Genomic DNA, 57671 nt, shown 5'->3' with positions numbered 1-57671 from the left:
CCTTGGCGGGGTAGGTGTAGCCGGCGCCCTCGAACCGGATCCGTCGCGGCGCCTCGACCCGCGTCGTGCCGCGGGCCGTGACCATGGACCCGACCTCGTCGACGAAGGTGTAGTAGTCGTTCAGGTAGAGGCCGTGGTGGAACATCACCGCGCCGTACCGCACGATCGAGTTGAGCGCGCGCCCCGCGGTCTGCGAGGCCACGACGGCCGTGCCCGCGAGCGCCGCCGTCATCGCGCCGGCGAGCACCAGAGCGGCGAGCGAGGCCCACATGCCGAGGGTGAACACCCCCGCCAGTGACGCGGCCAGCAGGGTCACGAGCAGGTACGGACGGGCGCCCTCGAGCTCGCGGCCCTCGACCCGGTCGCACATCGTCCGGTACCAGTAATGCAGGTACGGACGCATGGTGTTGGCGCGCAGTTCGTCGGCGAGATCCGCGGTGGTCAGCCACCAGCGCATCATGCCGCGTACGTTGCGGGCGGAGAGCGTGCGGTCGTGGACGCGGTAGTCGATGCGCGCCGCGATCACCCCGCCCATCCCGCGCGGGATCACGGACAGCAGGAGCACACCCAGCAGCAGTGGGTGCAGCGAGGTGAGGACGGTCGCCGCGGAGACCAGCTGGACGAGCCCGTTGGTGAGGGTCTTCGCGTCGTCGGCGAGATCGACGGCCCGCAGCGACCCGATCTCCGCCGCCTGGCTGCGGTCGCTGAAACCCTCGGTGTCGTAGGCGGAGAGTTCGGCGCGCATGTGGAGGTCGACCAGGGTGAGATCGGCGGCCGAGGCGATCTTCGGGTTCAGCCGCCGGGTCGCCCAGTCGGCGAGGATCCACAGGGCCGCGCCGCCGGACATCGCCACGATCGCGACGACCAGGGCCGGCCACGCGTGCGCCAGCCCGGCCCGCGGGTCGGAGGTGGTCAGCCGTGGCAGGGCCCGGGCCACGGCACCGAGCATCACCGCCGTCGCCACACCGGACAGCAGCTGGCAGACGACGATCGTGGCCGCCATGCGCCGGTCGACGGACCAGGCGAGCCGGGCCGTCTGCACGAGCGCCCTGGGGATCCGGCGGGCCATGTCCCACAGTGTCGCGTCGTCCATGGCGCGCCGGTGTTTGCGTCCGTTGTAGTCGAGTTCGGGCGGTGCGGCCGGCTGCGGAGCCCCGTCCCGTGCCGCGGGTACGGACATCGTCCTGCCGCGGTCGCTCGCCGCTTCCACGACGGGCGTGGTCTTCTTGCCGTGGGGCGTCGTCATACGAACACCCCCGCCGTGAGCCGGTTGAGGGTGCGCCGTCCCCGCGCCGTGACCTCGTGATCGGCGAGCGCGGGGCCCCGGACCAGACAGCGCACCGCGTCGAGAGCGGCCAGAGCCTTCAGCGCGTGCCGTTCCTCGGGAACCAGGCCGCGGCCGTATCCCTGGAAACACGCGGCCCGCAGGTCGGGCCGGTCCGCCCAGATCCCACAGCTCATCCGGACGAAGTCCTGGACGGCCGGGGCGAACCTGGCCCGCTCGAAGCCGATCCAGCCGGCCTGCTCCGTGGACCGGGACCACAGGAGGTTGCGGGGCCTGGCGGCACCGTGGATGAACGCGAGCGGCAGGGGCGGAAGGACGCGCAGTCGCTCGGTCAGATCGCGCACGTATCCATGCTCCGCGGCCGTGATCCGGTCGGCGGCGCGCCGCAGCAGCGGGGCGGCCCCGTCGGCCGCGGTCCACAGGGCCCGCTCGGCCTCCGTACGTCGGGGCCCGGACAGGTCGCCGGCCTCGTGCAGCCGCGCCAGCAGAGCTCCGCCCTGGCGGTGTGCCTGGACCTCCTCGGCGGGGGAGACGGCCGGGTGCCGGAGCGGGCGGCCCTGCACGGTGGTCAGCAACAGGGCCAGGTGCGCGGCGTTCGATGCGCGCAGCTGCGGCGCGCGGCCGGCACCGAGGGCCGGGACCGCGTGGCGCAGGGCGAGGGTCTCCCTTTCGTACGCCAGGGGCTGGGGCGAGACCTTCAGATGGAACAGGGCCCCGTCAGGACGGCGGAGAACCCAGACACGGGGATTGCCGCGGGAGTTCTCACCGGAGTTCGCACGGGCGGTCCGGCGGGGGCGCGGGGTGTCCGTCGTGACGGAGACCCGTACGCCGAGTTCCTTGCCGGCCCAGGCGAGCAGGGCCGGTGCGGGCATGGTCGAGTCGGTCACGCACCCCACCTCGACGACGGTCGTGACGCGGAGACGAACAGAGCGCGGCGCACGTCAACCGGGCGCCGGAGCGCGGCGGGCGAGAGGGCCCGAGCGGGAGGGTTTTCGAACGCAGACCGGAGGGCGGCGAGTACCAGTACGGGATGCACGGGATTCTCCTCGGTGGGGAAAGTGGTCGAAGCAAACCGGACAACTGCCCTGATCACAGGACCGATACGGGGTGCCCGGAGCGAATGATCGGGCGAAAGTTCGAATCGTGGCGGCGTGGGCAAGTGCTGTCGGCCCGATCGACCGGCGGCGGCCCGTTCGATTCACTCGTCAAGGGGACGGTGATGTCACCGTGGCCCGAACGGGGGATTGCGCGCGGCGTCGAGTGCACCGGTCTCCTTCGGCACGGCGTGGGTGTGGACTGCGGACGGCACCCTCGTGCACACCACTGACAATCAGCGGGGGAAGGGACTGCGATCAGGCCAACCCGGACGGGCGTCGCGCCGGCGGTCGGGTGGGGTCGCTCGAGCCTCTGGCCTGGGCCGGAGGCGGCAGAAAGGATTCTTGAACCGCGGGGTGACATCCCGTGGGGGAGCGGCGGCGAGGTTGGCTCGAACCGTGCGCGGCCGGGCGTCGATCCCGTTCCCGGTGCAAGGGGGTGTCACGGGGCCGCATGCGCGACGCCGGCCTCCCCTCGGTGACGATTCGGTGCATCGTCACGTCGGGGAAGCCGGCGTCGGGGTACGGCGGGTCAGGAGGCCGGGACCTCGTCCACGAACCTCGTTCCGGCGGTGCGGTACGCGGCCACCTTCGCGGCCACCTGGGCCGGGGTGAGGACCTGGTCCTTGACGTGCAGGACGTAGTCGACCTGCTCGTCGTAGGCGCGGGCCGTGGTCGAGGTCTGTCCGGCGAGGTCGATCAGCCACTGGTTGAAGTTGATCGACATCGGGCGCTCGGGCAGGTACTGGGCGTCGTGGGTGCCGAAGAGCTGCCCGTCGATGTAGTACTTGATGCTGCTGTTGTCGATGGTGAGCACCAGGTCGTGCCAGCCGTTGTAACTCTGGCGGCCTTCGGTGTGCTGGTTGACGGCCTGCCAGGGGTCCGGGTCGTACGTCTCCCAGGACGTGGTGTACAGGATGTTGCCGCTCTCGCCCCAGCCGCCGTTGGGCAGGTACTCGAAGTCGTACTCCGAGTAGTCGTCGGCCATCGGGGCCTTGAGGTCGTTGATGGTGAAGAAGGTCTGCACGAGGTGATCGCCGTCCGGTCCCGACTTGGGGGTGTCGGAGAACTTCACGCGGGCCGCGTAGGTGCCGTTCTTGAACTTCGGGCTCCTGGAGACGACTTCGGTCTGCCTGGTGGACTCCGCGGTGCCCGCGGTGGAGGTCTCCAGGTTCATCACCGTGTTGCCGGACACGGTGGGGAAGGTGACCTTCGAAGGGTCCCAGGTGGCACCGGGAACCCCGGGACCGCCGGAGTTGGAGCGGACGTTCCAGCCGTGGGCGGCGATGGCGGGGTCGGTGTACGACGCGTAGTCGAAGTCGTCGAACAGGCTCTGGCCTCCACCGGGCGGGTCGGTCGGATCGGTGGGGTCGGTGGGATCCGTGGGGTCGTTGCCCTCGGGCGCGGTGCCCCACACGGTCGTGCCGGCAAGCTGCCCGGTGACCTTGTTCCAGTCCGCGTACGAGGTCTGGGAGGGGTTGAAGGAGTAGTCGTCCGCCTGGTTCAGGGTCTGCCAGTTGGCCTGATAGAAGCGGAGTTGCATGTCGCTGGTGTCGGCGCCCGCTGCCAGTGATCCGGCCGCCGACGTGAAGCCGATCTCCAGGTAGCGGTCCGCGGTGGCGGTGGGGTTGCCCAGTACGCCGAAGGTGCCCGTGATGTTGGCACACCCCTTGACCGCCCAGGAACAGGCGAAGCGGTACGAAGCGGTACGAGGCACTCGCCGAGTCCGCCTTGAAGTAGTAGCGGATCTTCACCTGGCTCAACTGGACGGTTGAGGAACCGGTGTTGCGTACCTTGAACCAGGGTTCGCTCTGATCGGCGGTGGCTCCGCTCGCGCTGGTGCGGTACTGAACGGCGATGCCGTCGGCCGCGGCGGAGGCGGTCACGGTCATGGGAAGGGCGGCCAGGACGGTACTGCCCAGCAGAGCCGACAGTGCCAGGGCCACACGGCCTCGGCCGACGGGGGGACGGGTTCTCATCTGGGGGGTTCCTTTCAGGGGGACTCCCGCTGTGTGCGGGAGGGCCAGGGGGAAGGCGGCCGTCGGGGTGGCCGGGATGAGGGGCGTGCGGTGGGACCGGCACTGAGCACGGTGGTGCCGGGCAGGGTGAGCGGGCGGTACTTCGCGCTTCGCCTCCGGGGGCCTGACGACGGACGGCATACCGGGCTTGACCAGTTGACCCACTGGGTTTACCAGTTGGCATCTCGGTTGAAGGTGGCATAGACCAATGCGCGCGTCAACCCCCTTGTCCCGTAAGGGATTTGCGGAAGTGACGGATGATCAGATGGCGGCCGCAGCTGTATCCGGGTGACTCGGAACCATTTACCAGCGGACCAGTTATGGTCAGGGCCATACCAGTTCAACGTCCCGACGACGATCGAGAGTGCCGCATGGAGATCGACCCGGCCGCCTCCCGTGCGGTGCTCAAGCGTGAGAAGGTGCGCGACGCCGTCCTCGAACTGATCGAGGAGCGCCGCCCGGGCGACGCGATCCCCTCCGAACGCGCGCTGTGTGCCGAACTCGGCGTGTCCCGGCCCACGTTGCGCGCGGCGGTGGACCAGCTCGTCGTCGCCGGACTGCTGGTGCGTGAGCACGGCCGCGGCATGTTCGTGGCCGGCGAGAAGATCACACAGGAACTGGTTCCGGACCGGCGGATCTTCAGCCTGCCGCAGGCCGCGGGCACCTGGACCAGCAGGCTTCTCGAATTCAGCACGCAGCGGGCCGGTGCGCGGGTGGGACGCAAGCTGCGCATCTCACCCGCGGCCGAGATCCGCTATGTGGCGCGCCTGCGGCTCGTCGACGGTTCACCCATGGCCATCGAGTACCTCCACGTCCCGGCGGACCTGGCGCCGGACCTCACCCAGCACGAACTGGAGAACGGAGATCTGTACCAGCACCTGAAGGAGCGCCACGGAGTCCAGGTCAGCGAGGCGGTGCAGGCGATCGAGCCCACTGTGGTGACCCGTGGCGAGGCGGACCTGCTCGACGTGCCGGAGTTGTCACCGGCTCTCCTCTTCGAGCGGCTCACCTCGGACACCCGCGACCGGCCGGTGGAGTACGTGCACTCGATCTACCGAGGCGACCGGTACCGCATAGTCTCCCGGCTGGCGCTCGGTCCCCGCGCCGAACACCCCTCGCCACCCGACGGCCATCATCCCGGCATCCCGCCGGGGGACCTCATGGCGGGTGAACCCGTCTCCTTCTCCACTCGGGGTGTGGTGCAGAGCGACCTGTGACGGTCGGTGGCGGGACGCTGGAGCGGGGCGACGTCGGTCAGGCAGCCGAAGGGGCCCAGACGCGCTCGGCGTAGTCGAGGAAGTTCGTGCCGAGAATCTTCTCGATGCGCCGCGAACCGTATCCGCGGGCCTCCAGCAGGCGGATCAGCTCCCGGAACTGGTTCACACCCCGTAGATCGATGACGAAGGGCAGGGTGTCGTCGCGCTCTCCCGCCGCGCCGACGCCGGCCGCGCGGCGCAGGGCGACGTGCTCGGCGAGGTGGGCGCGGTAGGTGTCGAGGTCGTCGATGGAGGTGACCGTCCCGTCGGTGCCGATGCCCACGTGGTCCTCGCCGCACACGTTCACGGCGTGCACGATGTGGTCGACGACGTCCTCGGCGCGGGCATGGCCGGACAGCGAGAGGAAGGGCATGAAGTAGATGCCCACGAATCCACCGCGGGAGGCGACCAGACGCAGCTCCTCGTCGGTCTTGTTGCGGGGCAGGTCGGCGAGGGCACGGCAGCCGGTGTGGTTGATGGAGACGGGCCGGCGTGAGTACGCGGCGGCGTCCAGGCAGGTGCGCTCCCCGCTGTGGGAGAGGTCGACCATGACGTGCTGCTCGTTCAGCGCGTCGACGACACGGTGCCCGAAGTCGCTCAGACCGCGGTTCTCCGGCGCCATCGAACCGTCGCCGATGTGATTGGCCTGGTTGTACGTGAGTTGGACGACGCGCACACCCAGGTCGGCGAAGGTCGCGATCCGCCCGGTGTCGTCGCCCACGGCCACGGCGTTCTGGAAACCGTAGATGATGCCGATCCTGCCCTCGGCACGGGCGCGACGGATGTCCGCGGCCGTACGGACCTTGACGAGGTCGGCGGAGTGGTCGCGGACGAGCGCGTCCCACACGGCGATCTCGTGGAGGGTGTGCTCGTACGGAGGCAGATCGCCCATCGTGTAGCCGAGGGTGATGTTGACCGCGGTCAGACCCGAGGCGTGGGCGTCGGCCAAGGTCCTCTTGTCGATGGTGAGTTGCTCGCTGGACGGGTTCAGCTGAGCGGCGGCGTCCACCGAGGCGGGGGCGTTGGGATTGTCCAGCTGCCCCAGCGCGTTGATGATCATGGGAGTGTCGGTCATCAGGATCCCTCGGGGTCGGTGCGCTCGAACTCGGCGCGCTCGAAGCGGCGTCCGCGTTTGACGGTGAGTGCGATGGTCCGCAGATTTCCTATGTCGTCGAGGGGATTCTCGTCCAGGACCGCGAAGTTGGCGAGCTTGCCCGCCTCGACGCTGCCCATGACGTCCTCGGCGTCCGCGCTCCGGGCACCCACGAGCGTCGCCGAGTGGAGCACCTGGTCGGCCGGGATCCCACAGCGCCGGACGAGGAAGTCGAGTTCCTCGTAGAGAGCGGGAAACGGGGCCCCGGGGTCGGTCTCGTAGTCCGTCCCGGTGGAGATCGCGACGCCCGACCGGTGGGCCTGGGCGGTGAGGGCCGCGGCGAGGTCCGCGTTGGCCCGCGCGCGGGCGGCGGACTCGGGCGTGTCACCGGCCAGGAGATCGCTCAGCCACATGCCGGCGGTCGCGTCCAGGACCGTGCCGCTTTCCTTCATCCGCGCGAAGAGCGCGGCCAGCCGTGGTTCGTCCCCCGAGGCGAACCGGGAGTGGTCGACGGCCGGCTTGTCGCGGTAGCTGATCAACCGATCCTCGACCGCCTCGAAGGGAAGCAGCGTGACGTGCGAGAGGCTGTCGGCGCCGGCCGCGACGAGGTCGCCGGGTGTCGCCGGGAAGACCGTGGCGTGGGCCCAGACGTGGACGCCCTGGCGGTGCGCCTCGGCGGTGATGGCGGCGACGGTGTCACGGTCCAGGTCCGCGTAGATCTTGATGGCGGTCGCATGGGTACCGCGCGCCATCGCCACGGCCAGCGGAAGGTCCGTGTCCGCGGTGATCGCCTGCATCCACGGCACCTCGCCCGGCGTCCCGCCCCGGGTGACCTGGTGGGTGCGCGGATCGTCGAAGAAGCCGGGCCCCGCCATCAGGGCGGCGTACCGGATGTCCGGGCCGGGGATCTCGCCGACCAGGGTGGCTCTGGCGAGGTCGCCCACGTGGCGCAGGTCGTCGGCCATGTCACGGACGGCCGTGACGCCTCCGAAGGCGAGCCGGCGCAGCACCGCCTCGGCGGCGGGCCGGTCGGGCGGGGTGGCGAGGTGCTGGTGGGAGTCGATCAGCCCCGGCACGACGAAGCGTCCGTCGAGATCGAAGACCTCGGCGTCGGTGGGCAGGTCGGCACCGATCACGCGGTCGTCACCGACGGCGCGGATGTCCGGGCCGTCGACGACGATCGTCGTCGAGGGCCGGAGGGGACCGCCGGTGCCGTCGAACAGAGTGGCACCCCGGTAGACCGCGACCGTGCCACGCGCCGCGGGGGCGTAGGGGGTCGGTGCGCCCGGGCTTTCGTCCGCCATCTTCACCTCTCGGCAGGACTGTTACGCTCAGCGCAACAGTCGTATCGTCACTGGAAACAATCGGCACTGTACCCCCGTCCCGCCCGGCCTCCGCAAGGCCCCCGGCGCCGACGGAGCCCCGATGCCGGTCGAGCCCCGGTCCCCTGCCGAGACCCGATGCCACAAGGAGTGCTCCCCATGCCCGAAGCCCCCCGCACGGCGGTGGACAAGGCGCTGGACCTGGTCGAGGCTGTGGCCCGCTCGCCCCAGCCGCCGCGCCTCACCGACCTGGCCGAGGCCGTGGACCTGCACCGGGCGACCGCGTACCGGATTTTGCTGGATCTCGTCCGCCGCGGCTGGGTGCTGCGCGCCGGCGACCGCTACCTCCCCGGCACGGCGGTCCTGCAGCTGTCCTCCGCCGCCACGCGCCACTCCCTCGTCGCCCTGGCCCGGCCGGTGCTCCTGAGCCTGTCCGAGGCGACGGAGATGATGGTCAACCTCCAGGTGCTCGAGGAGGACCGCTCCCGAGTGATCGACGTCGTACGGCCCGAGCGCCTCGGCATGATCACGCGCCTGCTCGGCGAGGCACTGCCCGTCCACCGGTTCGCCGGCCCGCTGGCCCTGGTCGCGGCGCTCGAACCGGGGGCGCGCGGGCCCTATCTTCGCCCGGCCGAGGAGGCGGGACATCCGCTCGACGGCCCCGAGGGACTGGTGGCGGAGATCGAACACACCCGGCGCTCCGGGTTCGCCGTCGAGCACGGCCGCAACGAGAAGCCGGTCGCCTCCCTGAGCCGCGCGGTGGTCGTGGACCAGGGATCCCCCCTCTGCGCCCTCACCGTGGTGGGTCTCGACGCGGAGATCGACTCGGCGCGACTCCTCCTCCTGAAACAGCGACTGCGCGAGGCCGCCGAGGAGCTGGGGCGCGTGCTCTCCCGGACCGGACCCGGCACCGCCGCGACGGAGGTGCCGGCGTGACCGGGGTCCTCGTCCTCGACCGGGCCCAGACCCGCGCCGCCCTCGACCCCTCGCGCGTCATGGAGGCGGTCGCGACCGCACTCGTCGCCATCGGCCGGGACGAGGTGTCGGCGCCGCCGAGGATCGCCGCGCGCACCGCGAGCGGACTGCTGGGCGCCATGCCCGGACACGTTCCGGGGCTCGGCCTCGCGGCCAAGCTCGTCTCCGTGTTCGGCGATCCCGACCGCCCGGGCCGCAGCGCGCACCGCGGGATGGTCGCCCTCTTCGACGCCGACGACGGCCGGCCCCTCGCCCTCATGGACGCCGAGTCCCTCACCGGCATCCGGACGGCCGCGGCCGCCACGTGGAGCGCCCGTGCGCTGGCGGTCGCGGAACCGGCCGGCCCGGCGACCGTGATCGGCACCGGCGCCCAGGCCCGCGCCCAGGTCGCCCTGCTCGCGGCGCTCGATCCCGCCGCACCCGTCGTCGTGGCCGGCCGTGACCAGGGGCGGGCGCGGCTCACCGCGGACCTGCATCCCGGGGGAAGGGCGGCCACGGATGTCGAGGCGGCGGTCCGCGCGGCGGGCGTCGTCTTCTGCTGCACCGGTGCCACCCGGCCCGTGGTGCGACGCGACTGGCTCGCGGCCGGCACCCACATCAGCTCCGTCGGCGGTTCGCACGGTCCCGAACTGGACACCGGCACCCTGCGGGACGCGGCCCTCTTCGCCGAGTGGGCGGGCGCGGCCACGGCCGAACCCCCGGCCGGGGCACATGAGTTGCAGGGTCTTCCGGCCGGGCGGACGGTCACCCTGCTCGGCCGTGTGCTCTCCGGTGACCGGCCCGGACGGCAGGACGCGGACGAGCTGACCGTGTTCAAGTCCACCGGGCACGCCGCCCTGGACGTGGCCGCCGCTCATGTCGTCCATGCCGTCGCCTCGGCCGCCGGGTGGGGGACGAGGGTCGACCTCTGACGACGACGAGGACCGACCTCCGAGGACGCCCGGACACGGACGCGGTGGTCCGTCGCCCGCACCCGTGCCCGGACGTCCTTCCTCACCCTGTCACCGGGGGGTGTCCCGACCGGGGGACACCCGGCACCGGATCGTCGTGAGCAGCGTCGCCACCAGGCCGCGCGCCCACTCGCCGGAGGCGGGCTCCCCGCTGAAGATCGCGCGGTAGTACAGCGGGCCGAGCAGTGTGTCGACGGCCGTGCCCACGCTCGGCACCTCGCCGCCGCGAGCCCGCTCCCGCTCGATGATCGCGCCGAGTTGTGCGTGCCGGTCGGCCGTGCAGGCGCACCCGCCGTCCGGACCCGAGCCGATGGTCGCCCGCATCAGGGCGAGGACGTCGGGGTCGGCGAGGTCGGTCGCCACATCGCTCGTCCAGCGCTCCAGGTCGCCCGACAGGGAACCGGTGTCCGGGACCACGACGTCGCCGCTGAACCGGCTGGTGGCGACGTCGTTCAGGAGCTGCGCCACCGATCCCCAGCGCCGGTACACGGTGGTCGCGTGCACACCGGCGCGCGCCGCGATGACGGGAATGGTCAGCGCCTCGACCGGCTCTTCGGCGACCAGTTCCTCGACGGCGCGGTGAACGGCCGCTCGCACCTTCGCGGAGCGGCCGCCGGGACGGGCTTGGGCAGTTGCTTCGGTCATACGGAAATTATCGCACTCATCGCTGCGTTAGGGCTACGGTAGTTAACGCAACGATCACTGCATTCGGAGAGGGCGCCGCATGTCTGACGCACCCACGCGCTACAAGAACACCCCGGCAACCGAGGCAGCCCCGGTCCTGGCCGGGCCGCCGGACGGCCGTGCGCGACGCGGGCTGAGCCGGCCGGTGGCCTTCGCCTCGATCGCGGCCGTCTTCATCCTGTTCATGGCCGCATCGAGCGCACCGTCGCCGCTCTACGTCATCTACCAGCAGGAATGGAGCTTCTCGGCCACCACGCTCACCACCGTGTTCGCGGTGTACGTGGTCGGCATGATCGCCGCGCTCCTCGTGCTCGGGGCGCTGTCCGACCACATCGGCCGCCGGCCCGTCCTGGCCACGGCCATCGTCCTCGAAGCGGTGGCGATGGTCCTGTTCGTCGTCGCCGGCGACGTCTCGATACTTCTGACCGCCCGCTTCGTACAGGGCATCGCCACCGGTGCGGCCATGACGACACTCGGCGCGACCCTCGTCGATCTCAACCCGCCCCACGCACCGCACCGCGCCGGCGTCATCACCGGCGCGGCCCCGACGTTCGGACTCGGTCTGGGCGCGCTGGGCTGCGGTGTCCTGGCACAGTACGGGCCGCACCCGACCCGGTTGGTCTACGTGCTGCTGCTCGCCGGAGTGGTCATCGCCGGTCTGCTCGTCGCCCTGCTGCCCGAGACGGCACAGCGCCGGCCGGGTGCCGCACGGTCGCTGCGGCCGCGGCTGGGCGTCGCTCCGCGCCTGCGCTCGGACCTGATCGCCCTCGTGCCGATCCTGGTGGCGAGCTGGGCCCTCGGCGGGCTGTACCTCTCGCTCGGCCCGTCCGTGGCCGCCAACCTGTTCGGTCTGTCCAGTCATGTCATCGGCGGCCTCGTGGTCACCCTGCTCTGCGGTCCCGCCTCGATCACCGTCTTCCTGCTGCGCGGCTGGCCCACCGAGCGCACCCTCGCCCTCGCGGCCGTCCTGCTGCTCGTCGGCACGGGGGTGGGTCTGGCCGGGGTGGAGGAGCACTCGCTCACGATGTCCGCGATCGGTACCGCCGTCGCCGGTGTCGGCTTCGGCGGGTCGGCCCTGGCCAGCTTCGGCACGCTGGCCCGGATCGCCGAGCCGGCCGAGCGGGGCGAGCTGTTCGCGGTCGCGTTCGTCATCTCCTACCTGGCGTTCAGCATCCCCGCCGTGGTCGCCGGGTTCGCCGCCACGAACGTCGGCCTGCACGAGACCTCGGTCGTCTACAGCGCGGCCGTCATCGGCTTCAGCGCCCTCGCGCTCGCCGCCCAGTGGCTGCGCACCGCACGTGCCAGGAACGCCGACCGTCGCGACCGGATCGCCGGGGTCCAGGACTGGTGACGACGCTCCCGCACCGCCCGCGGATTCCGCGCGGTCGGTGCGGGGCCGTGTATTTCTGTGTCGGCCGAGCGGGACCGGATCGCCCTGGGAATTGCCCGATATGACGACGTGTCGGGTGACCGCGGCCTTGCCGAAATCAGCGCCTTCGCAACGGATTTCACAGAGTGGGCGCTGCCGGAACTCGTACCGACAGGCGGGCTTCGGCCGCAACTCGGCGCGCACGTCCTCCCGCGCCCGGACGGCGCCTTCCGGTTGGCGGGGCCGTCCCTTTCTCAGCCAACTCCCCTTGACCACAGGGCGGTTGAGCCCTGGCGGCGCATGCGGCAGGTTTTCCCCGGGTGGTTCACAGGAGAGCCCGCCGTAAAGTCCCTGTTTCCGAATGCTCTTGAAAACTTGGCCTGTACATTACAGATTACTCGTCTGCGGGACATGGAGATCACGTCTTATGGGGGCAGGAGTGATCTTGCTGTGAAGCGACGCCGCAGCGAACGGTTACCGAGTTCTTCGAGAGGGCGGAAATGAGAAACCTGTCATCACCCGGAGCACGTCAGCCCGCTCCCGGACGCCTGAAGCGCAAGGCGTCCTGGTTCGGGGTGCTGTTCGGCGCCACCGTCCTGACCGTCGCGCTCCCTTCGGCGGTGGCCCAGGCGGACAACCTGCCGAACCTGCCGCAGAACGCCGGAGGTTACGAGGCGTCGTTCTCGCCCGCGTACGACTACGACGGCGACGGCTGCTACCCCGTCGCCGCCATCGCTCCCGACGGAACGCTCAATCCCGGTCTGAACACCACGGGTGCCGTCAACGGCAGCTGCCGTGACCAGTCCGACCTCGACCGGACGCAGACCTACGCCCGCTCGAAGTGCAACAACGGCTGGTGCGCCGTCGTGTACGCCAGCTACTTCGAGAAGGACCAGGCCGTGGCCGGCAGCGGACTCGGAGGACACCGCCACGACTTCGAGCACGTGATCTCCTGGATCAACCAGGCGACCAATCAGGTGGAGTACGTCTCGACCACGCAGCACTCCAGCCAGAAGACCTACGCGCGGTCCGAGGTTCGGTTCGACGGCTCGCACCCCAAGGTCGTCTACCACAAGGACGGTCTGGGCACGCACTTCTTCCGGCTCGCCAACAACAACGACGAGCCTCCGGAGAACCACTACCACAACTGGCGTCAGCCTCCCATCGTGGACTGGAACGGCTGGCCCAGCATCGAGCTGCGCGACCGGCTGATGAACGCGGACTTCGGGTCGGCCACCATCAAGACCACGGACAAGGACGACCGCTTCCGCAATCTCCTCAACGCCTCCAAGCCCGCCGGGATCCCGTTCGACCCATGGAACTGAGCCCGGGACCGAAGCGGGCCCGCGGCTTCTCGCTCCGTACCGGGCACGGGACGTGGGCGAGTACCCCGCAGGAGACACCGGGGCGGAGCGCCGTTCGTGGAGCGCGCAGAGGTCGACGAGGCAGTCGTAGGTCGGCCGTCGCAGGGTGACGGCCTGAACCGTCACCGACCCTGTCCGCTGCCGCGAGACGTCCACGTCGCCAGGACGCCGTGGAGCCCGACCCGAACCCGGGTCGGGCTCCACGGCGCGGCGCTGTCCGGGGACGGGAATCCGCGGGCCCGAAACCGGCGGACGACACGACGCGCCACGCCGGGCTGAGCGGCGGCGATTCGCCGATCCGCGTCATAGGGCTCCCCACGGGACAGGACGGTCACGCTCGTCCTCGGAGCTCACGGCGACGAGTGACCGCGGAAGTCACCAGGGCGCATGTCCTCATCGGGCGGCCGGGGCCGCCGCTCGGGAGGAGGTACCACTCGTCGCTCATGGCCGCCCTGCCGCCCCGCCGCCATGTCGTCCGCCATCCGCGCCGGTCCTCCGGCAGCGGGCGCGCGCGATCAGGACTGTACGGGCTCGCCCTTGAGCCGCGCGGCCACCGTCCGCAGAAGCTGATCGGAGAGCTCGGGGTCGGCGACCGCGCGCGACATCAGCAGCGCCCCGACCATCGCACTCAGCGTGAGCATGGCGTCGGCCCGTGCCTCGTCGGAGTCGTCGCCGTCCGCCGTCCCGCTGATGAGCTCCAGATAGCTGCGCACCTGCTTTTCGTACGCCTCCTTCATCTCGGCCTCGCCGCGACCCGCCGCGGCGCCGAGCGTCACCACCGCGCAGCCCGTTCCCGGAGCGTCGCGGTGGCGGGCGCTGAGGTAGGAGTCGATCAGTCCCGTGCGGGGCTCCTCGCGGTTACGGCGAGCGGCCCGCGCCATCTTGGTCTCCCCGTCGACCAGAGCGAGGGCGGCGGCCTGCCGCATCAGGTCGTCGCGCGAGGAGAAGTGCTTGTAGAACCCGCCGTGGGTCAGACCGGCCTCGTTCATCAGCTCGGCGACGCCCGGGCGGGTCAGCCCCTCCTCGCGGATACGGCGGGCGGCGATCCGCAGGACCCGGTCGCGCGACTCCGCCTTGGCTGCCTGGGAGTGACCCATGGCAAGACCTCCCGATCTGCGACGACACGCCGCACCGATCACATGTGGATGACGGACATCATATCCCCTGTCCGGATCGGCCTTCCGGGCCGCCGGGCGGGCCGCGAGGGAGTGAGGGTCATCGCGCGCGCTCCCAGACGAGGACACCCGTACGGCGGGCGCCCCAGATCGGGGCGGGCTCGGGCAGGGACAGTCGGAGCCTGTCACCGTCCCGGTCGGCGACCCTGGCCTGGGTGGTGCCCACCCAGTTGGGAAACAGGCTGAGCTCGACGTGGTGGACCACGAGGTCGTCCTCGGGAACCTCGTAGGTCCCGCCGTACGCCAGGTAGCCGACGGCCGCCGCGGCCAGTTCCTCGGGCAGCCCCTTCTCGAGGCGGCCCTGCCGGAAACGGGGTCGCAGCGGACGCATGATCTGGGCCGACATGTGACCACTGGGTGTGTAGGTGATGAGGCCCTGGGGTCGCGGACCGAAGGGCTCGACGACCTCGCCGTCGTCGACGGCGGTGGCGCGGTACGACACCAGGCGCCAGGCGCCGACGAGGGTCTCGCGCAGTTCATCGGGATTCATGGGGTTCCTTACCGGCCGTGGCCTTCGAGGCTCCGTGCCGCCCTCGTACGGGGCTGTGGCGGAGGGGCGGTGTCGGGAAATGTGGATGATGGTCATCATACAGACAAGCCCTGGCGGAGCGCCTGCGAGCTACCTCACGTTGACATTCAGGATGACGCTCACCATCCTGAATGTGGATGAGAACAGTCATCCAGAATAGAGCGGGAACATCGAGAAGGACGCACCATGACGGACATCTACGACCCCACCCGCACCGCGGTTCTGCTGGTCGATCCGTACAACGACTTCCTGTCGGAGGGCGGCAAGATCTGGCCCGCCGTCCGGCAGGTGGCCACCGACGTCGGCCTGCTGGACAACCTGCGCGCCGTCATCGCCGCCGGCCGCCGGGCCGAGCTGCGGATCGCCTTCGTCCCCCACCGCCGCTGGCAGGAGGGCGACTACGAGGACTGGGACCACCCCAACCCCACCCAGCGGCTGGTGCAGGAGCGCCACAGCTTCGCCCGGGGCACCTGGGGCGGCGAGTTCCACCAGGATCTCCAGCCCGCCGACGGTGACGTGATCGTGCAGGAGCACTGGGCGCAGAGCGGTTTCGCCAACACCGATCTGGACTTCCGGCTCAAGCAGCACGGCATCACCCATGTGATCGTCATCGGCCTGCTCGCCAACACGTGCATCGAGTCCACCAGCCGCTACGCGATGGAGCTCGGCTACCACGTGACCCTCGTGCGCGACGCCACCGCCGCGTTCAAGCCCGAGATGATGCACGCCGCCCACGAACTCAACGGCCCCACCTACGCCCACACCATCACCACCACCGCGGAACTCCTGCGGACGCTGGAGAACGGAGAGCACTGAGATGACACTGACCGGACACCTGCTGATCGGTTCGTCGAACGTCCCGGCATCCGCCGGCACGATGAAGGCACTCGACCCCGCGACGGGGGAGTACATCGGACCGGAGTTCGCCTTCGGCGGCCCGGCCGAGGTCGACCGTGCCGCGCGCCTGGCCGACGAGGCCTTCGACAGCTACAACCGCACCGGACCGAAGGAACGCGCCGCGTTCCTCGACCTGATCGCGGACCGGCTGGACGGGATCAACCAGGAGCTGGCCGAGCGGGCGGCCCTGGAGACCGGCCTGCCCGTGGCACAGCTCCAGGGCGAGACCGCCAAGGCCGCCTCCCAGTTCCGGCAGTTCGCCGACGTGGTCCGCGCGGGCCGCTTCCGCGACGCCGCCATCGACCCGGCGCAGCCGGAGCGGCAGCCGCGGCCGCGGATGGACCACCGACTGCAGAAGATCGCCATCGGGCCGGTCGCCATCTTCGGCGCGAGCAACTTCCCCATCTCGTACTCCGTCGCCGGCGGCGACACCGCCTCCGCGCTGGCGGCGGGCGCCCCGGTCGTCCTCAAGGCCCACAACGCCCACCCGGGCGCCTCGGAGCTCCAGGCGCGCGCCATCCGCGGCGCGGTCATCGACTCAGGACTGCACGAGGGGGTGTTCTCCATGGTGCGAGGCGCGGGCAACGAGATCGGTGAGGCACTGGTGGACCACCCGCTGATCAAGGCGGTGACCTTCACCGGCTCCGAGCGCGGCGGGATGGCGCTGTACCGGCGCGCTCAGTCGCGTCCGGACCCGATCCCGGTCTTCGCCGAGATGACCAGCGTCAACCCCACCTTCGTCCTGCCCGCGGCGCTCGCGGCGCGCGGCGCCGAGACCGGTGACGGATTCGCCGAGCGCATGCTCGTCAACGTCGGCCAGGCCTGCCTGAAGCCTGCGATCCTGCTCGCCGTCGACGGCCCGGGCTACGCCGAGATGCGTGACGCGGCCACGGCACGGGTGAACGCCATGGGCGCGCGCACCATGCTGACCCCGGGCATCCACGACGCCTACGACCAGGGCGCGCGGCGACTGGTCGAGTCGGGCGCCGAGACCCTCACCGAGGGCCCGGAGCCCCAGGGCCCGTGGGAGGGCCGCTCACGGCTGCTGGAGGTCGACGGGGAGCGGTTCCTGGCGGAGCCCGGCCTGGCCGAGGAGGTCTTCGGACCGGCGGCGCTCCTGGTACGCCTGACCGACCTGGACCAACTCCTCGAGGTGGCCCGGACCTTCCGCGGTCAGCTGTCGGCGACGATGCACCTCGACGAGGCCGATCACGGGGACGCGGCACGACTGCTGCCGATCCTGGAACGGCGTACCGGCCGGATCGTGGTGAACGCGTTCGCCCACCCGCAGGAGGTCGCGGACGCGACCATCCACGGCGGCCCCTTCCCGGCCACCACCGACAGCCGCTTCACCTCGGTCGGTATGACGTCCATCGACCGTTTCCTGCGACCCGTCACCTACCAGGGCTTCCCCGACGCGCTGCTGCCGGACGCGCTGGCCGCGGACAACCCCCTGGGGCTGCCGCGCCTGGTCGACGGACACCTGACCCAGGACTGACGTACCCCCGCGTGCCGGTTGCTCGGTGAGCAACCGGCCGTAATACGGCGTCACTTGACGACGGGGTCCGGCTTGCGCGGGCACGGGCGGGCCGTACCGGCCGGTCGCTTCGAGCGGCGGAGGGGAGCGGCCGGGCCCGGCCACCGCGGCGGCGGGTGGTGCGGCGACGGCCGGGAGGCCGGGCCGGGCCTTGCCGCAAGACCCCTGCGTGGCGTGCTGTCGGGCGGGCGGAGCGGATACCGATGCCCGCCCTCCTTGCGTGCCGTCTCCATGACCACACGTCAAGGTCTCCACCTGGTACGGCAGGAGGGCCGGCCGGCCTGCCGGTGGACCGCGTGCCCAGCGCGGAGACGCCCGCGCCCAACCGCCCGGACCGTGCAGCCCCGGCCGCGTCGACCTGCACGTAGGTCCAGCGGAGCCAGTACTGCGCGCAGGACCCACGGAGCCGGTACTGCCCGCAGAACGTGCGCGGCCGGTACGCCATCGACCGCGTGCCCCCGCCTCCGGGGTCCCGCAGCCCCAAGAAGCCGTTGTCCTCCCCGTTTCGGGGTCCCGAGTGGTCCGCGCCGAGCACTCCGGACCGATCCGCACCGGGGCAGGACAACGGCCTCTTTGCTGACGGAGTGACAAATGTGCAGGTCACAGGCCACTTTTACGGTTGTCCGGTGCGTTCTGAGCCGCGTTCCGAGCGCGCCGGACCGGCTTTCCCGTACGCCCAATCGGATTCCTGACCCACGATCTTCCGCGTGTCTAATACGGCGGATAAAGGGATTATCGGTATTTTCAACCACAGATCGGCTGCTTGGCCGACGTCTCAGAGATAGGGAAGAGTGACATGACCACGCGCAACATTGCCGTGACTGCCGCCGTTGCGGCCGCTACGGCCCTCGTCGCCACGGGCGTCACCTACGCCTCGGCCACTGCAGCCCCCTCGGCTACGCCCACCGTCAACCAGATCGCCCCCTCGGGCGGCGACAGCGGGCAGTCGAAGGGCAAGGAAGGGAACACCGGCCAGTCGAAGGGCAACGAAGGAGGAGGCGGCGGCGGTGACCGTGGTGGCCGTCGCCACTACGAGGGCCACATCGACTTCAACGAGCGTACGTACTCCGCTCGCTCCTGGGGCTGCATCACCGTGGTGAGCGGTCTCGGTTCGCGCAGCTTCAACGTCCGTAACGACAGCCACAAGACCGTCGAGGTCTTCCGTGGCGCGACCTGCGACAACGGTTCGCCGCTCGCCACGGTCGGCCCGTGGAGCACCAGCAACGGCATCGTGCCCTTCCGGGTCCACGGTGGCGTGAAGGTCAGGGACGGTGTCGTGGGCAGCTTCCGCGTCGTCGAGGACCACCACGGTGGTGGCTACGGCGGCGGCTTCGGCGGCGGCGACCGCGGCGGCGACCGCGGCGGCGACCGTGGTGGCGACGGTGGCGGCTTCGGCGGCGATGACCGCGGTGGCGATGGTGGCGGCTTCGGCGGTGACGACCGCGACTAGTCCTCACCGGCGACGTCCGCACCGCATGGAGAACCCGGCCCGCTGCAATCGGGCCGGGTTCTCCGGCATGTCCACCGGGACCCCGGGGGCCGACGGAGGACGGATCAGGGATCGTGGCGGCGTGGGGCGTTGAGGACGGCCACGCAGGCGATGTCGTCGTCGAGGTTGCCGCCACTGTGGCGCACGAGGGCCTGGTGAAGGGTCCGCAGGAGCGCGGAGGGGGAGGCGGCGGTGGTGTGCGCCGTCCACGTGGTGAGGGGGAAGAAGGCGCCGTCGGCGTCGCGGGTTTCGGTGACGCCGTCGGTGTAGAGCAGGAGCAGGTCTCCGCGGGTGAAGGGGATCTGGTCGACGTGGTACTCGCAGCCGATGAGCGTCGCGAGGTTGACCGGTGGTGAGGGGGCCGCGGGCTCGATGGCCAGGGCGGCGCCGTCGCGGACGAGGAGGGGCGGCGGGTGCCCGCAGCTGAGGACCGAGACATGCGTGCCGGTCGGGGGGAACTCGACGATGACGGCGGTGGCGAAACGCTCCGGGGTGTCCTCGGCGGGGACGGCGGTGTTGTACCGGGTGAGTGTGGTGTCCAGACAGCGTGCGAGCTGCGACAGGTCGGCGGACTCGTAGGCGGCCTCGTAGAAGGAGCCGAGGAGGGCGGCGGAGACGCCCACGGCGCGCAGGCCCTTGCCGCGGACGTCTCCGAGGATGAGACGCAGGCCGTGAGGGGTGTCGGCGGCGGCATAGAAGTCTCCGCCGATACGGGCCTGCGGTGCCGCGGCGAGATAGAGCGTCGCGATCTCCAGGTTCCTGACCCGGTCGGGAACCGGTCTGAGGAGGACCTCCTGGGTGGCGTCGGCCACCGCGCGGACCTGGGCGAGGGTGTGTTCGCGCTGGAGGCGCAGGTGACTGGCGTAGACGGCGGCCAGGGTGACGGCGCCGATCGCGCCCGCGGTGTACAGGGCGGTCATGTCGGAGAGGGCCACGGCGTATCCGACGACGGGGAGCAGGCAGATCACGCCCAGGGCGAGGGTCGCGCGGACCGACCAGACCGACGCGGCCAGTGCCGGTGCCGCCGGGAGCAGGCGGCTGAAGGGGACGTCCTGCGGCGTGAGGACGGCCAGGAAGCCGATCACGGCGGTCAGCGCGACGGGGGACAGCAGTACGGGATCCCGACGCCACACGTCACGCCACACCGGCTGATGTCTACTCAAATCGCCCATGGCTGGGATGGTAGGCGATTCCTGATCGTTCTTCGGGCGGGCCCTTTCGGCGCCCCGGCCTCTCACGCGTAGGGCTCCACGCCCGGCGTCGCGCTATCGCCTTCGGGCGTTCGGGTTCACCCGCCGGCGCGGTCGGGCGGGCGAGGCCGGGGGCCGTCCCGGCGCGGGCGGTGATGCGGGGGACATCCTGGCGGGTCGCCGCGTGGTGGCCGGAGACGGCGTCGAGGCGGCGGTATGTGACCCGCTGCCGGCGGCTCACCGGGCCGGCGGACGGGGGAAGGCGGCCGCCCGGTGTCCGTACGCCGGGACGGGTCAGTGAGCCGGCCCGTCCGGCGAACCCGCCGCGGCCGGCCGACGTTCATGGTGGGTGCGGGGGAGGGCGGTGGCCCGGAGCAACGCGGGTTGCAGGGCCGCGAGCAGCAGGCAGGCGAACGCCATCGCACTCCACAAGCCCGTCGGTCCGGCATGTTCGAGCAGCTGTGTCCCCGCCAGGGGGGCGGCTACCCCCGCGACGCCCCAACTGGTGCCGTAGACCGCGAGGTAGCGCCCCTTGCCGCCGGGCGGGGCCAGATTTGCCACGACCGCGTAGGCACGGCCGACGAGGAGCAGGTCTCCCGCGCTCCACACCACGGTCGACGTCAGATAGGCGAGCAGACCGTGGGCGAACCCGTACCCGGCCAGCCCCAGCGCCAGCAGCAGGTGGCCGACGGTGAACGCGACCGGGGCGGAGAGGGCGGAGAGCCGCCTCCACCGCATCAGCGGTTGTCCTGCGGCGATGGTGACCGCGGAGGTGGTGAACAACAGGCCGGCGTCGGCGGGGCTCAGTCCTCCGTGGCCCAGGGCGAGCGGGAGCGTGATCATGATCTGGAGGTAGATCACGGCGAACAGCGTCCCGGCCGCGAGCATGCGGAGCAGCGCGCGGTCGCGCCACGGGGTGACGGAGGAGGCCTGATCGGCGGCCACCGCCGCGGCGCGACGGTCCGCGGGGAGGAACAGGCGCACGGCGAGGGCGCAGAGCAGGCAGGTGAAGGCGTCGACGACGAACAGCAGGCGCAGGTCCCAGCGGCCGACGCCTGCTGCGAGGAGTCCCGCGCCCATGCCCGCCGCGGCCAGCGCCGCGTTCAGCAGGCCGTGGGCGCGGACCTGCTCGCCCGGCGCCACGACGTCGGCGATCATCGCCTGGCTCGGTGGTTCGTAGATCTCGAAGACGAGGCCCAGCAGCACGGTCCAGCAGACGGCCGCCGCCAGGCTGTCGGCGGCGGCAAGCCCCAGTTGCGCCACCGCGCATCCGGTCAGACCCAGCACGATCGTGCGGCGGCGGCCGATCCGGTCGGCCAGTCGCCCGCCGGCCAGGCGGGAGGGGATCGTGGCGACACCGAAGGCGGCGCTCACACATCCGGCGACGGCGGCACCGGCCTCGAACCTCGTCGTGATGAGCACGGTGAGGAACGACAGGGAGAACGCTCCCAGCCGGTTCACGGCTCGCGCCACGACCAACAGCCGCACCGCTCGCGGCAACCGCGTCCCGCCCCGCACCAGATCCCGCCCCACCGTCGTGACCGACGACTCGACTATCGTCGGTGATGCATGGACGCTAGAAGGGGAAGGAGTGACCAGTCAAGTGATGTTCGATGGTCACGTGGTGACGCTGCTCGATGTGGCCGTCTCGCTCGTGAACGATCTGACCGACGGCGCCCGGCAAGGCCGTCCCTACACCGCCCCGCGGGGCGACCGGCTCCCCCGGGCCGTTCACGACGCGCTGCCGCCCGCTCCCGACCGCGCCGCGGTCGAGCCGGAGCACGCGATCCACCTCGCGCGAGCGGCCCAGCGGATGCGAGCGGTGTTCGACGCCGTCGCCAGTGGCCGCACCGACCAGGCCGCCGAGCTCGTGAACGTCATGCTGCGCACCACCGGTGCCCGCCCTCAGCTCGACCGCGTCGACGGCGAGCCCTGGCAGGTTCACTTCCACGGCGCCGACGACAGTCTCTCCGTGGGGTGGAGTGCCGGATGCGCCACCGCCCTCGCCCTGGCCATCGGCAGCAACCTCGCCGGCCGTCTCGGGGTCTGCACGGCCCCGCGATGCGACCGCGTCTACGTCGACAACTCCCGAAACGCCGTACGTCACTTCTGCTCGGACGCGTGCCGCGGCCGCGTCAAGGCGGCGGCCTTCCGCTCCCGCAGGGCCGCCCAGGGCTGAGGTTTCCGGCATGCGGCACGGTGATCGGGACGCCGGTGTCCGCCGCCACCGGCATGGCGGAGGGCGTCATCGCGCGCTTGCGGACCATGGCGATCCGTCGCGGCTCCGTGCCGACCGGGCACGTCGCCGGCTCCGCCTTCACCCGTACGTCCCTCTCCCAGGTGCGGGCGACATGTACCCGGGATACCCTTTTCTGGCCTTTGGCTCAAAGGGCAGGTTCTCCGGCGGTGCGTCACCGCAGCGCCCACGTCGACGGCTCCACCGCAGCATTCCGACGTCGGGCCCGGACGCCGTGCCATTCAGTCGGCCACCACCGTACGAGGCGTGTCGGCATGCGTGGCATGCGTTCCACGCGTGCCACGCATGCCGACCGGTCCCCGGCAAGGGTCTCCGGAACGACAGTGAGCGCCGACGACATCGACCGGGAACCCATCGAACTGATCGGCGGGTCAGGGCACTCGAGCCTGCCCGAGGAGGGAACGGAATCGTGGAGTTCATCTTCAAGGACGAGGCCTTCAAGTTCGAGACACTCCGTGCGGCGGGATTCGCCGGAGACGCCGGTGCCGACATCGGCGAGGTCATCGTCACCACAGCACGGATTCCCGAGGGCGACGAGGACGCCTGGACCGCGGCCTGGAAGGCGACCGCCGACCGCATCGCGCAGCGGGGCCAGGTCTCGCTGGAGATCGGCGACCCGGTCAGCGCGCGCGAGTCGTTCTTCCGCGCATCGAGCTACTACCGGTCGGCCGAGTTCTACCGGCGCAAGGACCCCCGGAACGATCCACAGGTCCTCGAACTGTCGCGGCTCTCCAAGGACTACCTCGTCAGGGCCGGCATCCTGCTGGACGGCCCCTTCCGTGAAGTGGCCATCCCGTACGAGGGCCGTGAGATGCCCGGATACCTGTTCCTCGTCGACGACAGCGGGGAACCGCGGCCCACCGTCGTCTACACCAACGGCTTCGACTCCACCCGCGAGGAGGGCTACTTCGTCATCGGTGCGGCGGCGCTGCGCCGCGGCTACAACTTCCTCGCGTACGACGGCCCGGGACAGGGCTGGATGATCCGCGAGAAGAACGTGCCGTACCGGCCGGACTGGGAGAACGTGCTGGGCCCGGTGGTCGACTACGCCCTGACCGTCCCCGAGATCGACAGCGACAGGATCGTGCACTTCGGCTACAGCCTGGGCGGGTACCTGGTGGCGCGGTACGCGGCCTACGACCATCGGTCGGCGGCGATCGTGTGCAACGACGGCATGACGACCTTCTACGCGTCCTACCCCCCGATCCCCGCGGACACGCTGCAACTCATCGAGGAGAAGCGGGACGAGGAGGCGATCCCGCTGCTCGAGGAGATGATCAAGGACGATACGAATGCCCGCTGGGGTCTGCAGAACGGCGTCTGGGTCAACGGAGTCGAGAACTTCGCCGAATACGTCCGCAGTACCGCCGACTACACCCTGACCGACAACGACATCCACAAGATCCAGACACCCGTCCTGCTCCTCGAGGGCGAGGACGACAAGGTCTTCGCCGGCCAGGCGACCAAGGTCGCCGAGGAGCTGCGCGCACCGCATGAGCACATCGTGATGCACGACGCGGACGGCGCGGGCCAGCACTGCCACGAAGGGGCGATGTTCCAGCTCCACCAGACCGTCTTCAACTTCCTGGCCAGGACCCTCGGTTAGCGCCGCTTCACCAGGTCGTGCACCCGAGAGGGACGGTGGTCGGCCGGCCGCCCGACCACCGTCCTGGTCGTCAGGGGCTCGTGAGAACGACGAGTTGCCGGGTCGCCCGGGTCATCGCGACATAGCGGTCGACCGCTCCTTCGACACCCTCGCCGAACGCCGCCGGGTCGACGAGAACGACCAGATCGAACTCGAGTCCCTTCGAGAGCTCCGGAGTCAGCGACCGGACGCGGGGCGTCGCCCGGAACGTGGGATCGCCGATGACGCAGGCGGTCCCCTCGGCATGCGCGGCGAGCCAGGATTCGAGGACCGGCCCCAGATCCGCGACGGATCCGTGGACGACGGGGATGCCGCTGCCGCGGATGGACGTCGGCACATTGGCGTCCGGGAGCACGGCCCGGACGACCGGCTCGGCTTCCGCCATGACCTCTTCCGGCGTGCGGTAGTTGACGCTCAGCGAGGTCACGTCGATCCGGTCGAACCCGACCCGTTGGAGCCGTTCCCGCCACGACTCGGTGAACCCGTGTCTGGCCTGGGCGCGGTCCCCGACGATGGTGAAGCTGCGGGACGGGCAGCGGAGCAGCAGCATCTGCCATTCCGCGTCGGTCAGTTCCTGAGCCTCGTCCACGACGATGTGCGCGAACGGGCCCGCGAGGGGTTCCGGGTCGGTGCCGGGCCGTGCGGTGTCGTCGATCAGGCTGTCCTGCAGGTCCCGCCCGCGCAGCATCCCCATCGCGCCTTCGCTCTCGTCGATCACGACGTTCTGCAGCAGGCTGTCGATGACGTCGGCCCTGCGCGCCCGTTCGGCCGCGACGGACGCCTCGTGGCGGCGCCTGCGCCGTGACGCCTGCGGGTCGCCGAGTCGCTGCCGTGCCGCGTCCAGGAGCGGCAGGTCGGACACCGTCCAGGCCCGGGCGTCCGGGCGCAACAGCTTCCGTACGTCGTCGGGGCCGAGCCAGGGAGCGCACATCCGCAGGTAGGCCGGTACCGACCACAGGTCCGCGACGACGTCGGCCGCTTCGAGCAGCGGCCACGCGCGGTCGAGCGTGCCGACCAGCTCCTCGTCGTGCAGCAGCGCCCTGCGGAGCAGGTCGGGCGAGACCTCGCCGTCGTGCCGGTCCGTCAGGATCGCGAGCAGTTCCTCCAGGATCAGGTCCCGCGCCTCGTTGTGCGGAGTGCCCGGTCCCGGTGCTTCGAAGGCCTCGGCCCAGTCGGCGGCGGTCAGTCGGACGTCGGACCAGGGGGTCGTCACCGTCATCCCCCGGGTGGGTGGCGTCTCGTAGAACCTGACGGCCGTCTCGATCGCCTTCACCATGTCCGCGGACGACTTCAGGAGGGCTGCCTCCGGGTCGGCCTCGGCCCGTGCTCCGGCGCCCTCGGGGACGAGGTCGCGCAGGGTGCAGGTCCGTACGCCCTCCTCTCCGAGGCTGGGGAGGACGTCGGCGACGTAGGCCAGGTAGGGCTGGTGCGGACCGACGAACAGCACGCCGCCGCGACGGTGGCCGAGGCGGGGGTCGGAGTAGAGGAGATAGGCGGAGCGGTGCAGGGCGACGACGGTCTTCCCGGTACCGGGGCCGCCGTCCACGACGAGGGCGCCTCGGGATCCGGCCCGGATGATGGCGTCCTGGTCGGCCTGGATGGTGGCGAGCACGTCCCGCATCCGGGGCGACCGGTGTCCGCCCAGGCCGGCGATGAAGGCGGACTGGTCGTCGAGCGCGGCATGCCGCTCGAGCCCGTCCGCGGTGAACACCTCGTCCCAGTAGTCGCTGATCCGGCCACGGGTCCAGCGGTACCTGCGGCGGCTCGCCAGACCCGTCGGACGGGCATGGGTCGCCGCGAAGAACGGCTCGGCCGCGGGGGAGCGCCAGTCCACCAGCAGCCGACGCCCCGTGCTGTCGGTGAGACCGAGCCGTCCGATGTACAGGCGCTCGCCGTCGTCCGCGCCGACGATGTGCCCGAGGCACAGGTCCAGACCGAAACGGCGCAGAGCGCGCAGACGCCCGGTCAGCCGGTGGATCTCCGTGTCCCGCTCCATCGCCTCCCGGCCGATGCCGCCGGGCGCCCTGCGCTGGGCGTCGAGCCGGTCCGACACATCGGAGATCGCCTGGTCGAGGCTCTCCGCGACGGCCGCGAAGTGCTGTTCGTCGTCGGCGATCAGTGCCGGGTCGGCCTTGGGGGAGAGGTGGTCGGGAAGGTCGAACGCGCTGGTGGTCAGGGAGGTCATGTCATCGGCTCCGATCCGAGGCCGCGCCCGTGGAGCCCGACGGCGCGCGCCCCCGCGCCTTTGCCGCCTCGACGCCGAGCCTCCGCGGCCGTGACCGCGGTGCGCGTCGCACCGCCCGTTCGGCGCCCCCGTGGGACTCATAACCTGACAACAGCACATGCACTTCGTGAATCCCCTATTTCCGCAGGTTCCGGCTTCGGCCAGTGATTCTGCGGCATGAAGGGGACCTTGCCGCAAGCCCCCCGGTGCGCTATATCTTGAGAGTGGCAAGGGACGCGCATTCTCCCTTGCCTTTTCGTTTGCCGTCGACGGACGGATTTCTCACGAGGCGTCGACGCGCCGTGTACGGCGGTCCCGGCGACCGGGGACGATTCCCCAGGGACGTGCCCGGGCGGCAGGTGTCCTCCGTCCCAGGGCGCCGTCACTGCCGGGCCGTCAGCTTTCCCTCTTCGAGGGCGCGCCCCGTCAGCTCTCCCCTTCGGCTGGCGCGCCGTCACCTGTTCGCTTCGGTTGGCGCGCCGTCACTTGTCTGCTTCGGTTGGCGCCCCGTCACCTGTTCGCTGCGCGTGGCGCTCCGTCAGCTCTCCTCCTCGGGCGGTGCCGTCTGCCGTGGATGGCCGTGGTGTCGGTGACCGGGGGACGACCGCACTGGTTCGCGGCGTGCCGACCGGGCCGTGGGCGGCGCGACGGGTGTGCGGTGAGGCGCCTCCACTCGGCCCGATGAAGCGTCAAGTGCGTCCGTTCGAGGCGGCTTTGGATGCTCGGCGAGTGCGCTCTGAGCTGCGGAAACGGGTGTCGTACGCCCAATTGGCCGCCTTCTGCTGCGTCTCCGGCGTGCCTGATATTACATATAAAGAGATTATCGGTTCATTCAGCCACATATTGGCTGTTTGGTCGACGACTCAGAGATTGGGATGAGCCTCATGATCACGCGCAAAATTGCCATGACTGCCGGCGCAGCGGCCGCCGCGGCCCTCGTCGCCACAGGCGTCACCTACGCCTCGGCGCCCGAGGTCCCCTCGGCTGCCGCGGCCACCCCCACCGTCAACCAGGCCGCCCCCACGGGCGGTGACAGCGGACAGGCGAAGGGCAACGGAAATGCCGCGGGCAGCGGGTCCAACGGAGCGGTCGCCGGCAACGGCGGCGACAACGGTGGCCGTGGCGGCGACAACGGTGGCGGCAACGGCGGCGACAACGGTGGCCGTGGCGGCGACAACGGTGGCGGCCGCGGCGGCGACGACGGTGGCCGTGGCGGCGACAACGGTGGCGGCCGCGGCGGCGACGACGACGAGGGTGGCCGCGATGGTGGCGGTCGCGACGGCGGCGGCCGCGGTGGCCGTGGGTACGAAGGGCGGATCGACTTCAACGAGCGGTCGTACTCCGCCCAGAGCTGGGGCTGCATCACCGTGGTGAGCGGTCTCGGTTCGCGTAGCTTCAACGTCCGCAACGACAGCCGCCGGACCGTCGAGGTCTTCCGCGGCGCCACCTGCGACAACGGCTCGCCCGTCGCGACGGTCGGCCCGTGGAGCACCACCAACGGCGTCGTGTCCCACTTCGTCCACGGTGGCGTGAAGGTCCACGACGGTGTCGTGGGCAGCTTCCGGGTGGTCCGGGACCGTCACGGCTGGTAAGCAGTAACGCCCGCACATCATGGAGGACCCGGCCCGCTGCAATAGTGCCGGGTCCTCCGGTGTGGGTGCGTACAACGAACCGCGGCCGCGGTCCGTGCCGTTGAGGCCGCGGCCGCGCTCGTGGATGCTGGCGGGGTGAACGAGGCGAGCGCATTCATGCGGGGACAGCTCCGGGCGCTGGATCCCGCGGTGCGCGCGGACGTCCTGCGCGTCCTGGACCGGGTGGTCCGGGATCTGCCCGCCCACTGGCGGCGCCGCAAGGGGGTGCCTCAACTCATGGTGTTCCTCGACGGCCCGGCGACCGTGCGGGTGGAGAGGATCACCTTCGGGGAGCTGTCCCGATACGGGTACCTCGACGAGTTCAGCCGCTGGTCCGCCGCGGTCCCGGCGGCACGGGCCGAGGGCCACGGGTGCGCCGCCCTGGTGTACGGGGACCGTGTCCACGCGAGGATCAACCGGATCGGCCCCTTCGGCTCGGCGTGGCACCTTCCGGACACCCGTGTCGACGTCCGCACCGCGCACCGGGATCTGCGCACCAGCCCCACCTTCTCGCTCCCTTTCGAGGTCGAGGGCCGGCTCTTCCCCCGGCTCGTCTTCCCCGCGTGGGTGAGCGACACCCTCACCCAGGCACGGCGGGGGTGACCGGACCCGGGGTCATGCGGCGAGGTCCTGGTGGGGGACGGGGCCGGTGAGGAGCAGCCTTCGGTACCGCTCGGTGTGCTCGGCCAGTTCGTCGTCGCCGACGCCGCGTGCGTCGTGGACGACCAGCGGCCGGCCGAAGGCCATGCCCATGCGGTGAGCGGTCTGTTCCAGCGGCCGCAGGAGCTCGGTCATGGTGAAGCGGTGGAAGGCGCCGGGCCGATAGGCGTCGGCGACCCCGCCGGTCGACGTGACGACCAGGAGCGTCTTGCCGGTGAGCAGTCCTTCGGTGTCATAGGCGAAGCCGCGGGCCATGACCTCGTCCAGCCACTGCTTGAGGAAGCCGGGCACGGAGTACCAGTGCAGGGGGAACTGCAGCACGATCACCTCGTTCTCGCTGACCAGACGCTGTTCGGTCGCGATGTCGAGGTGCCGGTCGGGATAGGCGGCGTGCAGGTCGTGAAGGGTGACGTGGGCCAGGCCGCGGGCGGCGCCGGCCAGGGCCCGGTTGATCCGTGACCGGGCGAGGTCCGGGTGGCCGAGCAGGACGAGGGTACGGGGGGACAGGTCGGTCATGGTGTTCTCTCTCGGTTCGTACTTCGTCGGGTCCACGGCCCGCGGCGCTTAGCCTGGGGTGGGGTGGGGTGGTCGTGGAGAGGCTGGAGTCGATGCCGCAGCAGCAGGACGCCAGGCGCCGGGTCGCGATCCTGGCCTTCGAGGGCGTCACGTTGATCGACGTGGCGGGCCCCGCCGACGTCTTCAGCCACGCGGGCCGGTACGGGCCGGGCTACGAGGTGAGCGTGGTCTCGCCGGACGGCACGGACGTCCGGACCTCGACCGGACTCACGCTGCACGTCGAGTCCGCCGCGGCGGACAGCGGCCCCGCGCACACCGTGCTGGTGCCCGGGGCGTACGGCATGGTGGACCACCCGTTCGACGCCGGCCTGGTGGAAGCGGTCCGGCGGCTGACGGCCGGGGCGGAGCGGGTCGCGTCGGTGTGCACCGGGTCGTTCCTGCTGGCCGAGGTGGGACTGCTCGACGGGCGCCGGGCCACGACGCACTGGCGGCAGGCGAAGGAGTTCGCACGCCGCTACGAGCGGGTCGCGGTGGAGGCGGACGCCCTCTATGTGCGGGACGGCGCCATCCTGACCTCGGCGGGAGTCAGTTCCGGCATCGATCTGGCCCTCGCGCTGGTGGAGGACGACCACGGCCCGCGGGTGGCACGGGACGTCGCCGAGGCCATGGTGGTGTTCATGCAGCGTCCCGGCGGGCTGTCGCAGTTCTCCGCACCGTCGCGCCACCACGTCGCCCGCGACCACCCCCTGCGCCCCGTGCTGGACGCGGTCGCGGCCGATCCCGGCCGCGACCACAGCGTCCCGGCCATGGCGGCCAGGGCGGCGGTCAGCGTCCGGCAGCTGACCCGCCTGTTCCACGACGAGATCGGAACCACCCCGGCCCGCTACGTCGAGATGGTCCGTCTGGAAGGCGCCCAGGCCCAGCTCCAGGCCGGCCACACCGTCGCGGTGGCCGCGGCCCGGAGCGGATTCGGCAGCGCCGAGACCCTCCGCCGTGTGTTCACCAGCCGCCTCGGCATTTCCCCCGCCGCCTACCGCGACCAGCTCGGCGCACCCTGACCGGGGCCCGGGCCCCCCGCGTGCCGGCCGCCGGTGTGCGGCGCCCGCCGCTTCTCCCTCGGGGAAGACCCCCTCGACGAGGTACTCGGTGACACCCGGCACGACGCGTCTCCCTGGCCCGTTGTCCTGATCCGCCCGCCGAGATCCGGCGACACATCCGAGCCTGCCCGCCGCCCGCCCCAGGGTGAATGGATCTTTCTGCCGGGAGCACCACACATTCGGCCTGAAGGACCGTCGTTCCCCCCGTCCCGCCCTCCACGTGTGGGAATCCAACACTCGGGAGGAAAAGGAATGGGCCGCTCACATTCTGTTCGCCATTCCCTGTCCGCCATTCCCTGTACGCCGGTTTTCCAGTGACCTGTCAGACGTATGTCCTCGTACGGTGGACATCGAATTGTGCTCGTACGGTGCACACGGAATGCGGCGGCCGAGGCCGGAGACACGCCACCAGGAATCGAGCCAGGCGCGGTGACGACGAACGTGGAGACGGTCCGGGCTCCGATTTCCCGTGGCGGATCCGAGAGGCCGACCTGATGCACGAGCATGTCTTCGTCGTCACGGCTGCGGACGGCGTCCGCGTCGGGTACCGGGCCGCCGGGCAGGAACCGCGTCCATGGTCTCCGTCTGGGGGAGGACGCGGAGGACGTGCGCGGCGTACGTGCCCACGCGCACCTGTGCTCCCTGAACTCACCCTGGAATCAGCGCGGTTGCTCGGCGTCGCGGCGGCGACCGTTTACGCCCTCGACCAGTTGGGGGATCCCGCGGCCGGCACAGGACATGCGACGTGCTTACACGCGACGCGGCCAGCCCGGGCGTCCTCGCACACCGTACGCATCCGGCCGGGCCCCGCGGCCGAGACGCTCGGCCCCCACTGCCTGGAGCGCGGGACCGAACTCCTCGTCAGGCGGCGGCCAGTGACTGTTCGGCCCAGATGGTCTTGCCGCCGTCCTCGTACCGGGTGCCCCAGTGCCGCGTCATGGAAGCGACCAGGAACAGACCCCGCCCTCCCTCGTCCTGCAGGCGGGCGTGGCGCAGGTGCGGCGCGGTGTCGGCGTCGTCGCTGACCTCCACCGTCAGCGTGCGATCGAGGATCAGACGTAGCCGGATGGCTCCCTCCGCGTGGCGGATCACGTTGGTGGCCAGTTCGCTGACGACCAGGTCGGTGACGAACACGTGGTCCTCCAGGCCCCACTGCGCCAGTCGGTCGCGTGTCGCCCGCCGGGCCTCGCGGACCGAGACCGGCTGGGGCGGGAAGGTCCAGGTCGCCACCTGGTCCGGTGCGAGGGACCGGGTCCGGGCCACCAGCAGCGCGGCGCCGTCCTCCGGAGCCGTCCCCCGCAGCACCTTGTACGCGGCCGCGTCGCAGATCTCCGCGGGGTCCGCCGAGACGTCGGCCACCGTCTCGCGCAGTCGGCTCACCCGGTCGTCCGCCTCGGCCGGACAGCGGTCCGCGCTGCCGTCCGAGTAGAGGGACAGCAGGCTTCCGGCCGACAGTTCCGTGGTGCGGACCTCGTAGGGCACACCATGGCCGAGCGGCGCCCCGCGTGGTACTTCGAGGTCGCTGACCACCCCCTGGGGGCTGGTGACCAGGGGGCTCTCATGGCCCGCCGAGGCCGCCGCGCACCGGCGGGTGACCGGGTCGTACGTGAGGTACACGCAGGAGGCGGTGAACGGGGGCTGCGCGTGCAACAGGGCCAGCGGGTCGGAGTCCTGCTCGCGGGCGAGCCGCTGGGCGACGTCGTCGAGATGGACCAGCAGTTCGTCGGGCGGCAGGTCCATGGCGGCCAGGGTGGTGACCGCGGTGCGCAGGCGTCCCATCGCGACGGAGGCCAGCAGGTCCTCTCCCGGGACGTATCCGATGACCAGGCCGATCCGGCTGCTGGAGAGGCGGAGGACGTCGAACCAGTGTGCTCCGTAGCGACCCGGCATGTAGCAGTGGGACGAGTCCACCGCCGCCGTCAGAGGCGCCGTCCGCGGGAGCAGGCTGCGCTGAAGCGTGGTCGCGACCGTGTGCTCACGGGTGAAGCGGCGGGCGTTGTCGACACAGAGGGCGGTACGGGCGGCGAGCTGTGTCGCCAGCGACAGGTCCTCCTCGTCGAAGGGTTCGGGGTGGGAACCGGCCCGGTAGAAGCTGGCCAGCCCGAGCACGAGCCCGTGCACGGTCAGCGGGGTCACGATGAGCGAGTGGACGCCGGTCCGGCGGATGAACTCGGCGCGCAGCCGGTCGTTGGCCAGCCATCGGCGGGCCGAGACGACCGATTCGACCAGCCGCGGCCGGAGGTCGGCCAGTGCCTGCGTGTACGGCGTCGGGGTCGCGTAGTGGCTGGTGCTGCCGATCGGGTAGGCGCCGTACTGCCCTTCCTGGGCCTTGAACCCGGCGCGCTTCATCGGCGGCTGGTCGATGACCGGGCCCACGGGCGCCTCACCCCCGAGCACCGACTCCAGCAGATCGACGGCTATGGCGTCCGCGAAGGCGGGGACCCCGATCTCGGTCAGTTCCTGCGCGGTGCGCACCGCGTCCAGGGACGATCCGATCCTGGCGCGCGCGATGCTCAGGAGATCCAGCTCCTCCTGCCGGCGGACCTGGTCCGTGACTTCGTGGATCATGGATGCGGCCCCGATGGGCCGGCCCTGCTCCTGCAACGGGTAGCCGGTGACGGCGTAGTCGTGCCGGTTCCCCGGATCCGCCGCCGGGTACGTCGACACCGGGCGGTCGAACACCGGGCTGGCTCCCGCCATCACCTCGCGGATGATCGGCGACAGCGGGAGATGGGGGTCCAGGTCCTGGAGGCCGACCCCGATCACCCGGCTCGCGGGCAGACCTCGCATGGCCAGGACCGCCGGGTTGGCCCGCAGGACGCGAAGGTCCGTGTCGTAGACCTCCAGCCCGGCCCTGGCCTGCTCGAACAGGGCTTTCTCGAAGCCTTTCGCTCCGTCCGACGCGGTGGTGCCGAAACTCGCGTGATCGTGTCGTTGTCCACGAGGCATGATCGACCTCATCTCTCACCGACAAGCCCAGTAAACCCATGCCTGCGCCCGCACCGCCACCGAGAGCCCCGGCCGTCCGCGCGGCGGCCCGCTCCGGTGGTACCGCGCGGAGCGACGCCAGGACACCCGGGCCGGGTCATGGCCTCCGTCGCGGCGGAGGTGCCGGGGGAGAACGGTCGTCCGGACCCGAAGTCATCGAGCCGTCACAGCGGACGATCAAGGTCAAGGACTCGTCCCGTGCGTGGCCGGCGCGTCGGGCGGGGCGGGGGCGTCGCGGAGTTCACGCAGGTCGCGGAGATACGACAGGCCGGGGCGACCGGACAGCTGGATCTCGCCGACGACGGCGAACCCCGAGCGGGCCAGTACCGTCCGTGACGCCGCGTTGTCGAGGGTGGCAGCGGCACGCAGGACGCTCAGCCCGTAGTCGCGGGCGGCGAGAGCGCAGAGCTCCCGCACGGCGCGGGTGGCGAGCCCCCGGCCCGCCGCACGCTCCGCGATCCGATACCCCAGTTCGGCGCCGCCGTCCGCCACGTCCACGAGATTGACCCGCCCCAGCACCTCGCCCCCGGCGCCGACCAGCACGTGGAAGTAACAGACACCGGCCTCCTGTTCGTCGAGCAGGGCGCGGTGCCGCTCGTCGAACCGGGTGAAGTAGTCATCGCCCCGGTCCGGGATGGACGCGGCGAAGTAGGCCCGGTTCTCCCGCTCGAAGGCGAGCACCGCGGGAGCATGGTCCGGACGGAGCAGCTGCATCTCGGGCATGAACAGCAATATAGGCAACCCGGGCCGCCGCCCGGCCTCGCGTGCCCGCACCGCCGCGCACGGGCCGATGAGCCGCTCCTGGGCCGGAGTTCCGCGCGGTCCGGTGGGACTTCCTGGTCGCAGCCGCCGTCCGCTGCGACGCCGGGTCCGTCAACCGCTCCCAGAAAAGGGGCAGTTCGCTGTCCTGGAGTTCCAGAACGGTCCGGTGACGCCGTGCGGCACGGGTCGTTCATGCCTCGGGGCCGCGCGCGGGCACGGCTCGGCGGGCGAAGGCGATGGTGGCGGCGACGATGACGGCGAAGACGGGCCCGGTGGCGATGTGGACGATGCCCAGGACGAGGGGTTCGTCGTCGCGGTAGTAGGTGACCTGGAGGGTCGCGTTGACGACGTTCACGGCGACGCACACCCATGTGGAGTTGCGGTAGACGCGGCGCAGCCGGGGTACTTCGCGCCAGTTCGCGTGACCCCCGCTGACCCGGTTGAGGATCACTCCGGTCAGCGGCCGGCCGATCAGGATGCTGCCCAGGCAGACGGCCACGACGACGAAGGGGATCAGGGCGGGCAGCAGGAAGAACCCGCGTGCCTCGCCGGTGAAGGCCGCCGCGCCCGCGCAGACGCCGACGACGAGCAGTCCGACGAGTGCCTGGCGCAGCTTCTCCTTGCGCAGCAGGCGCCAGGCGAACGCGGCGCTTGCGGTGGCGCCTGCGGCGATGAGGCCGGCGTCGAGGGAGACGGCGGCGTCGGCCCCGAGGAACGCGACCGTGGGCGCGGCGGTGACCACGGCGCCGGAGAGTTTCGCGGCCCCTCCCGCTCGGCGGGACGGCACGGGCTTCTGCCGTGGGTCGGCCGTGGAGGTCGTAGGCGTGTCGGCGGTGTCCATGAGTCGATCGTTGCACATGAAACAGTCTCTGACAATATGGTTTCACATGATATGGTCTCAGGTATGACGAATGCTGCTGGGGCATGGCCGGGCCCGCGGGCGACCGACGGCCCGGATGACCGGTCGGTCTTCGCGCTGGGGCTGCTGCTGCGGCGCGCCCACGACCGGGCGTTGGCCGCGGTCGCCGGCGTCCTGCGGCCGCTGGGACTGGAAACGCGGCACTTCGCCGTCCTGATCGCCCTGTGCGACAAGGGGGCGATGAGCCAGAGCGCACTGGTGGAGGTCACCGGCAGCGACCGGGCCACGATGGTCCGCGTTGTCGATGACCTCGAGCGCGAGCTCCTGGTGACGCGGGCGACTCTTCCGGCGGACCGGCGGGTGCGGATCGTCGCCGTGACGGAGCACGGCCGCGCCGTCTTCGACCGGGCGCACACGGACGTCGCGCCCGTCATCGACGTCCTGGTCGCCCGTCTGCTGCCGGGTGAGACCGAGCGGCTCGTGGACCTGCTGACGCGGTTCGTCTATCCCGGCCGTGCCTGATTCCCTTTCGGGCCCTACCAGTTGAGACAGGCCCTACGAGCGGAGACAGGAGAGTTGTGATGCGTGTTCTGATCGCCGGCGCCGGACTGGGAGGCCTGTGCCTGGCCCAGGGGCTGCGGCGGGCCGGGATCGAGGCCGTCGTCCTCGAACGTCGCGGCCACAGCGGGGAACAGCCGGCCACCTACGGCATCCACCTCAACACCGACGGGATGCGCGCCTTGCACGGCTGCCTGCCGGACAGGGCGTGGCAGCGACTGGTGGAGAGCTCGGTTCCGGCGCCGGACAGGATCACCTTCCACGACCAGGACCTGGGCGTGCTGGCCGTGCGGGACAACGAGGCACACGGGGCGGTCGACGCGGATCTGCGACGCCGTGCGGTGGCCCGGGACGCGCTGCGAGAAGCCCTGCTGGTGGGGCTGCCCGCCGACGCGGTGCTGTGGAACACCGAGGTCACCGGCTACCGGCGGACCCCGGACGGGGTGCGGGTCACCTGTGCGGGCGGAAAGGTCTTCGAAGGGGATCTGCTCGTGGCCGCGGACGGCAGCAACTCCCGCCTGCGCGCGGTGCGTCTGCCGGGCCTGGAGCGCGAGGACCTGGGCATCGTGAACGTGTCCGGCCGGGTGACGCTGACCGAGCCGCTGATGGCCGGCATCCCCGCCGGGCTGACCGATGGTTCGGTGAACAACGTGGTGCCGGCGGGGCCCGGCTGGATGTTCCTGTCCACGTGGGACGCTCCCGCAGCCGGCCGCCACCTGGTCTGGGCGTGGGCCGAGAGCCGGAGGACGTATCCCGCGGACCCGGCCGCGATGGACCGGACCGCGCTGCGGGACCACGTCGCCGGGCGGACCGCGCACTGGGCAGCGGTGCTCAACCGTCTGGTCACCGCGACCGAGCCCGAGACGATCGCGGCGATCCCGCTGCGCACCATGCCCGCCCTCGGTCCGTGGGAACCCAGCCCTGTCACGCTGCTCGGAGACGCGATCCACAACATGACACCCATGGCCGGGATCGGCGCCAACACCGCTCTGCGGGACGCCGACGAACTGCGCCGCGCCCTGCTGGGCCCAGGGCCCCTGCTCGCCCGGGTCGGCCGTTACGAGAGCGCGATGCGTGACTACGCCAACGCCGCGCTGGCCCTGTCCACCCGCAACGCCCGTGCCGCCGCCACCACCAAGCGGCTGCCACGCACCGCCTTCCGTACTCTTCTGCGAATGGCGGAAGCGGTGCCCATGGTCAAGCGGCGCATCTTTCCCGCGCCCCACCCGTCCCCGACGACCCGGACCGACGGAAGGCCGAACACGGACAGCCCTTAGGGTCAGGCCATGTCCGCGACGGCGCCCGCTCGGACGACTGCGAACCGAGTGCCGGCGTTGTCACGCGCACGATGGGGCCGGCTCGCCCGGACCGTCCCCGGCGACGGCACCTTCCCCGACAGCCCCCATCACGTCGGCATCCTCCTGGGCTGCGGAGACGTGCCCGGGGACGGGCTCACCACCTGTCCGCCTGTTCCCGGACCGTTCCGGCCGTCAGGCCGGCACCGCCGTGCGGCGTTCCTGGACCTGGGCGTAGGCCGTGAGGCCGAACAGGGTGGCGAGCAGCACCGCGGACGAACCGACGGTGCCGAGGTCGAGTCCGCCCTTGGCGTGCGGTTTGGTGAGCAGGTCACCGGCGGTGGCACCCAGCGGCCGGGTGAGAACGAAGGCGATCCAGAACAGCAGGACGTTCGGCACCGCCGGGACCCACATCAGCGCGACGAGTACCGCCAGCAGCCCGGAGACAAGCAGTGCCCCGCCGAGGTAGCCGAGGCCGGAGCTGTCGGAGAGGAAGTCGCCCATGGAGGTACCGAGCGTGTTCGAGACGAGGATCGCCGACCAGAACAGGGCCTCACCGCGGAAGGTCACGATGTCGCGGATCTGGAACGTCATCCCGCTCAGTTTCCAGGCGAGGAAGATCGCGAGAAGGACGGAGATCAGGATGGCGGCGCCTTCGGGGTAGCCCAGCCCGAGACCCTGCGGGCCCCAGCCGAGCGATGTCGCCCCGCCCGAGAGGTACTTGGCGCTGGCGTCGCGGTTCATGAAGTCGGACATCGTGGTGCCGGCCATGCTGGTCGAAAGGATCACGGTCCAGTAGAAGAACGGGTTGTAGCGACGGGACCTGAGCTGGACGACCAGTGTCACCACGAACAGCAGGAACAGGGCGACCGTGGTCACGAAGTAGCCGACCCCGAGGGTCTGGGCGAACAGATCGCCCGCCGTCTCACCCAGGGTCGTCGCGGCGATCTTCATGATCCAGAACGCCAGAGTGACCTCAGGCAGCTTCTTCATCACCGAATGCGTCGACGTCACGAGTGCTCCTGTCGCGCTGGGGGATTCGACGTCCGTCGGTCCCCGACACGGTTCGGCTGAACTCATCCCAACCACCCCTTCGTGGCGGACGGCACACCCCGCCGCCGGTTCATGGGTCCCCGACGGGAGGCGCTCGACCCCGCTCGACCCCATGAATCCACCCGACAGGGGGACGGCGGAGGGGTGCCCGGCAGGCGAGGCGGAGCTGGCCAACGTGTCGGATGGACCGCGCGGAAGTCATGGGGAGCAGAGCGGTGGGATGGCCTGCGGCCGGAGTGCGACGGCCCCGGAACGCTTCGAACCTCATGGAAAAGCTGCTCAGGGCGGAGTCAGCACGGTGAGACTGGTCTCGCGTCCAGCCGGATGCGGAGGCTGAGCCACCGAGACCGTTCGAGGAGTACCGAATGCGTATGCCCAAGCGCGCCCTTGCTGCCGCTCTCATGGCCGTAGCGGCCGTCGCCGCCCTCGGGGCGCCGGCCGTGGCCGCGCCGACGCCGCGGGATTCACACAGGACCCCTGCCGCCGCTGTGGTGACGGGTGACAGCGGCACGGTGTCCGTGCTGTGCTCGGGTGGCTGCTACCAGTAGGCCTGCCGCGGAAGCTCCGGCAGCTCGCATGCGGACGTGCCGCCCGCGACGACCGCGTGCGAGAGGACAGGGCCGGGAGGCTGGGCGCGCAGTCGGGGTGGGTGATGAACTCGCGCTCGCCCCCGGTGAATCAGTTCCTCGAAGGCTGGGGCGGTACGGCTCGCGGGTCCGTGCCGCCGAGCCCGTTCAGCGGTGGCGGTGTCACGCGAGCGTCGCCGCGGCCAGCCAGGAGCGGCCCTCGGCCTGCGGGCCGGGCGTGTAGGCGGGATGGGGCGTGCGACCGAAGCGGGCGGCCACGTCGGCGAGTTCGTGCAGGTCGGGTCGCCATCCGTGACGGTGCAGCCAGGCGGCCGGATCGGTGGGGCCGGTCTGCCACAACCGGGTCAGGCCGGGGCTGATGCGGTCGGTGGCGGCGCGCAGGGACGGCCCGACCTCGAAGTGGTCGAAGGCGAGGGTGCTGCCCGGCGAGCTCAGCCCGCTCACGGTGGCCAGCAGCCGGTCGCAGGCCTGCTCGTCGAGCGAGTAGAGGAGACCCTCGATGAGCCAGGCCGTGGGCAGGTCGTCGCGAAACCCCTCGGAGCGTAAGCGGGCGGCCCAGCCCTTGCGCAGATCGGCGGGCACCGCGCGGCGGGTGGCTGTGTCCGGGCCCGCGTGATCCTCCATCACCGTGTTCTTGAACCGCAACACCGGTTCCTGGTCGACGTCGAAGACGGTCGTGCCCGCGGGCCATTCCAGCCGCCAGGGGCGGCTGTCCATACCGGACGCCACCAGGACGACCTGACGGCATCCCCGCTCGGCCGCCGAGCGGAGATGGTCGTCGAAGAATCGGGTCCGTACGACCGCCTGGGTCCGCATGAGCGCGACGAAGGCCTGGGCCCGATGCCGCGGACCCAGCACGTCCCCGGCCGCCCGCAGGAAGCGCTCGGCGTACGGATCGGTGAACAGGCTGTGCGGGGTGCGGTGTTCGGCGGCGCGCAGAGTGGCGACCGCGAACGCGGTACGGCCGATCGCGTCGATGCCGGAGACGTCCCGTTCCATGTGAACCACCTCGGGATCCGAGGCGCGGCGGGGGAGCACGGCGTGGCCGTCCCGTTCCGCAGCGCCAGCCTTCTGTTACGATAGAAACGGTATCATTCAATACCGTCTCGCGAGATACGCCTACTGCCGACGCGCCCCGCGCATCGTAAGGAAGGTGAGACTCATGCCGGAACCGACCGCGAACGTCGCCGTCGTCTACTACTCCGCAACAGGGACGATCTTCACGCTGGCCAACGCAATACGCGCCGGCGCCGCCGACGCGGGGGCCGAGGTCCGCCTGCGACGCGTCGTGGAGACGGCGCCGGCCCAGGCCGTGGCGCGCAACAGTGCCTGGGCGGACCACATCTCCGCCACCGGGCACATCCCCGTGGCCACGCACGAGGACCTCCTGTGGGCGGACGCCGTCGTCTTCGGCACGCCGTCCCGCTTCGGCAACGTCGCCGCCCAGCTCAAGGCGTTCATGGACACCCTGTCCGGGCTCTGGCACCAGGATCTGCTGGCGGACAAGGTCTACAGCGGCTTCACCTCGACCGCCTCACGCCATGGAGGTCAGGAATCCACCCTGCTGGCGCTGTACAACTCCGCCTACCACTTCGGCGGCATCATCGTCCCGCCCGGCTACAAGAACCACGTGATCGACGGGCCCGGCAACCCGTACGGCACGGGCCATGTCACCGGCGAGGACGGCTCCATCGCCGTCGGTGAGGAATCCCTGACCGCCGCCCGCGCCCAGGGCCGGCGCGTGGCGGAGACGGCCGCCGCCCTCAAGGCCGGCTTCGCCGTGAAAGCGGAGTGAAACGACGTCTCTCCGCACGGCGCTTGTCCGTACGGCGCTTGTCTGTACGGCGCCCGTCTGTGCGACGCCCGTCTGTACGACGCCCGTCTGTACGACGTCCGCCCGCACGACGTCCGTCCGCACGAGGTCTGTCCGCGCGGTCGACAGACCGTGCCGACGCGCTCACTCCTCGCCGTCGTCCGGGTGGGTGAACCGGTTGAGCAGGTCCGTGAGCTGCTGGGGCTCACCTTCCCCGAGATGCGCGACCAGCCGCTCGGCCAGTGGCTCGGCCGCCGCATGGGCCTGGTCGAAGAGCTCCAGGCCCTTCCTCGTGATCTCCACGACCCGCACCCGCCGGTCCCCTGGGACGGCCTTGCGCACGGCCAGCCCCTTGCTTTCCAGGTCGTCCACGACGCGCATGATCCCCGCCTTGTCCGACCCCGTCGCCTGGACCAGGTCCCGCTGCACGGTCGGACCGCGGTCGGCCAGCAGGATCAGCACCCCGAAGTGCCGCAGCTCGATCCCCAGCGGCCGCAGCGCCTCCGCCATCACCGAGGCGGCCCGCCGGTGCGCCCGGCGCAGCAGCAGCCCGAGCGCGAACGGCGAGGCGTCCCCGGGGCGGTCCGTGGCTCGCGCGGGCGTCTTCTCGGACGGGGTGTCGACGGTCATGAGACGGACATTACCAGACAGTCGAATCAATCGATACAGTATCGTTTGAAATCAAATAAGCAGGAGAACGGAGACAAAGGCTCCTCGCCGACTCTGGCAGTACCGCGGCGAGCCGGGCCCGGCAGCCCGCGCGGTCGCATACACGATCCTCTTACGGGTACCGAGTGTCTACTGACCTTCCGATGTCCCAAACTTGCTGAGGAGTCATCAATTGTCCGCCTCTCTGGTCGAAACGGTCGACATTCAAGCTCCTGTCTCCGTCGCATGGGCGCTCTGGAGCGATGTCACCCGGTGGCCGAGTTTTCTGAGCCATGTACGCCGGGTCGACAGGTTGGACGGACGGCGTTTCGCCTGGCAATTGCAAATCCCCGGAGCTGACAAGAACTTCGTCGCGGAGCTCACCGAGGTGATCCCGGAAGAGCGGATCGCATGGCACACCGTGGAGGGTGTCGACCACGCCGGAGTGGTCACGTTCCACCGGCTGAGCGACACGACCAGTCGGGTCACTCTGCAGATCGAGTACGACCCGAAGGGATTCATCGAGCGCGTCGGCGCTCTCACCAATCTGGACTCGACACTCGCCAACTACGACCTCGGTGAATTCCAGAAACTGGCCGAGACGGCCGCAGCGTCCTGATTGATCCGTCACCTCGCGAGCCTGCTGACCTGGTGCTGACGTGGTGACGGACAAAGGGCGTCCCGTGGCCTCCTGGTCGCCGAGAGATATCCGTGTGCGGGGTGATGGCCGAACAAGGCAGGATGCCGCCATGGATCAACCGCTTGACGTGCCCGAGCTTGTCGCCGGTGAGGGTCTCGTGCTCCGGCCGTGGCGGCTCTCGGACCTCGACCTTGTCCGTGAAGCGTCCGAGGACGACTACATCCCGCTGATCACGACGGTGCCGAGTCCTTACTCCGAGTCGGCGGGTGTGGCATTCGTCGAGCGGCAGTGGGGGAGGGCATCCGGCGGGAGCGGCTATCCGTTCGTCATCGCCCGTGGTGGTGACGGCCGGCCGGTCGGCACCGTGGGGCTGTGGCTGAGGGATCTCGGCCAGGGCCGGGCGTCGCTGGGCTACTGGGTCGTCAAGTCCGCCCGTGGGCAGGGCGCCGCCGCGGCCGCGCTTCGGACCGTCACGGACTGGGCCCTGCGCGATCAGCGGATTCCGCGGCTCGAGCTCTACGTGGAGCCGTGGAACACGGCCTCGATGCGCACGGCCGAGCGGGTCGGGTTCCGGCGCGAGGGCTTGCTGCGCAGCTGGCAGCAGGTCGGCGACGAACGACGGGACATCTTCATGTACGCCATGCTCGACGGCGACAGGAACTGACCGACTGTGCTCCGGCCGGTGCCCGATCGGCAGGACGGGGCCGCGGAGCCGATAGGGCGTGTCGATGTCGGCGGACACGGACCGGTGCGGGAGCCGGTCGGCACCGTGCGCCGGCAACCCGACAGCGCAGTTTCCCAGCCCACGCGGCGGGCGCGGAGCAGGGCAGGATGCCGGTCGTGGTGTCCCCCCAGCCGACGGGGGACACCACGACCGGCCGTCCTCGGTTCGTCCGCGGCCCGGACACGGAGCCGCGGACGAACCGGATGGATCAGTGCTGCGCCACCGCGGTCACCGCCGGCGCGTTGTAGGCCTCCACGCGCAGTTTCGGCCTGTCCGAGCGGAGTGCCCCGGCCGGCCAGGACAAGGTGAGGGTGCGGGACTCGCCGGGCAGCAGCCACAGATAGTTGTCGCTGTACAGGGTCGGCAGCACCCGCTCACCGGTCGCCGGGTCGACGAGCGAGACGCGGACCATCGCCGCCACCGACCCGCCCTTGTTGCGCAGCCGCGCGGTGAGTTCGCCGCGGTCGCCCGAGCGGTCCGTGCCGGTCACCTCGGCGGACAGCCTCGTCCGGTCGGCACGGTTCAGCGCCTGCATGGCCTGGGCGTTGCGATGACGCCAGTAGGTGTTCTCGGCCAGCAGCCTGCCGCCCGAGTCCTCCAGACGCAGTCGCAGCAGATGGAGATCGGGCAGGTCGTCCGTCCAGCCGGCGGTGAACGCGTCCGCCGTGGCCGACGCAGCGATGTCGACGGACTTCCGCCGTTGCGCGGCCACTTCGTGTCCCGACAGGTCGAGGAACGTCGCGGTGACCGTGGCGCGACGGATCAGGTCCGGCGTGTGGTTGACCGCGATCACCCGGCCGTCCGGATCGGCCTGCACATGCAGGGCCTCGTTGGCCTTGCGGGCGCCGAAGTAGGCGCCGTTGACGTCGAAGTCGTAGTCGTACGTCTGCCAGACGGTGCTGTACCAGGCGGGGTGCGACATCCACAGCATCAGGCCGGTCGCGTCGTCCCACAACTTCGCGTTCCAGGCCTCGAACATGGCCCGGAAGTTCTCGTAGTTGACGAACTGCGCCTTGCGGCAGAAGTCGTCGAGGTCCTTGGCCTTGCCGAGCCTTTCCTCGACGGCCGCCATGTAGTTCTGCGGGGCCTGGTTGCCCCGGGTGCTCCAGTCGTGGAGGTACCAGGCGCCGCCCACGGGCCACTCGGGTTCGTCACCGACGAGCCGGCGCATGGTCTCCGCCGTCGGCAGTACGGGCATGCCTATCTCGGTGTGGAAGCCGAAGTTGCCGCTGCCGTAGGTACTGGGCGAGTAGTAGCGCTCGGGCTCCACCCAGCCGTAGGGGCCGCCACCCGTCACGATGCCGCCGGCCGAGTTGTTCTGGTACAGCACGTCCGGCGCCTCGGCCCGCACCGCCTTGCGCATGCCGTCGTCGACCGGGCCCGGCGGGTTGCCCTCGTTGGCGCCGCACCACACCACGACACAGGGGTGGATGCGGTAGCGCCGCACGGTGTCCTGCGCGGCGTCGAGGAACAACTGGTGGTTGGGCGGGTCCATGCCCCACGCGTTGGGGAAGTCGTTCCACACGAGCAGCCCGTGCTCGTCGCAACTGGCGAAGAACTCCTCGCGGTTGCTGCACCCCACCCAGTTGCGGATCATGGTGAAGTTCATGTCCCGGTGCATCCGGACGGCCGCGTCCATCCGCTCGGCGGGCATCCGGCGCAGCAGTTCGTCCCAGCCCCAGTTGCCGCCGCGGCAGAAGACACGGACGCCGTTGACGCTGATCTTGAGCGGGTCGATGGAGTTGTCGACGGAGGTGACGTCGGTCCACTGGTCGCCGTCGTCGGACACCTGGATGGTGTACGTCTTCGCGTACGCCTGCTCCCAGGTGATCGCGACCCGGTCGAACCGGACCGGCGCACCGAGGTCGACCTGGATCCACTGTTCGTCCTCGTAGGCCGAGGCCCAGCGGGTGTTGGGGTTGCCGTCCACGGCGTTCGTGGGCCCGTTGGAGTCCTGCTCGACGGACGACGCGGTGGCCTCCTTGCGCAGGGCGAGGTCGGTGTCCGCGGTGCTGCTGTCCACGACCGAAAGGCCCCACATCGACGAACCCCAACTACTGGCCCGGGTATGGCAGAAGACCCGCACGTAGCGCGCGGTCCGCGCCGCGAAGTCCACGTTCTGCAGGCTGGCCGAACCCGACGTGTGGAACGGCAGCGGAACCGCCGTGTTGTCCACGGCCTTCGCGTCGGTCCACCGGTCGCCGTCGTCCGACACCTGGACGGTGTACGTCTTCGCGTACGCCTGCTCCCAGGTGAGGACCACCCGGTCGAACGAGAGGGAGGAGCCCAGGTCGACCTGGACCCACTGCTCGTCCTGGAACGCGGAGGACCAGCGGGTGCCGGGGTCCCCGTCCGTGACGTTGCCGGCGCCGTTGGAGTCGGTGTCGACCGTGGAGGCGGTGGCCGGCTTGTGCAGTGCGAGGTCGGTGTCGGGCGCCGCGCTGTCGGCGACGCTCAGGCTCCACAGGGAGGAACCCCAGTCCGTGGCGCGGGTGTGGCACGCGATGCGTACGTACCGCGCCTTCTGCCGGGTGAGGTCGACCGTCTGCGCGTACGAGTCACTGCCGGTCTGGAAGACCAGCGGCACCTGGTACTCGTAGCCGAACTGGCGGATGCCGAACCGTGTGGTGCGCCGGTCGCTCTCCTCGCCGTCGACCGACGCAGCCAGCGTCAGCCTGTGCAGCGCCGCCTCGCCGTAGCCGTTGGGCCACCACAACTTCGGGTCGCGCAGCCGGAGTCGGGAGTAGTCCGCCGGGCTGAAGACGACGTCGGCGCTCTGACCGCCGGGGATCGTGACCGTCCTGGTCACACGTATGTCGTCGAAGGCGGCCGAGACCGTGACGCGTCTGCCGACCGTGTCGGCGTTGCGCACCGGCACGGTGATGGTCAGCTCGGCGGTCCGGGTGTCCGGGAGGTCCGGCAGCCGCGAGTCCACGCGCGGGTCGCCGATGACGGCCGCACCGGTGGAGCGCAGGCGTACGTGGTTCCAGATACCGGCCGCGCGGTCGCGCACCGCGGGCATCCAGTCCCAGCCGGAAGAGGCCAGGTAGGTGGGCGAGTTGCGGTTCATGGTGTTCGCGCCGGCGTCGACGAAGGCGAGTCCCTGCGGGCCCTTGTCACCCGGGCTGCCCGGAACCGGCATCGGACTGATCTTCACGGCGACGGCCTGGTCGCCGTCCTCGAGCAGCTTCGTCACGTCGAAGGCGCCCCGGGCGAACGGGCTCGTGACGGTACCCACGGCGGAGCCGTTGAGCCACACCTCGGCCTCGTGGTTGACGCCGTCGAACTCCAACCAGACGTGCCGGCCGTTCCCCGTGCGCAGGCCCTTGGGCAGCTTGAACGCGCGGCGGTACCACCAGGAGTGGCGGGAGAGGGCCTCGGGGATGTGCAGGTTGTTCATCCCGGCGACCGGGTCGGGCAGATGGCCGCGGTCCACGAGAGAGGTCAGGACGGTGCCGGGGACCGTCGCGGGCAGCCAACCGCTGGTGTCCACCGAGGGCTTGGACAGTTCCGCGCCGTCCTTGCCCGCCCAGTCGTCCATCGTCAGGTCCCAGCCGGACTCCAGCACCACGGTGCCGTCCGCACCGGTCCGCAGCGCCGGGGGCGTGCGGTGGTGGGTGCCCCAGTCGGTCCAGCCGGTGACCGACGGCCGTGCGGTGCGGCAGGTCCCGTAGACCTGAAGGCCGTTGAGGCCGACGGGGTTCGTGTTGGACCGCTTGTTGACGGTCATGCGCACCCAGCGTGCGGTGACGGGCTTCTGGAACGGGATCTCCATCACCCCGCCCTTGCCCGCGTCGGTGCGGAACGCGGCGGTCCAGGTGTGGTTGTCACGGGAGGTCTCGACGACGAAGTCGGTCGCGCAACTGGACAGGATCTCCTGACCGGTGGTGTCCAGCCGGGGGTTGCCACCGGTGGAGTCCACATACGGGGGATCGTCGAGGGTGGCCTCGAAGGTGAGCCGCAGCGATTCCACGTCGCACAGCGCCTGGAGGTCGACGGAGATCCACTGCGGGTCGCCGACCGCGGCGCGCCAGCCCGAGTTCCTCACCCCGACACCGGTCAGGCCGTCGACGGCGAACTCGGCCGGAGTGGGGGCGTAGTCGGTGGAGGACACCAGCACCGGTCGGTTCGCCGCGAGTTCACCCCGGCTGGAAACAGTGCCCGGCCGACCGGTGGCGGCCGTCGCGGCGGCCGCGGGCAGGGCCATGCCGGCGCCGAATCCGGCGAGCAGGGTGGAACCGGCCGAGAGAACGGCACGCCGGGAAGGAGGGGAGGACTGATTCGACATGAACCTTGGCTCCGATCAGGGATGTCGAAAGAACCGGGCGCTCGACTCGGTGAAGGGGTGACAACGTTGCCAACGCCCATGACAACGTTGCCGAACACTGCCCCGACGTGCGCGCCCTGTCAAGGTTTCGGGCAGATGACGGACCACGGCTTCTATTAAATTAGGAATTAATATTGACAAGGTTTCGGCCGCGGGCCAAAGTCGTCGCCGTGACGCCGAGGCCCCCGGCCCAGTGCGGCCCGCGTCACGCCCCTACTGCTTCCCAACCACCGGGAGTGGCACGTGACTTCGCAAGCACCCGCACCGAGGCCCGGACTCCGCCGCCTCACCCGCCGTAGTGTCGCCACCGCCGCCATGGTGGTCGCCGCGGCGACCACGGCCCCCACCGCCTCCGCCTCGGCGTCCGCCTCCGTCCCGCAGGACCACGGTGCGACCGCCTCGTACGACAGCGGACTCGCCCCGACCCCCTACATGGGCTGGAACACCTACTACGGCCTGGGCGCGCCCACCGAGAAGGAGGTCCGCTCCGTCGCCGACAAGCTGGTCAGCAGCGGTCTGCGCGACAGCGGCTACGACATCGTCTGGCTCGACGGCGGCTGGCAGGCCGACAACCCGCGCGACGCGCAGGGCCGGTTGGTCGCCAACCCCGAGCGCTTCCCCTCCGGCATCCCCGCCCTCGTCTCGTACCTGCACCAGCGCGGCCTGCGCGCGGGCATCTACACCGACGCCGGCACCTACGACGGCGGGAAGAGCTGCGGGCTGGGCAGCCGCGGCCACTACGACGCGGACGCACGGCAGTTCGCCGGCTGGAAGATCGACGCCATCAAGGTCGACTTCCTGTGCGGCATCGGCGCGAAGCTCGATCCGGGCCCCGCGTACAAGGAACTCAGCGACGCGGTGGCGAAGTCCGGCCGTCGTATGCTGCTGAACCTGTGCAACCCGCTCACGGACGACTGGGGCCTGCCGCACACCCCCGAACAGGACGCCCACAACACGTTCGTGTACGCCCCGGCCATCGCCGACTCCTGGCGCACCGGCACCGACATCGCCTGGGGCACGCCGACGCCGGGCGAGTGGCCCAACATCCTGCGCAACATGGACGCCAACGCCTGGCATCCCGAGGCGCAGGGTCCCGGCCACTGGAACGACCCCGACTACCTCATCCCCATGCGCCCGATGTCCGACGGGACACCGGAGCTGACCGAGGAGGAGTCCACCACCCAGTTCGTGATGTGGGCCGAGATGGCCTCCCCGCTGGTCCTCGGCTCCGACCCGCGCACCCTGAACTCCTCGATGCTGGCCACCCTCCGCAATCCGGAGATCATCGCCGTCGACCAGGACCGCCTCGGCACCCAGGGCGTCCGGGTCGCCTCCGACGACACCGGCGACGTGTACAGCAAGGTCCTCTCGGGCCGTGGAAAGCGGGCGGTGGTCCTGCTCAACCGGTCCGACAAGCCGGCCCAGCGCACCGTACGCTTCGCCGACACCGCCCTCGGCGGACCTGTCGCCGTACGCGACCTGCGCGCACGCGCCGACCGCGGCGTCCACACCGACTCGTACACCGTCGAAGTGCCCGCCCACGGAACCGCGTTCCTCCAGCTCACCGGCGCCGACGCGCTGCCCGGCACCGGCCTGGGGGAGCGGACCACCTCCGACCCCGCGATCGCGCGCTCCGGCGACACCGTGCACACCTTCCTGCGCGGACCCCACGGCTCGCTGGTCCAGCACACGGACACCGGCCGCGGCGCACCGCGCACCCGGGACCTCGGTGGTCCGGTGAAGGGCGGCATTCTCGGCCAGCCCGCGGTCCACGCCTCCGCCGACGGACGGATCGACGTCTTCGTGCGCGGCGCCGACTCCCGTGCCTACCGGCGGATCTACGCGGGCGGCCACTGGGGTGACTGGCAGAGCCTCGGCGGACGGCTCGGCGACGCGCCGTCGGTGGCGTTCACCGACCCCGGCCACTGGACGCTCGTCGCCCGCGACGGCGAAGGCCGGATCGTACAGCGCGGCCCGTCCACCGGCTGGACCTCGCTCGGCACCCCCGACGGCCGTGTGACATACGGCAGGCCGTCCGCGGCCGCCGACTCCACCGGCCGGGTGCACGTCGCCGTACGGACCGCGTCGGACGACATCTGGACCCTCTCCCGGGACGCCTCGGGCCAGTGGTCGGACTGGAGCGCGCTCGGCGGCACGGTCAGCGGCAGCCCCACCCTCGTCACCGTGGGGGACCAGGTGCTCCTGTACGCGCGGGCCGGTGACTACACCCTCTGGCAGCAGCGGTACGAGGCGGGCTCCTGGCAGGGCTGGTCGAAGCGGCAGGAGTTCCCCAGCGCCGCGTTCGACGGAGCGCTCGGAGCCGTCGCGGGTGCGAACGGGACGGTCGACGCGGTCTACCGCGGAGTCGACGGCACCGTGCACCGCACCGCGTTCAAGTAGATCAGCCAACCGTCCTGACCTCGCAGGAGCCTTCCATGACCCACTCACAGACCAGCCGTCGGCGCTTCCTCGCCGGAGCCGGCGCGGCCGGAACCGCGGCGTTGCTCAGCGGTTGCGTGACCTCCACCTCGTCCTCGTCCAAGACCTCCTCCAAGGGTGCGGTCTCCCTGCAGTCCAACCTCTCCGCACCGCAGGCCAAGGCCGCGATGCAGGACCTGGTCGCCGCCTACAAGAAGAAGGGCGGCGTCGACCTCAACACCGTCGCCGCCGAGACGTTCCGGACCCAGCTGCCGACGTACCTCACCTCCGCCAACCCGCCGGACGTCTACACCTGGTACCCCGGCTCCGTCGCGGACGCGTACGCCCGCAAGAACCTCCTGCTCGGACTGGACGAGGTGTGGACCTCGCCCGACCTGCAGCGCTACTCCAAGGCCCTGCACACGCTGTGCACCTCCAGCAGCGGCAAGAAGGTCTTCGTGCCGACCACCTACTACTGGTGGGGCATGTTCTACCGCAAGTCCAACTTCGCGAAGTGGGGCGTGACTCCGCCCACCGACTGGGACGGCTTCCTCGACCTGTGCGACAAGCTCAAGTCCAAGGGCGTCGCCCCGATCGGCCTCGGCGCGGGCGGCAACACCGCCTGGGTCGCCTCCGCCTGGTTCGACTACCTCGACATCCGCATCAACGGCGCCCAGTACCACCGTGAACTCCTCGCCGGCAAGCACCGCTTCGACGACCCGGAGGTCCACAAGGTCTTCGACCGCTGGAAGGAGCTCCTCCCGTACTTCGACCCCAACGGCACCGCCGTCGCCTTCCAGGACGCCACCACTGCCCTGCTCAACGGCCGTTCGGGAATGATGCTGATCGGTACGTTCTTCGCCGACGCGGCACCGAAGGACGCCCTGGACGACATCGACTTCTTCCGCTTCCCCATCATCGACCCCAAGATCCCGCTCGCCGAAGAGGCGCCCACCGACGGCTACTTCGCCAGCGCCCGCTCCGGCCACCGCGAGCAGGTCTTCGACCTGCTGCGCTTCCTGGCCGGCGCCGAGGCCCAGGAGATCTACCTCAAGGGCTCCTCCGGCACCGCGCTGCCGTGCCACCCCGACGCCAAGGACACCGGTACCCCGCTGGTGACCAAGGGCCGCAAGCACGTCGCGGAGGCCGCCGAGGTCACCCAGTTCTTCAACCGTGACTCCAGCGACGCCCTTCAGCCCACCGCCGACACCGCCCTGACCAAGTTCATCGCCAAACCCAAGGAGATCAACAGCATCCTCACGGACTGGCAGCGCGACGCCCAGAAGATCTGGGGAGCGTGACGTGGCCGTCCTCACCACGGCCGCCCGCAAGACGACCCCGGTCCCGACGCCGCCCCGCGGCCGAAGGGCCGGGGGCCCGCGCCGCACCCCTCCACTGGTCCTGGCGTTCGTCCTCGTCCCGCTGCTCGCCGAGGCGATCTGGGTCTTCTGGCCGGCCCTGCAGGGCTTCTACCTGGCGCTCACCAGCTGGGACGGGGTCTCCGCACCGCGCTTCGTCGGACTGGCCAACTTCCGGGAGATGATGCACGACGACGTCTTCCGCACCGCGGCCGTCGACACCGTCCTGTGGCTGCTGCTCTTCGGCGGACTGTCGGCGCTGCTCGGCCTCGGCACCGCCCTGCTCCTCCAGCAGGAACGCCGCGGCGTGGGCTTCTACCGCGCCGCCCTGTTCCTGCCGGTGGTGTTCTCCCTGGTCGCCACCGCCCTCGTCTGGCAGGCGATCTACCAGCCCGACGGCGTCCTCAACCAGCTCCTCCAGTCGGTCGGCCTCGGCAGCCTGCGCCACGCGTGGCTCGCCGACCAGGACACCGCCCTGTACGCCGTCATCGTGCCCGCCCTGTGGCGCCAGATCGGCTACGTCATGGTGCTCTACCTGGCCGGCCTCAAGGGCATCGACCCGGCCCTGTACGAAGCGGCCAAGGTCGACGGTGCCGGACGCTGGCAGGTCTTCCGCCATGTGACGCTTCCTCAGCTCCGCGGCGTCAACGCGGTGGTCCTGTCCGTCATCGTCATCGACTCGCTGCGTTCCTTCGACGTGGTGTGGTCCCTCACCCGCGGCGGCCCCTACCACTCCTCGGAACTGCTGAGCACCTACATGTACTCCACCGCCTTCCAGTCACTGCGGCTCGGCTACGGATCGGCCCTCGCCGTCGTCATCTTCGTGCTGGCCTTCGGTGTGATCGCCTCCTACCTCGTGCGCGCCTTCCGGGAGGCGGACTGATGACGACCTCGCACAGCTCCGACGCCGCCCTGCGCCGGCGCCGCCTGTCCACCGCCGGATTCCACGCCGGTGCCGGTGCCCTGTCCCTGCTGTGGCTGCTGCCGATCATCCTGGTCCTGGTCACCAGCCTGCGGTCCTTCGACGACATCGCCTCGCACGGACTGGGCAGTTGGCCCCGGTCCTTCACCCTCGGCAACTTCCGGCAGGCCTGGGTCGACGGCGGCCAGCAGCGCGCCCTCGTCAACAGCCTCCTCGTGACGGTCCCCTGCGTCGTGGTGACCCTCGCACTGGCCGCGATGGCCGCGTTCGGGCTCAGCCGCTACGAGATGCCCTTCCGCCGCTCGCTGCTCCTGCTCATGCTCGGCGGCAACCTGCTGCCCCCGCAGATCCTGCTGATCCCGGTCTCCAAACTCAGCGAACTCATGGGCGTGTACGACACCCTGCCCGCGCTGATCGGTGTGCAGATCGGCTTCGGCGTCGGCTTCTACGTCTTCGTGCTGCACGGCTTCATGCGGTCCATCCCCGTCGAGATCCAGCAGGCGGCGGTCGTCGACGGCGCCGGTCCCTGGCAGATCTTCTGGCGGATCATCCTGCCCCTCACCCGGCCCGCCCTCGCCGCGCTCAGCGCCCTGTCCTTCACCTGGATCTTCAACGACCTGCTGTGGGCGATCACCGTCCTGCGCAGCGACACCAAGATGCCCATCACCGCCGCCCTCATCGGACTCCAGGGACAGTACGTGTCCATGTGGAACGTGATCGCCGCCGGCTCCGTCATCGCCGCCGCCCCGACGGTGGCCGTCTTCCTCCGTTTCCAGCGCCACTTCGTGGCCGGACTCAACCTCGGAGCAGTGAAGTGACACCGTACGACCGCTGGACCCTGCGCACCGAGAACACCAGCTACACCGTGCGTCTGTCGCCGGACGGACCCTGGGCCGAACTGGACGCCTGGGGCCCGCACGGAGCCGAGGACGGGCCCTCCGCCCTCGACTGGTCGCACCGCACCCACTTCGTCACCCCGGCCGACGCCGCCCCCGCCGAGTATCTGCCGCACGGACAGCGGCCCTTCACCGGTGCCGACCTGATCGCCGGCCGCCCCGGACAGGAACGCGGCGTGTGGTGGGAGTTCACCGGAGCGGAGGAGGACACCGGCACTCTCCGGCTGACCTTCACCGACGACCTCCTCGGCCTGCGCACCACCCTGTGCTACGCCGTCGTGCCGGGCACCGACGTCCTGCACCGCTGGACCGAACTCACCTGCACCGGCTCGGAGGAGCTGCGCCTGGAGCGCTTCGACTCCGGCGCCGTCAACGTGCCGGTCACCGCCGGAGCCCGGCTCACCTACCTCACCGGACAGTGGTCGCAGGAGTTCCAGCACACCGAACTCGCCCTCACCCGGGGCACCTTCACCATGGGCAGCACCCAGGGCACCCCCGGGCACGCCTACGCGCCCTGGCTCGCCGTCCAGGACCTCGCCGCGGACGACGCGCCCGCCTACGGCCTCGCCCTGGAGTGGGCCGGCAACTGGCACATCACCGCGGAGGCCGAACCCGGCGGCGCCGCCCGGGTCCGCGCCGGACGCGTGCCGCACGAGGGAGCCGTCCTCCTCGCCCCCGGCGCGACACTCACCACGCCACGTCTCGCCTGCGCGTTCAGCGCGGACGGACTCGACGGCCTCTCCCGTGTCTGGCACCGCTACGAGCGCCACCTCACCGGAGAGCGGCTGCGCCGCCCCCGCAAGGTCCTCTACAACTCGTGGGAGGCGACCGGCTTCGACGTCGACGCGGCCGGACAGCTCGAACTCGCCAAATCCGCCGCCGATCTGGGCGTGGAACTGTTCGTCGTGGACGACGGCTGGTTCACCGGCCGCACGGACGACACCGCCGGCCTCGGCGACTGGTATCCCGATCCGGCCGCCTTCCCGGGAGGCTTCGACCGGTTCGTCGAGGACGTCCGCGCGCTCGGCATGGACTTCGGCCTGTGGATCGAGCCCGAGGCCGTCAGCCCCGGCAGCCGGCTGCTGGCCGAACACCCCGACTGGGCCTACCGGATCGACGGCCGCCCGGCCCGCCTGGTCCGCAACCAGCTGCTCCTGGACCTCGGCCGCGCGGACGTGCAGGACTTCGTCGTCGCCACCTTGGACCGACTGCTCACCGAGCACCGGATCGACTACCTCAAGTGGGACATGAACCGGCCGCCCACCGAACGCAGCCGGCCCGGCCCTACCCCCGCCGAACGCCTCGACCTGGACGCCGCCCACGTCCATGGATACCTGCGTGTCCTCGACCACCTGCGCACCGCCCATCCCCATGTGACCGTCGAGGGCTGCGCGGGCGGCGGAGGGCGGGTCGACCACACGACCCTCGCCCGCACCGACGTCGTGTGGCCCAGCGACAACACCGCGCCCCTGGACCGGCTCGCCATCCAGTACGGCTTCCTGCACGCCCACGCCCCGCACGTGATGAGCTCCTGGGTCACCGACGCCCCCGGAATCTTCGACCCCCGCCCGCGCAGCCTCGCCTTCCGCTTCGTCACCGCGATGTGCGGCGTCCTCGGCATCGGCGCCGACCTGCGCACCTGGTCCCCGGAGCAACGCGCCGAGGCCGCCGGATGGATCGCCCGCTACAAGGACGTACGGGACGTGATCCACCACGGCGAGACCCACCTGCTCGGCAGCCCGGACGACGCCACCTGCGGAGTCCAGTACGACGGCCCGGACGGCCGGACCGTCGTCGCCGCCCTGAACACCGGACGCCTGGACGGCGCCCCCCTGGTGCCGGGCCGACCCGCCCGACTGCGCCCGCGCGGTCTCGATCCCGACGCCCGCTACCGCGACGAATCCTCCGGCACGACCTACGGCGGCGCCCACCTCCTGCACTACGGACTGCCGTTCGCCTGGACCGCCGATCACGACGCCGAACTGGTCGTGCTGACCCGCCACCCGGGCCGGCGACCGGCGTAGGTTCGACCCACCCCGCCCCATGGGCACGCATTCCGTGCCCGACCCGAAGGAGCCGTAACCCACGATGGACCAGCCCGTACGAGGCGGCGGTGCCCGCTTCACCGGCCGCACGGCCGTGGTCACCGGGGCCGCCTCCGGCATCGGAGCCGCCACCGCCGCCCGCCTCGCCCAGGAGGGAGCCGCCGTCGTGCTCGTCGACATCGACGAGGAGCGGGGCCGTGGCGAGGCGGAACGGATCACCGAAGACGGCGGCCGGGCCCGCTTCGTCACGGCGGACGTCGCCGCCGAGGACGACTGGCACCGCGTCGTCACCGCCGCCCACTCCTTCGGACCGGTCGACGTCCTGGTCAGCAACGCCTACACCGTCGACGTCCACCCCGCCCACGAACTCACCCTCGCCTCCTGGCGGCGCCAGCTCGACGTCAACCTCACCGCGGGCTTCCTCGGGGTCCGCGCCGTCCTGCCCGACCTGCGCGACCGGGGCGGCGCGGTCGTCCTCACCTCGTCCGTCCACGCCCACAAGGGCATCCCCGGACATCCCGCCTACGCCGCGTCCAAGGGCGCCCTGCTGTCCCTGTGCGGCCAGCTCGCCGTCGAGTACGGGCCCGAGGTCCGCGTCAACGCCGTCCTGCCGGGACCGATCCTCACGGCCGCCTGGGACCGCGTACCGCCCGAGGACCGCGAACGCAGCGTCGCCGAGACGGCGGCCCGCCGCTTCGGCACCCCCGCGGAAGTGGCCGCGGCCATCGCGTTCCTCGGCTCCGACGAGGCCTCCTACATCACCGGGTCGCACCTCGTCGTCGACGGCGGCTGGAGCGTCCTGAAGGCCTCCGCATGACCGAGCCCCGATCACCGAAAGGCTGTACGACATGACGCCCTACGCCCGCCGCGGCGTGCACGGTCAGACCGTGGAGTTCCTCGCCCGCCGCATCCTCGGCGGCGAGATCCCCGAGGGGGCCACGCTCGACCTCGTGGCGCTGCAGCGTGAGCTGGACGTCAGCCTCACCGCGCTGCGCGAGTCCCTCAAGGTCCTCGCCGCCAAGGGCATGGTCGACGCCCGGCAGAAACGCGGCACGTTCGTGCGCGCCCGCTCCGACTGGAACCTGCTCGACGCCGACGTGCTGCGCTGGCAGATCCAGGGTGCCGGTTCCGCCGAGGCCGACCTCGGCCTGCTGCGCAACCTCGCCGAGGTACGCGCCATCGTCGAACCGGCAGCCGTCCGGCTGGCCGCGGAGCGCCGCACCGACGCCGACCTCGCCGCCCTCGAGGACGCCCTGACGGCGATGGGGGAGCACGGTACCGGTGCCGCCCACGCCGTCGAGTCCGACCTCGCCTTCCACCGTGCCCTGCTCGCCGCGACCCACAACGAACTCCTGGAGCGCATGGAGGTCGTGATCGAGTCGGGACTCGCCCACCGCGACCGCATCGTGCACAGCGCCCCGCACAGCGAGGACCCCGTACCCGCCCACCGCGCCGTCCTGGACGCCGTACGCGACCGGGACCCGCGGGCCGCCGAGGCGGCCATGCGCGCCCTGCTCGACCAGGCCGGACGCGACCTGGACCGGATCGGCGGGCCCGACGACCCGAAAGGCACCGGTGGCCGGTGAAGATCACACGCGTCGAAACCTTCCTCGTACCGCCGCGCTGGCTGTTCTGCCGCGTGGAGACCGACGAGGGCGTGACCGGCTGGGGTGAACCCGTCGTCGAGGGCCGCGCCGAACTGGTGCGGACCGCCGTCGACGTCCTCGCCGAATACCTCCTCGGCCAGGACCCGCTCCGTATCCAGGACCACTGGCAGGTCCTCACCAAGGGCGGCTTCTACCGGGGCGGCCCGGTCCTGTCCAGCGCCGTCGCGGGACTCGACCAGGCGCTGTGGGACATCGCGGGCAAGACCTACGGCGCTCCCGTGCACGCCCTGCTCGGCGGCCCCGTGCGCGACCGCGTCCGGGTCTACGCCTGGGTCGGCGGCGACGAACCCGCCGAACTCACCGAGCAGATCAGCGCGCAGGTGGAGGCGGGATTCACCGCCGTGAAGATGAACGGCGCCGGACGTGTGGGGCCGGCCGCCACGATGGCCGAGACCGCCGCGGTCGTCGCCCGCGTGGCGGCGGCCCGTGACGTCCTCGGACCCGACCGGGACGTCGCCGTCGACTTCCACGGCCGCTTCACCGCCGCCAACGCCCGCCGCGTCCTGAACGAACTCGCCCCCCTGCACCCCCTGTTCGTCGAGGAACCGGTCGTCCCCGAGCAGAACCACCTCCTGGCCGGGCTCGTCGGCGCGAGCCCGGTGCCGCTGGCCACCGGCGAACGCCTCTACTCCCGCGCCGAGTTCCTAGCCCCGCTCACCGCCGGCATCGCAGTCGCCCAGCCCGACCTCTCCCACGCCGGAGGCATCTCCGAGGTCCACCGCATCGCCTCCCTCGCCGAGACCTACGGCGCCCACCTCGCCCCGCACTGCCCCCTCGGCCCGATCGCCCTCGCCGCCAGCCTCCAAGTCGCCTTCGCCACACCCAACTTCCTCATCCAGGAGCAGAGCAGGGGCATCCACTACAACAAGGACGCCGACCTGCTCTCCTACGTCGTCGACCCCGAGCCCTTCCGGTTCGTCGACGGGCACGCGCGACGCGGAGCCGCACCGGGCCTCGGCGTCACCGTCGACGAGGCCGCCGTCCGCGCCGCCGACCGCGCGGGCCACGCCTGGCGCAACCCCGTGTGGCGGCACCCCGACGGCTCCTTCGCGGAGTGGTGAGCATGCCACTGGACATCGTCACCGACCCTCTCCACGGAGGCCGTTGGACCTCCCTCGCGGCACCCGGCCGCGAGTGGCTCTGGCATCGTCCCGACCCTGAGCGCCAACAGGTCCTGCCCGGAATGGAGTTCGTGGACGCGGGCGGCCTGGAGGAGTGCGTGCCCACCGTCCGCGGCACCCCGGACCACGGGGACGCCTGGTCCCGGCCCTGGACCCGTGAGGGTGCCGCCGAGTCCGTACGCTGCGCGGACTTCACCCTCCGCCGTACGATCCGTGCCACGTCCGACGGAGCCGAGGCCCACTACGTCCTCACCGCCGAGCCCGGCTTCCGCTTCGTCTGGGCCGCGCACGCCCTGCTCGACCTGTCGTCCGCCGCCACCCTGCACCTGCCCCAGGGGGCGTCCACCCGGTTGTTCCCGGAGGCCGCCGCGCTCGTCGACCGCCCCTGGCCGGACGGCGCCCCCTGGATCACCGGCGCCTGGCCGGCCCCGTGCGGAGTGCCGCTGGACCGGCTCGGTCCCGACGACGGCACCGCCGTGGGGGCCGTCGTCGACGCCCCGGGGGCCTGCGTGCACGACGGCCCCGACCGCCTCCACCTCGCCCTGCACGCCGGGGAACAGCCGGTGTCGGTCGCCCTGTGGCGCAACCTCGGCGGCTTCCCCCGGCCCACCCCCTACCGCAGCACCGGCGTCGAACCGATGCTCGGCCGGGTCTTCGACCTCGCCGAGGCGGGACCCGACGACGCGGCCCGCGTCCCCGCGTCCGGCGAGGTGCGCTGGCGCCTCACCCTCAG

At 71.2% G+C, this 57671-nt stretch carries 46 protein-coding genes and 1 pseudogene (2 of these 47 cut by a window edge); 28 read left to right on the top strand and 19 right to left on the bottom strand.

What is annotated here, in order from left to right; translation table 11 throughout:
* From OG199_RS07410 to OG199_RS07400, 3 genes and pseudogenes are all read right to left on the bottom strand, one after another.
* Positions 1 to 1180 carry the 5' portion of an ABC transporter ATP-binding protein gene (locus OG199_RS07410; protein ID WP_356804482.1) on the bottom strand. 698 nt of this gene lie to the left of the window's left edge, so only the first 1180 of its 1878 coding nucleotides appear in the window; it begins with the start codon at positions 1178 to 1180; its stop codon lies beyond the left edge, outside the window.
* A 62-nt stretch (positions 1181 to 1242) separates the two neighbouring features.
* Positions 1243 to 2172: a phosphotransferase gene (locus OG199_RS07405; protein WP_405828683.1), complete on the bottom strand. Its 930-nt coding sequence runs from the start codon at positions 2170 to 2172 to the stop codon at positions 1243 to 1245.
* Positions 2173 to 2911: 739 nt separating this feature from the next.
* Positions 2912 to 4358 (bottom strand): annotated as a pseudogene (locus OG199_RS07400) (cellulose binding domain-containing protein).
* A gap of 410 nt (positions 4359 to 4768) precedes the next feature.
* On the opposite strand from OG199_RS07400, the gene OG199_RS07395 reads away from it, so the two are divergent.
* The gene (locus tag OG199_RS07395; RefSeq protein ID WP_401810381.1) at positions 4769 to 5614 is read left to right on the top strand and encodes a GntR family transcriptional regulator; all 846 of its coding nucleotides are present in this window, start codon (positions 4769 to 4771) and stop codon (positions 5612 to 5614) included.
* Positions 5615 to 5651: 37 nt separating this feature from the next.
* Here the strand turns inward: OG199_RS07395 and OG199_RS07390 are convergent, their stop codons facing one another.
* Both OG199_RS07390 and OG199_RS07385 read right to left on the bottom strand, forming a co-directional pair.
* On the bottom strand, positions 5652 to 6728 hold the full coding sequence (locus OG199_RS07390; RefSeq protein ID WP_405828681.1) for a dipeptidase: 1077 nt from the start codon (positions 6726 to 6728) through the stop codon (positions 5652 to 5654).
* Positions 6728 to 8050 carry an amidohydrolase family protein gene (locus OG199_RS07385; RefSeq protein WP_405828680.1) on the bottom strand — a complete coding sequence of 441 codons (1323 nt, stop codon included), beginning with the start codon at positions 8048 to 8050 and terminating at the stop codon, positions 6728 to 6730. The genes OG199_RS07390 and OG199_RS07385 overlap by 1 nt, the downstream gene beginning before the upstream one ends.
* 177 nt (positions 8051 to 8227) lie before the next feature.
* Here OG199_RS07385 and OG199_RS07380 point away from each other — a divergent pair, with 177 nt between their 5' ends.
* Complete coding sequence (locus OG199_RS07380; RefSeq protein ID WP_401810376.1) at positions 8228 to 9004, top strand: IclR family transcriptional regulator; 777 nt, start codon at positions 8228 to 8230, stop codon at positions 9002 to 9004.
* Positions 9001 to 9954, top strand: a complete 954-nt coding sequence (locus OG199_RS07375) for an ornithine cyclodeaminase family protein (protein WP_356804470.1) — start codon at positions 9001 to 9003, stop codon at positions 9952 to 9954. The genes OG199_RS07380 and OG199_RS07375 overlap by 4 nt, the downstream gene beginning before the upstream one ends.
* A 90-nt stretch (positions 9955 to 10044) precedes the next feature.
* On the opposite strand, the gene OG199_RS07370 is transcribed toward OG199_RS07375, so the two are convergent.
* Positions 10045 to 10638, bottom strand: a complete 594-nt coding sequence (locus OG199_RS07370) for a TetR/AcrR family transcriptional regulator (RefSeq protein ID WP_401810373.1) — start codon at positions 10636 to 10638, stop codon at positions 10045 to 10047.
* Positions 10639 to 10717: 79 nt separating this feature from the next.
* Between OG199_RS07370 and OG199_RS07365 the strand changes: the two genes are divergently transcribed.
* Together OG199_RS07365 and OG199_RS07360 are read left to right on the top strand one after the other, a co-directional pair.
* Positions 10718 to 12028: an MFS transporter gene (locus OG199_RS07365; protein ID WP_356804473.1), complete on the top strand. Its 1311-nt coding sequence runs from the start codon at positions 10718 to 10720 to the stop codon at positions 12026 to 12028.
* 518 nt (positions 12029 to 12546) lie between these two features.
* Entirely contained in the window at positions 12547 to 13371 is an 825-nt protein-coding gene (locus OG199_RS07360) for an NPP1 family protein (RefSeq protein WP_356804475.1), read from the top strand.
* 554 nt (positions 13372 to 13925) lie between these two features.
* Here the strand turns inward: OG199_RS07360 and OG199_RS07355 are convergent.
* Positions 13926 to 14507 (bottom strand): TetR/AcrR family transcriptional regulator, encoded by a 582-nt coding sequence (locus tag OG199_RS07355; protein ID WP_356804477.1) that lies wholly within the window; start codon positions 14505 to 14507, stop codon positions 13926 to 13928.
* 118 nt (positions 14508 to 14625) lie between these two features.
* Positions 14626 to 15075, bottom strand: coding sequence for a lipocalin-like domain-containing protein (locus OG199_RS07350; RefSeq protein WP_405828676.1), 450 nt, complete (start codon positions 15073 to 15075; stop codon positions 14626 to 14628).
* A 225-nt stretch (positions 15076 to 15300) separates the two neighbouring features.
* On the opposite strand from OG199_RS07350, the gene OG199_RS07345 reads away from it, so the two are divergent.
* The 3 genes from OG199_RS07345 (at position 15301) to OG199_RS07335 (ending at position 18998) form a co-directional block, all read left to right on the top strand.
* The gene (locus tag OG199_RS07345) at positions 15301 to 15930 is read left to right on the top strand and encodes an isochorismatase family cysteine hydrolase (RefSeq protein ID WP_356804480.1); all 630 of its coding nucleotides are present in this window, start codon (positions 15301 to 15303) and stop codon (positions 15928 to 15930) included.
* A 1-nt stretch (position 15931) separates the two neighbouring features.
* Positions 15932 to 17509, top strand: a complete 1578-nt coding sequence (locus tag OG199_RS07340) for an aldehyde dehydrogenase (NADP(+)) (RefSeq protein ID WP_405828674.1) — start codon at positions 15932 to 15934, stop codon at positions 17507 to 17509.
* 835 nt (positions 17510 to 18344) lie between these two features.
* On the top strand, positions 18345 to 18998 hold the full coding sequence (locus tag OG199_RS07335) for a hypothetical protein (protein WP_405828672.1): 654 nt from the start codon (positions 18345 to 18347) through the stop codon (positions 18996 to 18998).
* Between the two features lie 104 nt (positions 18999 to 19102).
* On the opposite strand, the gene OG199_RS07330 is transcribed toward OG199_RS07335, so the two are convergent.
* Both OG199_RS07330 and OG199_RS07325 read right to left on the bottom strand, forming a co-directional pair.
* On the bottom strand, positions 19103 to 20209 hold the full coding sequence (locus tag OG199_RS07330) for a PP2C family protein-serine/threonine phosphatase (protein ID WP_405828671.1): 1107 nt from the start codon (positions 20207 to 20209) through the stop codon (positions 19103 to 19105).
* A 312-nt stretch (positions 20210 to 20521) separates the two neighbouring features.
* The gene (locus OG199_RS07325) at positions 20522 to 21700 is read right to left on the bottom strand and encodes an MFS transporter (RefSeq protein ID WP_405828669.1); all 1179 of its coding nucleotides are present in this window, start codon (positions 21698 to 21700) and stop codon (positions 20522 to 20524) included.
* 118 nt (positions 21701 to 21818) lie between these two features.
* Here OG199_RS07325 and OG199_RS07320 point away from each other — a divergent pair, with 118 nt between their 5' ends.
* Both OG199_RS07320 and OG199_RS07315 read left to right on the top strand, forming a co-directional pair.
* Complete coding sequence (locus OG199_RS07320; RefSeq protein ID WP_356809684.1) at positions 21819 to 22406, top strand: CGNR zinc finger domain-containing protein; 588 nt, start codon at positions 21819 to 21821, stop codon at positions 22404 to 22406.
* A 487-nt stretch (positions 22407 to 22893) separates the two neighbouring features.
* Entirely contained in the window at positions 22894 to 24090 is a 1197-nt protein-coding gene (locus OG199_RS07315) for an alpha/beta hydrolase family protein (protein ID WP_401810361.1), read from the top strand.
* Positions 24091 to 24160: 70 nt separating this feature from the next.
* Here the strand turns inward: OG199_RS07315 and helR are convergent, their stop codons facing one another.
* Positions 24161 to 26314: an RNA polymerase recycling motor ATPase HelR gene (gene helR / locus OG199_RS07310; protein ID WP_405828666.1), complete on the bottom strand. Its 2154-nt coding sequence runs from the start codon at positions 26312 to 26314 to the stop codon at positions 24161 to 24163.
* A gap of 944 nt (positions 26315 to 27258) precedes the next feature.
* Between helR and OG199_RS07305 the strand changes: the two genes are divergently transcribed.
* Both OG199_RS07305 and OG199_RS07300 read left to right on the top strand, forming a co-directional pair.
* Complete coding sequence (locus tag OG199_RS07305) at positions 27259 to 27945, top strand: hypothetical protein (RefSeq protein ID WP_356806083.1); 687 nt, start codon at positions 27259 to 27261, stop codon at positions 27943 to 27945.
* A 135-nt stretch (positions 27946 to 28080) separates the two neighbouring features.
* Complete coding sequence (locus OG199_RS07300) at positions 28081 to 28587, top strand: hypothetical protein (protein ID WP_405828664.1); 507 nt, start codon at positions 28081 to 28083, stop codon at positions 28585 to 28587.
* A 12-nt stretch (positions 28588 to 28599) separates the two neighbouring features.
* On the opposite strand, the gene OG199_RS07295 is transcribed toward OG199_RS07300, so the two are convergent.
* Entirely contained in the window at positions 28600 to 29160 is a 561-nt protein-coding gene (locus OG199_RS07295) for an NAD(P)H-dependent oxidoreductase (protein WP_405828662.1), read from the bottom strand.
* Positions 29161 to 29252: 92 nt separating this feature from the next.
* On the opposite strand from OG199_RS07295, the gene OG199_RS07290 reads away from it, so the two are divergent.
* Entirely contained in the window at positions 29253 to 30218 is a 966-nt protein-coding gene (locus tag OG199_RS07290; protein WP_405828660.1) for a GlxA family transcriptional regulator, read from the top strand.
* Between the two features lie 900 nt (positions 30219 to 31118).
* Here OG199_RS07290 and OG199_RS07285 read toward each other — a convergent pair.
* From OG199_RS07285 to OG199_RS07275, 3 genes are all read right to left on the bottom strand, one after another.
* Positions 31119 to 33206: a SpoIIE family protein phosphatase gene (locus OG199_RS07285; RefSeq protein ID WP_405828658.1), complete on the bottom strand. Its 2088-nt coding sequence runs from the start codon at positions 33204 to 33206 to the stop codon at positions 31119 to 31121.
* 222 nt (positions 33207 to 33428) lie between these two features.
* Entirely contained in the window at positions 33429 to 33968 is a 540-nt protein-coding gene (locus tag OG199_RS07280) for a GNAT family N-acetyltransferase (protein WP_356806093.1), read from the bottom strand.
* A gap of 229 nt (positions 33969 to 34197) precedes the next feature.
* Positions 34198 to 34848 (bottom strand): DUF3159 domain-containing protein, encoded by a 651-nt coding sequence (locus OG199_RS07275; RefSeq protein ID WP_405828656.1) that lies wholly within the window; start codon positions 34846 to 34848, stop codon positions 34198 to 34200.
* Between the two features lie 63 nt (positions 34849 to 34911).
* On the opposite strand from OG199_RS07275, the gene OG199_RS07270 reads away from it, so the two are divergent.
* Positions 34912 to 35388, top strand: a complete 477-nt coding sequence (locus OG199_RS07270) for a MarR family transcriptional regulator (RefSeq protein ID WP_356806096.1) — start codon at positions 34912 to 34914, stop codon at positions 35386 to 35388.
* 59 nt (positions 35389 to 35447) lie between these two features.
* Positions 35448 to 36701: an FAD-dependent oxidoreductase gene (locus OG199_RS07265; protein WP_405828654.1), complete on the top strand. Its 1254-nt coding sequence runs from the start codon at positions 35448 to 35450 to the stop codon at positions 36699 to 36701.
* A gap of 213 nt (positions 36702 to 36914) precedes the next feature.
* Here OG199_RS07265 and OG199_RS07260 read toward each other — a convergent pair whose 3' ends face one another.
* Complete coding sequence (locus OG199_RS07260) at positions 36915 to 37733, bottom strand: hypothetical protein (RefSeq protein WP_356806100.1); 819 nt, start codon at positions 37731 to 37733, stop codon at positions 36915 to 36917.
* Between the two features lie 404 nt (positions 37734 to 38137).
* On the opposite strand from OG199_RS07260, the gene OG199_RS07255 reads away from it, so the two are divergent.
* On the top strand, positions 38138 to 38320 hold the full coding sequence (locus OG199_RS07255) for a hypothetical protein (protein ID WP_356806101.1): 183 nt from the start codon (positions 38138 to 38140) through the stop codon (positions 38318 to 38320).
* 201 nt (positions 38321 to 38521) lie between these two features.
* Here OG199_RS07255 and OG199_RS07250 read toward each other — a convergent pair whose 3' ends face one another.
* Positions 38522 to 39358 (bottom strand): SAM-dependent methyltransferase, encoded by an 837-nt coding sequence (locus tag OG199_RS07250; protein ID WP_401810351.1) that lies wholly within the window; start codon positions 39356 to 39358, stop codon positions 38522 to 38524.
* Positions 39359 to 39521: 163 nt separating this feature from the next.
* Here OG199_RS07250 and wrbA point away from each other — a divergent pair, with 163 nt between their 5' ends.
* Complete coding sequence (gene wrbA / locus OG199_RS07245; protein WP_405828652.1) at positions 39522 to 40154, top strand: NAD(P)H:quinone oxidoreductase; 633 nt, start codon at positions 39522 to 39524, stop codon at positions 40152 to 40154.
* 162 nt (positions 40155 to 40316) lie between these two features.
* Here the strand turns inward: wrbA and OG199_RS07240 are convergent, their stop codons facing one another.
* Positions 40317 to 40802, bottom strand: coding sequence for a MarR family winged helix-turn-helix transcriptional regulator (locus OG199_RS07240; RefSeq protein WP_405828650.1), 486 nt, complete (start codon positions 40800 to 40802; stop codon positions 40317 to 40319).
* 211 nt (positions 40803 to 41013) lie between these two features.
* Here OG199_RS07240 and OG199_RS07235 point away from each other — a divergent pair, with 211 nt between their 5' ends.
* Positions 41014 to 41439, top strand: coding sequence for an SRPBCC family protein (locus OG199_RS07235; RefSeq protein WP_405828648.1), 426 nt, complete (start codon positions 41014 to 41016; stop codon positions 41437 to 41439).
* Positions 41440 to 41569: 130 nt separating this feature from the next.
* Positions 41570 to 42124, top strand: coding sequence for a GNAT family N-acetyltransferase (locus tag OG199_RS07230; RefSeq protein ID WP_405828647.1), 555 nt, complete (start codon positions 41570 to 41572; stop codon positions 42122 to 42124).
* Positions 42125 to 42392: 268 nt separating this feature from the next.
* Here OG199_RS07230 and OG199_RS07225 read toward each other — a convergent pair whose 3' ends face one another.
* Entirely contained in the window at positions 42393 to 46472 is a 4080-nt protein-coding gene (locus OG199_RS07225; protein WP_405828645.1) for a discoidin domain-containing protein, read from the bottom strand.
* Positions 46473 to 46754: 282 nt separating this feature from the next.
* On the opposite strand from OG199_RS07225, the gene OG199_RS07220 reads away from it, so the two are divergent.
* The 9 genes from OG199_RS07220 to OG199_RS07180 form a co-directional block, all read left to right on the top strand.
* Positions 46755 to 48911, top strand: a complete 2157-nt coding sequence (locus tag OG199_RS07220) for a glycoside hydrolase family 27 protein (RefSeq protein ID WP_405828643.1) — start codon at positions 46755 to 46757, stop codon at positions 48909 to 48911.
* Positions 48912 to 48946: 35 nt separating this feature from the next.
* Entirely contained in the window at positions 48947 to 50230 is a 1284-nt protein-coding gene (locus OG199_RS07215; RefSeq protein ID WP_401808039.1) for an ABC transporter substrate-binding protein, read from the top strand.
* Position 50231: 1 nt separating this feature from the next.
* Positions 50232 to 51170 carry a carbohydrate ABC transporter permease gene (locus OG199_RS07210; protein WP_405828641.1) on the top strand — a complete coding sequence of 313 codons (939 nt, stop codon included), beginning with the start codon at positions 50232 to 50234 and terminating at the stop codon, positions 51168 to 51170.
* Positions 51170 to 52027, top strand: coding sequence for a carbohydrate ABC transporter permease (locus OG199_RS07205; protein WP_401808033.1), 858 nt, complete (start codon positions 51170 to 51172; stop codon positions 52025 to 52027). Before OG199_RS07210 ends, OG199_RS07205 begins: the two co-directional genes overlap by 1 nt.
* Positions 52024 to 54129 (top strand): alpha-galactosidase, encoded by a 2106-nt coding sequence (locus tag OG199_RS07200; protein WP_405828638.1) that lies wholly within the window; start codon positions 52024 to 52026, stop codon positions 54127 to 54129. Before OG199_RS07205 ends, OG199_RS07200 begins: the two co-directional genes overlap by 4 nt.
* A 64-nt stretch (positions 54130 to 54193) precedes the next feature.
* Positions 54194 to 54967 (top strand): glucose 1-dehydrogenase, encoded by a 774-nt coding sequence (locus OG199_RS07195; RefSeq protein WP_356803654.1) that lies wholly within the window; start codon positions 54194 to 54196, stop codon positions 54965 to 54967.
* A 31-nt stretch (positions 54968 to 54998) separates the two neighbouring features.
* The gene (locus OG199_RS07190) at positions 54999 to 55736 is read left to right on the top strand and encodes a FadR/GntR family transcriptional regulator (protein WP_356803656.1); all 738 of its coding nucleotides are present in this window, start codon (positions 54999 to 55001) and stop codon (positions 55734 to 55736) included.
* Positions 55733 to 56878 (top strand): galactonate dehydratase, encoded by a 1146-nt coding sequence (gene dgoD, locus OG199_RS07185; RefSeq protein WP_401808027.1) that lies wholly within the window; start codon positions 55733 to 55735, stop codon positions 56876 to 56878. Before OG199_RS07190 ends, dgoD begins: the two co-directional genes overlap by 4 nt.
* Positions 56879 to 56880: 2 nt before the next feature.
* Positions 56881 to 57671, top strand: partial view of a hypothetical protein gene (locus tag OG199_RS07180; protein ID WP_401808025.1) — the 5' portion only. The gene runs 22 nt beyond the window's last position; the window shows 791 of its 813 coding nt (coding positions 1–791); the start codon lies at positions 56881 to 56883; the stop codon falls past the right edge of the window.

It is taken from the genome of Streptomyces sp. NBC_01176 (genome assembly GCF_045039825.1).
Classification (GTDB): Bacteria; Actinomycetota; Actinomycetes; order Streptomycetales; family Streptomycetaceae; genus Streptomyces.
Note: the sequence above shows the minus strand (reverse complement) of the source record. Positions and strands in the feature narration are given on the sequence as shown.

Coding starts and splice junctions, on each gene's coding strand:
- OG199_RS07395 (WP_401810381.1), top strand. CDS start 4,769: ATGGAGATCGACCCGGCCGCCTCCCGTGCGGTGCTCAAGCGTGAGAAG.
- OG199_RS07390 (WP_405828681.1), bottom strand. CDS start 6,728: ATGACCGACACTCCCATGATCATCAACGCGCTGGGGCAGCTGGACAAT.
- OG199_RS07385 (WP_405828680.1), bottom strand. CDS start 8,050: ATGGCGGACGAAAGCCCGGGCGCACCGACCCCCTACGCCCCCGCGGCG.
- OG199_RS07380 (WP_401810376.1), top strand. CDS start 8,228: ATGCCCGAAGCCCCCCGCACGGCGGTGGACAAGGCGCTGGACCTGGTC.
- OG199_RS07370 (WP_401810373.1), bottom strand. CDS start 10,638: ATGACCGAAGCAACTGCCCAAGCCCGTCCCGGCGGCCGCTCCGCGAAG.
- OG199_RS07365 (WP_356804473.1), top strand. CDS start 10,718: ATGTCTGACGCACCCACGCGCTACAAGAACACCCCGGCAACCGAGGCA.
- OG199_RS07360 (WP_356804475.1), top strand. CDS start 12,547: ATGAGAAACCTGTCATCACCCGGAGCACGTCAGCCCGCTCCCGGACGC.
- OG199_RS07355 (WP_356804477.1), bottom strand. CDS start 14,507: ATGGGTCACTCCCAGGCAGCCAAGGCGGAGTCGCGCGACCGGGTCCTG.
- OG199_RS07350 (WP_405828676.1), bottom strand. CDS start 15,075: ATGAATCCCGATGAACTGCGCGAGACCCTCGTCGGCGCCTGGCGCCTG.
- OG199_RS07345 (WP_356804480.1), top strand. CDS start 15,301: ATGACGGACATCTACGACCCCACCCGCACCGCGGTTCTGCTGGTCGAT.
- OG199_RS07340 (WP_405828674.1), top strand. CDS start 15,932: ATGACACTGACCGGACACCTGCTGATCGGTTCGTCGAACGTCCCGGCA.
- OG199_RS07335 (WP_405828672.1), top strand. CDS start 18,345: ATGACCACGCGCAACATTGCCGTGACTGCCGCCGTTGCGGCCGCTACG.
- OG199_RS07330 (WP_405828671.1), bottom strand. CDS start 20,209: ATGGGCGATTTGAGTAGACATCAGCCGGTGTGGCGTGACGTGTGGCGT.
- helR (WP_405828666.1), bottom strand. CDS start 26,314: ATGACCTCCCTGACCACCAGCGCGTTCGACCTTCCCGACCACCTCTCC.
- OG199_RS07305 (WP_356806083.1), top strand. CDS start 27,259: ATGACTGCCGGCGCAGCGGCCGCCGCGGCCCTCGTCGCCACAGGCGTC.
- OG199_RS07295 (WP_405828662.1), bottom strand. CDS start 29,160: ATGACCGACCTGTCCCCCCGTACCCTCGTCCTGCTCGGCCACCCGGAC.
- OG199_RS07290 (WP_405828660.1), top strand. CDS start 29,253: ATGCCGCAGCAGCAGGACGCCAGGCGCCGGGTCGCGATCCTGGCCTTC.
- OG199_RS07285 (WP_405828658.1), bottom strand. CDS start 33,206: ATGCCTCGTGGACAACGACACGATCACGCGAGTTTCGGCACCACCGCG.
- OG199_RS07280 (WP_356806093.1), bottom strand. CDS start 33,968: ATGCCCGAGATGCAGCTGCTCCGTCCGGACCATGCTCCCGCGGTGCTC.
- OG199_RS07275 (WP_405828656.1), bottom strand. CDS start 34,848: ATGGACACCGCCGACACGCCTACGACCTCCACGGCCGACCCACGGCAG.
- OG199_RS07270 (WP_356806096.1), top strand. CDS start 34,912: ATGACGAATGCTGCTGGGGCATGGCCGGGCCCGCGGGCGACCGACGGC.
- OG199_RS07265 (WP_405828654.1), top strand. CDS start 35,448: ATGCGTGTTCTGATCGCCGGCGCCGGACTGGGAGGCCTGTGCCTGGCC.
- OG199_RS07255 (WP_356806101.1), top strand. CDS start 38,138: ATGCGTATGCCCAAGCGCGCCCTTGCTGCCGCTCTCATGGCCGTAGCG.
- OG199_RS07250 (WP_401810351.1), bottom strand. CDS start 39,358: ATGGAACGGGACGTCTCCGGCATCGACGCGATCGGCCGTACCGCGTTC.
- wrbA (WP_405828652.1), top strand. CDS start 39,522: ATGCCGGAACCGACCGCGAACGTCGCCGTCGTCTACTACTCCGCAACA.
- OG199_RS07240 (WP_405828650.1), bottom strand. CDS start 40,802: ATGACCGTCGACACCCCGTCCGAGAAGACGCCCGCGCGAGCCACGGAC.
- OG199_RS07230 (WP_405828647.1), top strand. CDS start 41,570: ATGGATCAACCGCTTGACGTGCCCGAGCTTGTCGCCGGTGAGGGTCTC.
- OG199_RS07225 (WP_405828645.1), bottom strand. CDS start 46,472: ATGTCGAATCAGTCCTCCCCTCCTTCCCGGCGTGCCGTTCTCTCGGCC.
- OG199_RS07215 (WP_401808039.1), top strand. CDS start 48,947: ATGACCCACTCACAGACCAGCCGTCGGCGCTTCCTCGCCGGAGCCGGC.
- OG199_RS07205 (WP_401808033.1), top strand. CDS start 51,170: ATGACGACCTCGCACAGCTCCGACGCCGCCCTGCGCCGGCGCCGCCTG.
- OG199_RS07195 (WP_356803654.1), top strand. CDS start 54,194: ATGGACCAGCCCGTACGAGGCGGCGGTGCCCGCTTCACCGGCCGCACG.
- OG199_RS07190 (WP_356803656.1), top strand. CDS start 54,999: ATGACGCCCTACGCCCGCCGCGGCGTGCACGGTCAGACCGTGGAGTTC.